This is a genomic window from Streptomyces sp. NPDC045701, assembly GCF_056432045.1.
This window is the reverse complement of sequence record NZ_JBWKJV010000030.1, coordinates 1-56,690: the sequence shown is the minus strand read 5'-3', so window position 1 is coordinate 56,690 and position 56,690 is coordinate 1. Positions and strand designations below refer to the sequence as shown.

Annotated in this window: 48 protein-coding genes and 1 pseudogene (1 of these 49 running past the window's edge); 27 read left to right on the top strand and 22 right to left on the bottom strand. The window is 75.4% G+C overall.

Translation table 11 applies throughout. The features are described 5' to 3' along the window. The 15 genes from AC07DW_RS25615 to rfaE2 form a co-directional block, all read left to right on the top strand. Nucleotides 1-1,012, top strand: the 3' portion of a protein-coding gene (locus tag AC07DW_RS25615; RefSeq protein ID WP_478860032.1) for an N-acetylglutaminylglutamine amidotransferase. 773 nt of this gene lie to the left of the window's left edge; only the last 1,012 of its 1,785 coding nucleotides appear in the window; the start codon falls outside the window, past its left edge; the stop codon is at nucleotides 1,010-1,012. After that, entirely contained in the window at nucleotides 985-3,159 is a 2,175-nt protein-coding gene (locus AC07DW_RS25610) for a S9 family peptidase (RefSeq protein WP_478860031.1), read from the top strand. The genes AC07DW_RS25615 and AC07DW_RS25610 overlap by 28 nt, the downstream gene beginning before the upstream one ends. A gap of 143 nt (nucleotides 3,160-3,302) precedes the next feature. Then, nucleotides 3,303-4,304, top strand: a complete 1,002-nt coding sequence (locus AC07DW_RS25605; protein ID WP_478860030.1) for a glycosyltransferase family 2 protein — start codon at nucleotides 3,303-3,305, stop codon at nucleotides 4,302-4,304. Next, nucleotides 4,301-4,906: a D-glycero-alpha-D-manno-heptose-1,7-bisphosphate 7-phosphatase gene (locus AC07DW_RS25600; RefSeq protein ID WP_478860029.1), complete on the top strand. Its 606-nt coding sequence runs from the start codon at nucleotides 4,301-4,303 to the stop codon at nucleotides 4,904-4,906. Before AC07DW_RS25605 ends, AC07DW_RS25600 begins: the two co-directional genes overlap by 4 nt. Beyond that, on the top strand, nucleotides 4,903-5,910 hold the full coding sequence (locus tag AC07DW_RS25595) for a glycosyltransferase family 9 protein (protein WP_478860028.1): 1,008 nt from the start codon (nucleotides 4,903-4,905) through the stop codon (nucleotides 5,908-5,910). Before AC07DW_RS25600 ends, AC07DW_RS25595 begins: the two co-directional genes overlap by 4 nt. Then, entirely contained in the window at nucleotides 5,907-6,914 is a 1,008-nt protein-coding gene (locus tag AC07DW_RS25590; protein WP_478860027.1) for a glycosyltransferase family 9 protein, read from the top strand. Before AC07DW_RS25595 ends, AC07DW_RS25590 begins: the two co-directional genes overlap by 4 nt. Continuing rightward, the gene (locus AC07DW_RS25585; protein WP_478860026.1) at nucleotides 6,911-7,807 is read left to right on the top strand and encodes a glycosyltransferase family 2 protein; all 897 of its coding nucleotides are present in this window, start codon (nucleotides 6,911-6,913) and stop codon (nucleotides 7,805-7,807) included. Before AC07DW_RS25590 ends, AC07DW_RS25585 begins: the two co-directional genes overlap by 4 nt. After that, nucleotides 7,804-8,700, top strand: coding sequence for a glycosyltransferase family 2 protein (locus AC07DW_RS25580; protein WP_478860025.1), 897 nt, complete (start codon nucleotides 7,804-7,806; stop codon nucleotides 8,698-8,700). Before AC07DW_RS25585 ends, AC07DW_RS25580 begins: the two co-directional genes overlap by 4 nt. 57 nt (nucleotides 8,701-8,757) lie before the next feature. Beyond that, nucleotides 8,758-9,852, top strand: coding sequence for a carboxylate-amine ligase (locus AC07DW_RS25575; RefSeq protein ID WP_478860024.1), 1,095 nt, complete (start codon nucleotides 8,758-8,760; stop codon nucleotides 9,850-9,852). Between the two features lie 523 nt (nucleotides 9,853-10,375). Beyond that, entirely contained in the window at nucleotides 10,376-11,344 is a 969-nt protein-coding gene (locus tag AC07DW_RS25570) for an NAD-dependent epimerase/dehydratase family protein (RefSeq protein WP_478860023.1), read from the top strand. A 65-nt stretch (nucleotides 11,345-11,409) separates the two neighbouring features. Continuing rightward, nucleotides 11,410-13,077: a carbamoyltransferase family protein gene (locus tag AC07DW_RS25565; RefSeq protein WP_478860022.1), complete on the top strand. Its 1,668-nt coding sequence runs from the start codon at nucleotides 11,410-11,412 to the stop codon at nucleotides 13,075-13,077. 15 nt (nucleotides 13,078-13,092) lie between these two features. Next, nucleotides 13,093-14,058 (top strand): glycosyltransferase, encoded by a 966-nt coding sequence (locus tag AC07DW_RS25560; protein WP_478860021.1) that lies wholly within the window; start codon nucleotides 13,093-13,095, stop codon nucleotides 14,056-14,058. A 188-nt stretch (nucleotides 14,059-14,246) separates the two neighbouring features. Beyond that, nucleotides 14,247-15,461, top strand: a complete 1,215-nt coding sequence (locus tag AC07DW_RS25555) for a glycosyltransferase (protein WP_478860042.1) — start codon at nucleotides 14,247-14,249, stop codon at nucleotides 15,459-15,461. A gap of 81 nt (nucleotides 15,462-15,542) precedes the next feature. Further along, the gene (locus AC07DW_RS25550; RefSeq protein WP_478860020.1) at nucleotides 15,543-16,220 is read left to right on the top strand and encodes a D-sedoheptulose-7-phosphate isomerase; all 678 of its coding nucleotides are present in this window, start codon (nucleotides 15,543-15,545) and stop codon (nucleotides 16,218-16,220) included. Continuing rightward, nucleotides 16,217-17,617 (top strand): D-glycero-beta-D-manno-heptose 1-phosphate adenylyltransferase, encoded by a 1,401-nt coding sequence (gene rfaE2, locus AC07DW_RS25545; RefSeq protein WP_478860019.1) that lies wholly within the window; start codon nucleotides 16,217-16,219, stop codon nucleotides 17,615-17,617. Before AC07DW_RS25550 ends, rfaE2 begins: the two co-directional genes overlap by 4 nt. A 168-nt stretch (nucleotides 17,618-17,785) precedes the next feature. Here the strand turns inward: rfaE2 and AC07DW_RS25540 are convergent, their stop codons facing one another. Beyond that, nucleotides 17,786-19,012, bottom strand: a complete 1,227-nt coding sequence (locus tag AC07DW_RS25540) for an MFS transporter (RefSeq protein WP_478860041.1) — start codon at nucleotides 19,010-19,012, stop codon at nucleotides 17,786-17,788. 414 nt (nucleotides 19,013-19,426) lie between these two features. Here AC07DW_RS25540 and AC07DW_RS25535 point away from each other — a divergent pair, with 414 nt between their 5' ends. Then, complete coding sequence (locus AC07DW_RS25535) at nucleotides 19,427-20,170, top strand: SDR family oxidoreductase (protein ID WP_478860018.1); 744 nt, start codon at nucleotides 19,427-19,429, stop codon at nucleotides 20,168-20,170. On the opposite strand, the gene AC07DW_RS25530 is transcribed toward AC07DW_RS25535, so the two are convergent. The 3 genes from AC07DW_RS25530 to AC07DW_RS25520 all read right to left on the bottom strand — a co-directional run bounded on the left by AC07DW_RS25530 (nucleotide 20,171) and on the right by AC07DW_RS25520 (nucleotide 26,490). After that, entirely contained in the window at nucleotides 20,171-21,205 is a 1,035-nt protein-coding gene (locus AC07DW_RS25530) for a DNA topoisomerase IB (RefSeq protein ID WP_478860017.1), read from the bottom strand. Nucleotides 21,206-21,357: 152 nt separating this feature from the next. Further along, nucleotides 21,358-23,742 carry a SpoIIE family protein phosphatase gene (locus AC07DW_RS25525; RefSeq protein WP_478860016.1) on the bottom strand — a complete coding sequence of 795 codons (2,385 nt, stop codon included), beginning with the start codon at nucleotides 23,740-23,742 and terminating at the stop codon, nucleotides 21,358-21,360. A 60-nt stretch (nucleotides 23,743-23,802) separates the two neighbouring features. After that, entirely contained in the window at nucleotides 23,803-26,490 is a 2,688-nt protein-coding gene (locus AC07DW_RS25520) for a SpoIIE family protein phosphatase (protein WP_478860015.1), read from the bottom strand. Nucleotides 26,491-26,686: 196 nt separating this feature from the next. Here AC07DW_RS25520 and AC07DW_RS25515 point away from each other — a divergent pair, with 196 nt between their 5' ends. Then, complete coding sequence (locus AC07DW_RS25515; protein ID WP_478860014.1) at nucleotides 26,687-27,619, top strand: MurR/RpiR family transcriptional regulator; 933 nt, start codon at nucleotides 26,687-26,689, stop codon at nucleotides 27,617-27,619. Between the two features lie 279 nt (nucleotides 27,620-27,898). Here AC07DW_RS25515 and AC07DW_RS25510 read toward each other — a convergent pair whose 3' ends face one another. Continuing rightward, the gene (locus tag AC07DW_RS25510) at nucleotides 27,899-28,192 is read right to left on the bottom strand and encodes a DUF5133 domain-containing protein (protein WP_478860013.1); all 294 of its coding nucleotides are present in this window, start codon (nucleotides 28,190-28,192) and stop codon (nucleotides 27,899-27,901) included. A 277-nt stretch (nucleotides 28,193-28,469) separates the two neighbouring features. Here AC07DW_RS25510 and AC07DW_RS25505 point away from each other — a divergent pair, with 277 nt between their 5' ends. From AC07DW_RS25505 to AC07DW_RS25495, 3 genes are all read left to right on the top strand, one after another. Further along, complete coding sequence (locus tag AC07DW_RS25505) at nucleotides 28,470-28,661, top strand: DUF2795 domain-containing protein (protein WP_478860012.1); 192 nt, start codon at nucleotides 28,470-28,472, stop codon at nucleotides 28,659-28,661. Nucleotides 28,662-28,933: 272 nt separating this feature from the next. Then, nucleotides 28,934-29,932 (top strand): glycosyltransferase family 2 protein, encoded by a 999-nt coding sequence (locus AC07DW_RS25500; RefSeq protein ID WP_478860011.1) that lies wholly within the window; start codon nucleotides 28,934-28,936, stop codon nucleotides 29,930-29,932. After that, on the top strand, nucleotides 29,929-30,396 hold the full coding sequence (locus AC07DW_RS25495) for a GtrA family protein (protein WP_478860010.1): 468 nt from the start codon (nucleotides 29,929-29,931) through the stop codon (nucleotides 30,394-30,396). Before AC07DW_RS25500 ends, AC07DW_RS25495 begins: the two co-directional genes overlap by 4 nt. Here AC07DW_RS25495 and AC07DW_RS25490 read toward each other — a convergent pair. The 3 genes from AC07DW_RS25490 to AC07DW_RS25480 form a co-directional block, all read right to left on the bottom strand. Beyond that, nucleotides 30,371-31,885, bottom strand: a complete 1,515-nt coding sequence (locus AC07DW_RS25490) for a DUF6056 family protein (RefSeq protein WP_478860009.1) — start codon at nucleotides 31,883-31,885, stop codon at nucleotides 30,371-30,373. The genes AC07DW_RS25495 and AC07DW_RS25490 overlap by 26 nt on opposite strands. A gap of 163 nt (nucleotides 31,886-32,048) precedes the next feature. After that, nucleotides 32,049-32,768 carry a class I SAM-dependent methyltransferase gene (locus tag AC07DW_RS25485; RefSeq protein WP_478860008.1) on the bottom strand — a complete coding sequence of 240 codons (720 nt, stop codon included), beginning with the start codon at nucleotides 32,766-32,768 and terminating at the stop codon, nucleotides 32,049-32,051. A gap of 27 nt (nucleotides 32,769-32,795) precedes the next feature. Beyond that, a complete protein-coding gene (locus AC07DW_RS25480; RefSeq protein WP_478860007.1) occupies nucleotides 32,796-35,432 on the bottom strand; it encodes a SpoIIE family protein phosphatase in 2,637 nt (878 codons plus the stop codon). A gap of 312 nt (nucleotides 35,433-35,744) precedes the next feature. Here AC07DW_RS25480 and AC07DW_RS25475 point away from each other — a divergent pair. After that, nucleotides 35,745-36,500: pseudogene (locus AC07DW_RS25475) on the top strand (carbonic anhydrase); the annotation flags it as partial. Nucleotides 36,501-36,606: 106 nt separating this feature from the next. Here AC07DW_RS25475 and AC07DW_RS25470 read toward each other — a convergent pair. From AC07DW_RS25470 to AC07DW_RS25455, 4 genes are read right to left on the bottom strand one after another with little or no spacing between them, the layout of a single operon-like run. Next, on the bottom strand, nucleotides 36,607-37,233 hold the full coding sequence (locus AC07DW_RS25470; protein WP_478860006.1) for an alpha-ketoglutarate-dependent dioxygenase AlkB family protein: 627 nt from the start codon (nucleotides 37,231-37,233) through the stop codon (nucleotides 36,607-36,609). Between the two features lie 33 nt (nucleotides 37,234-37,266). Further along, nucleotides 37,267-37,980, bottom strand: a complete 714-nt coding sequence (locus AC07DW_RS25465) for a polysaccharide deacetylase family protein (protein WP_478860005.1) — start codon at nucleotides 37,978-37,980, stop codon at nucleotides 37,267-37,269. Beyond that, on the bottom strand, nucleotides 37,977-38,855 hold the full coding sequence (locus AC07DW_RS25460; RefSeq protein WP_478860004.1) for a DMT family transporter: 879 nt from the start codon (nucleotides 38,853-38,855) through the stop codon (nucleotides 37,977-37,979). The genes AC07DW_RS25465 and AC07DW_RS25460 overlap by 4 nt, the downstream gene beginning before the upstream one ends. Before the next feature lie 5 nt (nucleotides 38,856-38,860). Continuing rightward, nucleotides 38,861-39,688 (bottom strand): SDR family NAD(P)-dependent oxidoreductase, encoded by an 828-nt coding sequence (locus tag AC07DW_RS25455; RefSeq protein WP_478860003.1) that lies wholly within the window; start codon nucleotides 39,686-39,688, stop codon nucleotides 38,861-38,863. A gap of 184 nt (nucleotides 39,689-39,872) precedes the next feature. On the opposite strand from AC07DW_RS25455, the gene AC07DW_RS25450 reads away from it, so the two are divergent. Next, complete coding sequence (locus tag AC07DW_RS25450; RefSeq protein WP_478860002.1) at nucleotides 39,873-40,940, top strand: MGDG synthase family glycosyltransferase; 1,068 nt, start codon at nucleotides 39,873-39,875, stop codon at nucleotides 40,938-40,940. Nucleotides 40,941-41,060: 120 nt separating this feature from the next. Here AC07DW_RS25450 and AC07DW_RS25445 read toward each other — a convergent pair whose 3' ends face one another. The 7 genes from AC07DW_RS25445 to AC07DW_RS25415 form a co-directional block, all read right to left on the bottom strand. Next, complete coding sequence (locus AC07DW_RS25445) at nucleotides 41,061-41,858, bottom strand: VOC family protein (protein WP_478860001.1); 798 nt, start codon at nucleotides 41,856-41,858, stop codon at nucleotides 41,061-41,063. Continuing rightward, entirely contained in the window at nucleotides 41,852-42,895 is a 1,044-nt protein-coding gene (locus AC07DW_RS25440) for a serine hydrolase domain-containing protein (protein WP_478860000.1), read from the bottom strand. Before AC07DW_RS25440 ends, AC07DW_RS25445 begins: the two co-directional genes overlap by 7 nt. Beyond that, nucleotides 42,892-43,821: a DUF6895 family protein gene (locus AC07DW_RS25435; RefSeq protein WP_478859999.1), complete on the bottom strand. Its 930-nt coding sequence runs from the start codon at nucleotides 43,819-43,821 to the stop codon at nucleotides 42,892-42,894. Before AC07DW_RS25435 ends, AC07DW_RS25440 begins: the two co-directional genes overlap by 4 nt. Further along, nucleotides 43,818-44,783: a DUF6895 family protein gene (locus AC07DW_RS25430; RefSeq protein ID WP_478859998.1), complete on the bottom strand. Its 966-nt coding sequence runs from the start codon at nucleotides 44,781-44,783 to the stop codon at nucleotides 43,818-43,820. Before AC07DW_RS25430 ends, AC07DW_RS25435 begins: the two co-directional genes overlap by 4 nt. Beyond that, on the bottom strand, nucleotides 44,780-45,484 hold the full coding sequence (locus tag AC07DW_RS25425; RefSeq protein ID WP_478859997.1) for a hypothetical protein: 705 nt from the start codon (nucleotides 45,482-45,484) through the stop codon (nucleotides 44,780-44,782). Before AC07DW_RS25425 ends, AC07DW_RS25430 begins: the two co-directional genes overlap by 4 nt. Nucleotides 45,485-45,495: 11 nt before the next feature. Continuing rightward, complete coding sequence (locus AC07DW_RS25420; protein ID WP_478859996.1) at nucleotides 45,496-45,684, bottom strand: hypothetical protein; 189 nt, start codon at nucleotides 45,682-45,684, stop codon at nucleotides 45,496-45,498. A gap of 372 nt (nucleotides 45,685-46,056) precedes the next feature. Continuing rightward, nucleotides 46,057-46,245: a hypothetical protein gene (locus AC07DW_RS25415; RefSeq protein WP_478859995.1), complete on the bottom strand. Its 189-nt coding sequence runs from the start codon at nucleotides 46,243-46,245 to the stop codon at nucleotides 46,057-46,059. Between the two features lie 290 nt (nucleotides 46,246-46,535). Here AC07DW_RS25415 and AC07DW_RS25410 point away from each other — a divergent pair, with 290 nt between their 5' ends. The 5 genes from AC07DW_RS25410 to AC07DW_RS25390 all read left to right on the top strand — a co-directional run bounded on the left by AC07DW_RS25410 (nucleotide 46,536) and on the right by AC07DW_RS25390 (nucleotide 52,685). After that, entirely contained in the window at nucleotides 46,536-48,200 is a 1,665-nt protein-coding gene (locus AC07DW_RS25410) for a hypothetical protein (protein WP_478859994.1), read from the top strand. Nucleotides 48,201-48,530: 330 nt separating this feature from the next. After that, entirely contained in the window at nucleotides 48,531-49,880 is a 1,350-nt protein-coding gene (locus tag AC07DW_RS25405) for an MFS transporter (RefSeq protein ID WP_478859993.1), read from the top strand. Nucleotides 49,881-49,893: 13 nt separating this feature from the next. Next, nucleotides 49,894-51,066, top strand: a complete 1,173-nt coding sequence (locus tag AC07DW_RS25400) for an anhydro-N-acetylmuramic acid kinase (RefSeq protein ID WP_478859992.1) — start codon at nucleotides 49,894-49,896, stop codon at nucleotides 51,064-51,066. Nucleotides 51,067-51,150: 84 nt separating this feature from the next. Then, the gene (locus AC07DW_RS25395; protein ID WP_478859991.1) at nucleotides 51,151-51,417 is read left to right on the top strand and encodes a WhiB family transcriptional regulator; all 267 of its coding nucleotides are present in this window, start codon (nucleotides 51,151-51,153) and stop codon (nucleotides 51,415-51,417) included. Between the two features lie 530 nt (nucleotides 51,418-51,947). Beyond that, on the top strand, nucleotides 51,948-52,685 hold the full coding sequence (locus AC07DW_RS25390; protein WP_478859990.1) for a class E sortase: 738 nt from the start codon (nucleotides 51,948-51,950) through the stop codon (nucleotides 52,683-52,685). Here the strand turns inward: AC07DW_RS25390 and AC07DW_RS25385 are convergent. The 3 genes from AC07DW_RS25385 to AC07DW_RS25375 all read right to left on the bottom strand — a co-directional run bounded on the left by AC07DW_RS25385 (nucleotide 52,662) and on the right by AC07DW_RS25375 (nucleotide 56,405). After that, nucleotides 52,662-53,912 (bottom strand): cytochrome P450, encoded by a 1,251-nt coding sequence (locus tag AC07DW_RS25385; protein ID WP_478859989.1) that lies wholly within the window; start codon nucleotides 53,910-53,912, stop codon nucleotides 52,662-52,664. The two genes, AC07DW_RS25390 and AC07DW_RS25385, sit on opposite strands and share 24 nt — an antisense overlap. Next, nucleotides 53,909-54,685 (bottom strand): alpha/beta fold hydrolase, encoded by a 777-nt coding sequence (locus AC07DW_RS25380; RefSeq protein ID WP_478859988.1) that lies wholly within the window; start codon nucleotides 54,683-54,685, stop codon nucleotides 53,909-53,911. The genes AC07DW_RS25385 and AC07DW_RS25380 overlap by 4 nt, the downstream gene beginning before the upstream one ends. Nucleotides 54,686-54,806: 121 nt before the next feature. Then, the gene (locus tag AC07DW_RS25375; RefSeq protein WP_478859987.1) at nucleotides 54,807-56,405 is read right to left on the bottom strand and encodes a long-chain-fatty-acid--CoA ligase; all 1,599 of its coding nucleotides are present in this window, start codon (nucleotides 56,403-56,405) and stop codon (nucleotides 54,807-54,809) included. Nucleotides 56,406-56,690 lie beyond the last annotated feature (285 nt).

The following is a 56,690-nucleotide window of genomic DNA, read 5'->3' as shown; positions in this document are numbered from 1 at the left end:
CGCCGACGTGCCGGTCGGCGTGCTGCTCTCCGGCGGGCTCGACTCGTCGCTGATCGTGGGCCTGCTGGCCGAGGAGGGCCAGAAGGACCTGGCGACGTTCAGCGTGGGGTTCGAGGCCGAGGGCGGCGAGGAGGGCGACGAGTTCACCTACTCCGACCTGATCGCCCGGCGGTACGAGACCGACCACCACCAGCTGATGGTGCCCTCCGACCGGGTGTCGACCGCCCTCGACGGAGCCGTCGCGGCGATGAGCGAGCCCATGATCAGCCATGACGTGGTCGCCTTCCACCTGCTGTCCGAGCTGGTGTCCAAGGAGGTCAGCGTCGTCCAGAGCGGTCAGGGCGCCGACGAGGTGTTCGCGGGCTACCGCTGGTATCCCGACATGGCCGCCGTCGAGCGGGAGCGCGAGCCCGAGCGGTACGCCGAGGTCTACTTCGACCGGCCGCACTCCGACATGGCCCGCATCCTCCAGCCCCACCTGCTCACCGACCACGACGTCTCCGGACGGTTCGTCCACGAGCACATGGCCGCTCCGGGCGCCGAGACCGCCCTGGACGCGGCGCTGCGGCTGGACACGCACGTGATGCTGGTGGACGACCCGGTCAAGCGGGTCGACAACATGACCATGGACTGGGGCCTGGAGGCCCGCACGCCCTTCCTCGACCACGAGCTGGTGGAGCTGGCCGCGGCCTGCCCGCCGGAGCTGAAGCTGGCGCAGGGCGGCAAGGGCGTGTTGAAGGACGCCGGGCGGGCGCTGCTGCCCCGCGAGGTCGTCGACCGTCCCAAGGGGTACTTCCCGGTTCCGGCCATCCGCCACATGGCGGGCCCCGTCCTCGAACGGGTTCGGCAGGCGCTGAACGCCCCTGAGGCGAAGGCGCGCGGCCTCTTCCGCGAGGAGTACCTCGCCGAGCTGCTCGCCGCCCCCGACGACCACCGGACGAACCGCGGGGCGAACGCCCTGTGGCACGTAGCGTTGCTGGAGATATGGCTGCAGACGCACAGGATCAGCTGACCGGGGCCTCGTCGGCGGCACCTCTCCTGGTGCCGCTCGCCGACGCGGCCGGCGCCCGGGACACCCCGCAGCCGCTCGTGTCGCACGGCTGCTGGTACCCGTCGGCCGACCCCACCGGCGAGCACGTGGCGTTCATCTGCGACCGCACGGGGGTGCCGCAGCTCTGGACGGGACCGGTGCACGGGTCGGTCCACGGGCCGGACCTCCACCTGCTCGACGCCGACCCGGACCCGGTCACCGAGGTGGCGTGGTCGCCCGACGGGCGCTGGATCGCCTACACGGTCGCGCCCGGCGGCGGCGAGCACACCCGGGTGCTGTGCGTACGCCCGGACGGCACCGGCCGCCGGATCGTGGCGGGCGCGGACGCCGGCAGCTCGGCGTACCTCGGCTGCTGGACGCGCGACGGCTCGGCCGTGGCGGTCACGGTCGCCGAACCGCCGCCGGAGCTCGGCCGGCTCGTCCGCGAGGACGCCGCCGCACCGGAACGGGAGGTGTTCGGGGAGCTGCCGCCCGACTGGGCCGACCGGCACGGGCACGCCACCCTGCTGGGCGGCGCGCGCCGGGGCGAGGCGGGCCCGCGGCCCGGCGGGGCGTCGCTCGACGGCGCCGTGCGGGACCGGCTCAGCGCCTACCTGGTCGACCCCGACGGGCTGGCCTCGCCCGTGCTGGTGGCCGCCGAGAGCGGCGCCGCGACGCTCCGGGTGTGCGACGTGAGCCAGGACGGGCGGCTGGCGCTGGTGCGCCGGGGGCCGCGCGGACGGCGGGAGGCCATGGTGGTGCGCACCGCCGACCTCGGCACGGGGTCCGTGCTGCGGGTGGCCGACGGCGACCCGTGGATCGGCCGTTTCTCGCCGGACGGCCGGACGGTGTGGCTGCGCAGCGACCACGAGCGGGAGTTCGCGGCGCTGCTGGCCGCCGGGCTGGACGACGAGGGCCGGCGAACCGGTCTGTCGGTGCTGGCCGAGCGGGACGGCAGCGACCTGGAGTTGCTGGCGTTCGCCGAGGAGGGGCACACCGCCGCGCTGGCCTGGAACGTGCGCGGCGCCAGCGCGTTCCAGACCCTCGGCCTCCCGGCGGCCGTAACCGCCGCGTCCGCACCCGGCGGCGACGCGACCGGGACGTCGCCGTGGGGCGACGCGACCGGGACCGCGCCCTGGGGCGGCGCCACCGGGACCGCACCGCCGCAGGACGTGGCCCTGCCGCACGAGGTGGTCACCCGGATCGGCCGGGCCGGGCCGGGCGGGCTGGTGCTGGCCCTGTCGGGCTCGCAGCGGCGCCCCGGCGTGTGGTGGCTGCCCCGCGGCGCGTCCCCCGCGCGCACGCCCTGGTCCTCGCGGGACGAGGACGCCGTGCCTCCGGGCCGGCCGCCGGTGCGTCCGGCGCCGCTGCGGCCCCGGGCACGGGACGGGCTGGTGCTGGGCGGCTGGTACTACCGGGCGCCGGGGCGCGCCGAGGGGCGTCCCGCACCGTGCGTGATCCACCTGCACGGGGGTCCGGAGGAACAGGAACGGCCGGTGTTCGAGCCGCTGTACCACGAGCTGACCGGGCGGGGCCTGGACGTGTTCGCCCCCGACGTGCGGGGCTCCTCCGGCTACGGGCGGTCCTTCGTGGACGCCGATCTCGGCACCGGGCGGTACGCCGCGATCGCGGACGTCGCGGACTGCGCGGCGCATGTGGTCCTGTCCGGGCGCGCCGACCCGACGCGGCTCGCGGTGATGGGGCGCTCGTACGGCGGCTACCTCACCCTGGCCTCGCTGGTCTGGCACCCGGACCTGTTCCGCACGGGCGTCGCGGTGTGCGGCATGTCCGACTTCGCGACGTTCTTCGCCGGCACGGAGCCGTGGATCGCCGAATCGGCGGCCCACAAGTACGGCCATCCGGAGCGGGACCGGGAACTGCTGCGCGCGCTGTCCCCGATGAGCCGCGTCGACGAGCTGCGCGTTCCGCTGCTGGCGGTGCACGGCGAGCACGACACCAACGTGCCGCCGGGCGAGTCGGAGCAGATCGTCCGGGCCGCCCGGGAGCGGGGGCACGCCGCGGAGCTGCTGATGCTGCGCGAGGAGGGGCACGAGTTCCGGCGGGCGGACAACCGGCGGCTGTTCCGGCGCGCCGCCGCGGACTGGCTGGAGCGCCATCTGACCGGCTGAGCGGAGGAGCGAGGGCGGGCCCGGGCGCCTCCGGGGCCCGGTCGGCGACCCCGTGCGGTGACCACCGTATCGGCTTAAAGTGACCGGACACGGGCATTCCGTACGGACTCCGGAACCCGACCGAGACTGCGGAGGCGCGGAGCATGATCCCCTCGATGGCCTCGTACGCCGTGGTCGTCCCCACCATCGGACGCCCCTGCCTCGCCGACTGCCTCGCCGCGCTCGCCTCCTGCGAGGGGCCCGAGCCGAGCCGGATCCTGGTGGTGGACGACCGCCCCGGCCCGCCCGGCGACCCGCTGCCACTGCACGCGCTGGGGCACCTCGCGGACCGGGCCGTGGTCCTGCGCAGCGGCGGGCGGGGCCCGGCGGCGGCCCGCAACACGGGGACGCGCGCGGTGGACGAGCCGTGGACGGTGCTCCTCGACGACGACGTACGGGTCGGGCCGCACTGGCGCGAGCAGCTGGTCCGCGACCTGGCGGAGGCCTCCCCCGACACCGGCGGCGTGCAGGGGGTCGTCCGGGTGCCGCTGCCCGCCGACCGGCGCCCCACCGACTGGGAACGCAACACGGCGGGCCTCCAGGGTGCGCTCTGGGTCACCGCCGACATGGCGTACCGCACCGAGGTGCTCGCGTCGGTCGGCGGCTTCGACGAGCGGTTCCCGCGGGCGTTCCGCGAGGACGCCGATCTGGCGCTGCGGGTCGTCGACGCGGGATGGCGGATCGTCCGGGGCGAGCGGCGCACCGACCACCCGGTGCGGCCCGCCGACCGGTGGGTGTCGGTCCGGCTCCAGCGGGGCAACGCCGACGACGCCCTGATGAAGCGGCTGCACGGCCCCGACTGGTGGGAGCGGGCCGCCGCGCCGCGCGGCCGGATCCGGCGGCACGCGGCGGTCGCCGCGGCGGGCGCCGGCGCGCTGCTCCTGGCCGCCGCGGGACGCCGCCGGGCGGCGCTGCTCGCGGCGGCGGGATGGGTGCTGGGAACCGCGGAGTTCACCCGTGCGCGGATCGCCCCCGGGCCACGGACACCGAACGAGATCGTCACGATGGCCGCGACGAGCGCGGTGATCCCGGCCGTCGCGGTCTGGCACCGGCTCTCCGGGGAGCTGCGCCACCGGTCGGCGGAGAGCTGGGACGGCGCCCTGTGACGCGCCCGTCGGCGGTGCTGTTCGACCGGGACGACACACTCGTCGAGGACGTCCCCTACAACGGCGACCCGGAGCGGGTGCGGCCCATGCCGGGCGCCTCCGAAGCGGTGCGCCTGCTGCGGGAGCACGGGATCCGGACCGCGGTGGTGTCCAACCAGTCGGGCATCGGCCGGGGCCTGCTGACCGATGCCCAGGTGCGGGCGGTCAACGCCCGGGTGGACGCGCTGCTGGGCCCGTTCGACGCGTGGGCGTACTGCCCGCACGCCCCCGAGGACGGCTGCGGCTGCCGCAAGCCGGCGCCCGGCCTGGTGACGGATGTGGCCCGGCTGCTGGGCGTACGGCCCGAGGACTGCGTCCTGATCGGCGACATCGGCGCCGACATGGGCGCGGCGCTGGCGGCCGGGGCGCGCGGCGTGCTGGTGCCCACCGCACGGACCCTGCCGGTGGAGGTGGCTGCCGCGCCGGTGGTGTGCGCCGACCTGCTCGGCGCGGTACGGCACGTGCTTCACGAGGAGCCGTGCGCGGGCGCGGCCGGCGAGCGGGCGGCGGGGCACGCGGTCACGGCCGGCGAGCGGGCGGCGGGGTCCGGGGGGCGGGGATGAGGGCCGTGGTCGTGCGCCTCGACAGCTTCGGGGACGTTCTGCTCGCCGGGCCCGCCGTGCGGGCGGTCGCCGGCCGGGCGGACCGGGTGACGCTGCTGTGCGGGCCGCGCGGGGCTCCGGCCGCGCGGCTGCTGCCGGGCGTGGACGAGGTCCTGGTGTGGGACGCCCCCTGGGTGGGGTTCAGCCCGCCACCGGTGGAGCGCGCCGACATCGACCGGGTGGTGGACCGGGTCGCCGCCGTCCGCGCGGACGCCGCGCTGGTCCTCACCTCGTTCCACCAGAGCCCGCTCCCCGCCGCGCTGCTGCTGCGCATGGCCGGTGTCGGGCACATCGCCGCCGACAGCGTCGACGCCCCCGGCTCACTGCTGGACGTCCGCCACCACAGGGCGCCGGGTGCCCATGAGGCGCGGGCCGCGCTGGACCTGGCCGAGGCCGCCGGGTTCCCCCGCCCGCCGGACGACGACGGGCGGCTGCGCGTGCGGCACGCGCCCGGCGCGCCCGGCCTGACCGGGCCGGGGCCGTACGTCGTGGTCCACCCGGGCGCGAGCGTGGCGGCCCGGCGGTGGAGCCCCGAGCGGTGCGCCCACGCGGTACGGCTGCTGGCCGGCGCCGGGCACCGGGTGGTCGTCACGGGCGGGCCCGACGAACGGGAACTGACCGCGCTGGTCGCGGGCCGGGACGGGCTGGACCTGGGCGGCCGGACGGAGCCGCCGCAGCTGGCCGCGGTGCTGGCGGCGGCCGGTGCGGTGGTGGTCGGCAACACCGGCCCGGCGCACCTGGCGGCGGCCGTCGGCACGCCGATCGTGTCGTTGTTCTCGCCGGTCGTCCCGGCCGGGCGCTGGGGCCCGTACGGCGTGCCCCACGTGCTGCTGGGCGACCAGCGGGCGCCGTGCGCGGAGACCAGGGCCCGGGAGTGCCCGGTGCCGGGGCACCCGTGCCTGGACGAGGTGACGGCCGAGGACGTGGTGACGGCCGTGGAGAAACTGCTGGAGGACGGCGCGTGAGGCGGCGAGTGCTCGTGCTGCGGGCGCTCGGCCTGGGCGACCTGCTGGCGGGGGTCCCGGCGCTGCGGGCGCTGCGGCGCGCCTTCCCGGCGTACGAGATCGTCCTCGCCGCGCCGGAGCAGCTGGCGGCGCCCGCGGCGGCGTCCGGGGCGGTCGACCGGCTGCTGCCGGCGTCGGCACCCGGCCGGGCCGTACCGGCGCGGCTGGACTGGAGGGGACCGCCGCCGGACGTGGCGGTCGACCTGCACGGCAACGGGCCGCCGAGCCACCGGCTGCTGCAACGGCTGCGGCCGGGCCGCCTGCTGGCGTTCGCGCACCCCGGCACGCCGGAGATCGCGGGCCCCGCGTGGACGGCCGACGAGCACGAGCGGGCCCGCTGGTGCCGGTTCCTGGAGTGGTACGGCATCCCGGCCGACCCCGGCGACGTGCGGCTGGCGGCGCCGGGTGTCGCCTCCCCCGCGCCGGGTGCGGTCGTCGTGCACCCGGGCGCCGACTCCGGGTCGCGGCGCTGGCCGGCGGAGCGGTACGCGGCGGTGGTGCGGGGGCTGCGGCGGCGCGGTCACCGGGTGGTGCTGACCGGCGGGCCGGGTGAGGACGCCCTGCTGGACCGGGTGCTGTCCTGGGCGGTCCGTGCGGACGGGGACGGCGCGGGGCCCTCCGGGGCGGCGGGCGCGGCGGGGGACGCAGAGGGGGTGCGCGCCTTCCGGGGCGGGCTGCCGTTCGACCGGCTGGGCGCCCTGTTCGCGGAGGCCGCCGCGGTGGTCAGCGGCGACACCGGGATCGCCCACCTGGCGGTGGCGTACGGTACGCCGTCCGTCACCCTTTTCGGACCGGTTTCACCCCGATTGTGGGGGCCTCCGCCGGGTACGCGGCACGTGGCGCTGTGGCACCTGGGCCCTCCCGGTGACCCGCACGGGCAGGAGCCGGACCCCCAGCTGCTGCGCATCGGGCCGGACGACGTCCTGAAGGCCCTGCTCGACCACCCGGAGGTGCCCCGGCCGTGACCAGCCCCGAGACCGGCGACAGCCGTACCAGCCTCGTCGTGATCACCCACAACCGGCGCGGTCAGTTGCTGGGCGCCCTGGACCGCCTCACCGGGCTGCCCGAGCGGCCGCCGGTGATCGTCGTCGACAACGCCTCGACCGACGGCACGGCCGAGGCCGTCACCGCCCGCCACCCCGGTGTGACGGTGCTGGCCGCGGGACGCAACCTCGGGGCCCCCGGCCGCACCCTCGGCGTCCGGCACGCCCGGACGCCCTACGTGGCGTTCAGCGACGACGACTCGTGGTGGGAGCCGGGAGCGCTGGCGCGCGCGGCGGACCTGCTGGACCACCACCCGCGGCTGGGGCTGCTCGCCGCGCGCGTCCGGGTCGCCCCGGACGGGGACCCCGACCCGCTCAACGACCTGCTCGCCGCCTCCCCGCTCGACCCCGCCCCCGACCTGCCGGGGCCGCCGGTGCTGGGCTTCCTCGCGTGCGCCGCCGTCGCCCGGCGGGAGGCCTACCTCGAAGCGGGCGGGTACCACCCGATCTTCTTCGTGGGCGGTGAGGAGACGCTGCTCGCGTACGACCTGACCGCCCGCGGCTGGGGGGTGTGCCACTCCCCCGGCGTCGTGGCCGTGCACAGCCCGCTGGGCGGGGTGCGGCCGGGCCGGTCCGCCGTCCAGCTGCGCAACGCCGCGCTCACCGCCTGGCTGCGCCGCCCCCTGGCCGTGGCGCTGCGGCACACCGGCGGGCTCGCCGCGCGGGCGCGCCGTGACCCGGCGGCCAGGGACGCGCTGCGCGCCCTGCTGGAGCGGCTGCCGGCCGCGCTGCGGGAGCGCCGGCCGCTCCCGGCCGCCGTGGAGGAGGCGGCTCGCCGGCTGGACGTTCAGGCCCTGGAAGGAGCCGTGCCGTGACGGATCCCCGCACGACGGTCGTCGTGATCACGCGCGGCCCGCGCGACGAGCTGCTGCGTACGTTCCGAGAACTCGCCGCGCTGCCGGAGCGCCCGCCCGTGATGGTCACCGCCATCGGCTCGACGGACGGCACCGCCGAGGCCGTCGCCCGCCGCCACCCGGCCGTCACCGTGCCGAGGCCGGGCCGGAACCCGGGCGCGGTGGGCCGCGATCTCGCGGTACCCCGGGCCCGTACGCCGTACGCCGCCTTCTGCGACGACGACTCCCGGTGGCGACCGGGGGCGCCGGCGTGCGGGGCTGACGTGCTGGACCGGCACGACGGGCTGGCGGCGGTAACCGCGCGGATCCCGGTCCGGCCGGGCGGCCGGGCGGGCCCGATCGTGGCCGGGTCGCGCGACTCGCCGCCCGACCCGGACTGGCTGCCCGGCCCCGCGCTCGGCTCGTTCCTCGCGGCGACCGTGCCGCGCAGGGACGCGGCCCTCGCGGCGGGTGGGTTCAGTCAGCGGCTCCGGCTGGGCGGCGAGGAGGAACCGCTCGCCACGGATCCGGCGGCCCGGGGCTGGCGGCTGGCGTGCGTGGACCGGACGGTCGTCCATCACGCGCCCTCGCCGGCCCGGGGCTCGCGGCGGGGGCACGGGCCGCGCGACGCGCTGTGGTTCTGCCGGCCGCGCAGACCGGTGCTCCCGGCGCTGGGCCGGACGCCGCACCTGGCGCGTACGGTGCCTCGCGACCGGGCCTCGCTGCGGGCGTTCGGCCAGGCGACCGCCGCGTTGCCCTGGGTGCTGCGGAAGCGGCGGGTCGTCCCGCCGGCGGTGGTGGCGCGGCTGACGGCGCTGGTGTGGGCCCGGCGCACGTCGACGGCGCGGCGCCATGTGGGCGATCGCACGAGCTGACCAGGCGGAGCGACGATGTCCGATTCATCCGATGGTTCAGAGGGTACCCGGGACGACATGATCACCATTGGGGTCGAGGAAGAGTACTTGCTGCTCGATCCGGACACATGCCTGCCGGTACCGCTCGCGGAACAGGTGCGCGCGGCGGCGGGTCTGGAACCGATCATCGAGGACGCGGAGGTCCAGTCGGAGCTCCTGCAGGCCCAGGTGGAGATCGCCACGCCGGTGTGCACCGACCTGGAGGAGGTCGGCGGCCACCTGCTGCGGCTGCGCCACGCGCTCGGCACGGCGGCGGAGAAGAACGGCTGCCGGATCGCCGCCTGCGCGACCGCCCCCTACCGGGAGCCGGCGCCGGTGCCGGTCACCCAGAAGGCCCGCTACCTGGCGATGCGCTCCCAGGCCCCGCAGCTCGTGGCCGAACAGCTGGTCAACGGGATGCATGTGCACGCGGCCGTGCCCGACCGCGAGATGGGCGTCGCCGTCCTGAGCCGCATACGGGTCTGGCTGCCCGTCCTGGTCGCCATGTCGGCCAACTCGCCCCTGTGGGACGGCAAGGACACCGGCTTCGCCAGCTGGCGCACGGTGATCTTCGGGCGCTGGCCGGTCAGCGGGCCGCCGCCCTGCTTCACCTCGCTGGAGGATCACGAGAGGCGCGTACAGACGCTGCTGGACACCGGGATCATCACGGACACCGGCCAGCTGTACTGGCAGGCACGGCTGTCCGACAAGTACCCGACGGTCGAGGTGCGCTGCGCGGACGTGCAGCTGCGCGCCGACACGGCGGTCATGTTCGCCGGGATCGTGCGTGGCCTGATCGCGACGGCCATTCGGGACGAGAAGGCGGGCCTGCCGCTGCCGCAGTGCCCGCCGGAACTGCTCCAGGCGTCGAACTGGCACGCCGCCCGCCACGGTCTGAGCGGACGCCTGCTGGACCCGGAGGGCAGGGCGCGCCGGGCCGGCGACGTGCTGGTCATGCTGCTCGACCACGTCACACCCGCGCTCGACGAGGCCGGCGACACCCGGGAGGTGACCTCGCTGGTCCATCGGCTGCTCCAGCAGGGCACCCCGGCGGACCAGCAGCGCCGTGCGCTCGCCGAGGGCGGCCTGCCCGCCCTGGTCGACCTGATCACCAGCGAGACCGTCGCCCCCTGATCCGGCGCCGCCGGGGGCGGCCGCCCCCGGCGGGCCCGTGCGGTCGGTCCGCCCGGGACCCCTGGCGTACGAACCGCCGCGGCGAACTCGCCGAACGCACCGCCGTGCCGCCCGACGTCCTGCCCGCGTCATGCGAGGGCGCCGGGAGCCACTTCCGGCTGCGCCCCGCTCCTGTGCGGGGGCGCGACCAGCACCCCGGGCGCCCGCTACGCGTATCGCCCGGCGGCTGCCGCGGTCCGGCACGCGCCGGGCGGGCATGGTGCCCGGCTCCGGGACCCCGCTCGCGCGGTCCCGTCACGTCGAGCCGCACGTCCCGGACCCGGCCCGCCCGCCGCGACGGGCGCACGCGGGACGCACGGCAGGCGCGCTGCTCAACGCCGTGCTCACCGTCGGTGACCACTCCAACGGCTCAGACCACCGCGCCCCCGGCCCCCGTTCGGCCCAGCCTGGTCGCAGGTGCAAGGGGCACTCGGCCGCCGTTCGCGTCCGCCCCGCGATCCGCACCCCGTCCGGAGGAGACCGCATGAACACCGCTTTCTCGCGCAGCTGGGAGCACGCCGTCGTCACCGGCGGTGCCGGCTTCGTCGGTTCGCACCTGTGCCACACCCTGCTGGACTCGGGCGCGGCCGTCACCTGCGTGGACGACTTCAGCACCGGGCGGCCGGAGAACATATCCGGGCTGCTCGACCACCCCGGTTTCACCCTCGTCGAGGCGAACGTGTCCGAGCCGTTCTCCGTGGACCGCCCACCGGACCTGGTGCTCCACTTCGCCTCGCCCGCCTCTCCCGCCGACTACCTGCGCCTGCCGCTGCACACGCTGGAGACCGGCAGCCTCGGCACCCGCCACGCGCTGGCCCTCGCCCACCGCTCCGAGGCGCGTTTCCTCCTCGCCTCCACCTCCGAGGTGTACGGCGACCCCCAGCAGCACCCGCAGAACGAGCGGTACTGGGGGAACGTCAACCCGGTGGGGCCGCGCAGCGTGTACGACGAGGCCAAGCGATTCGGCGAGGCGCTCACCACCGCGGAGGCCGAGGTGCACGGCACGGACGCCGGGATCGTCCGGCTGTTCAACACCTACGGGCCCCGGATGCGTGGCCACGACGGGCGGGCCGTCCCCACCTTCGTGCGCCAGGCGCTGGCCGGCGAGCCCCTCACCGTGACCGGTGACGGGCTCCAGACGCGGTCGCTGTGCTACATCGACGACACCGTGCGCGGCATCCTCGCCGCGGCGGCCCACGGGCTGCGCGGCCCGGTGAACATCGGCAACCCGACCGAGATCACCATGCTGGAACTGGCCCGGCTCGTCATCGGGCTCACCGGCTCCGACTCGGAGATCCGCTTCATCGAACGGCCGACGGACGACCCGGCCGTGCGCTGCCCCGACATCACGCTCGCCCGCGACAAGCTCGAATGGGAGCCGCGCGTCGACGCCCCGGAGGGCCTGCGGCGCACCATCGCCTGGTTCCGCGACCACGAGGACTCCCGGTCCTGACCCCCCGCCGCCGGCCGGCCCCCCGGCCCGCCGCCACCCCGACTCGCCGAAAGGCCTGGGACCCCATGCGCATTCTCGGAATCAACGCCCTCTTCCACGATCCCGCCGCCGCGCTGGTCGTCGACGGCCGCACCGTCGCCGCCACGGAGGAGGAGCGGTTCTCGCGCCGCAAGCACGGGAAGCGGCCGCTGCCGTTCTCCGCCTGGGAACTGCCCGAGAAGGCCGCCGCCTGGTGCCTGAAGCGGGCGGGCCTGCGCCCCCAGGACCTGGACGCGGTGGCGTACTCCTTCGACCCCGGCCTCGCCCGGCCCGCCGACGAGATGGGCCTGGACGACCCGTGGGACCACCTGCGGCTGACGTACGCGCGTGAGGCGCCCGGCTTCCTCAGGACGGCGCTGCCGGGCCTGGACCCGGACATCGTCCGCTTCGTACCGCACCACATGGCACACGCGGCGTCCGGCGCGTTCGCCGCCGAGGGCGCCGGCACCTCCTCGGTGCTGGTCCTCGACGGACGGGGCGAACGGGCCTCGCACCTCGCGGCGCGCCGGGTGCACGACCGGCTGGAGGCGCTGTACGCGCAGGACCTGCCGCACTCGCTGGGGCTGGTCTACGAGGAACTCACCGACCACCTCGGCTTCCTGCGCTCGTCCGACGAGTTCAAGGTGATGGCGCTCGCGTCGCACGGCAGACCCAGGATGCTGCCGGAGCTCCGCCGGTACGTGTACCCCACCGGTGACGGCGGATTCCACGCGACCGGGGTGCCGTGGGCGGAACTGTGCCCGCGCCGCCGTCCGGACGAGGCGTGGACGCAGGACCACGCCGACATCGCCGCCAGCGCGCAGGCCCTGCTGGAGGAGACGCTGCTGGACCTGGTGCGCTGGCTGCACGGCCGGACCCACGACCGGGTCCTCACGCTCGCCGGGGGCGTGGCCCTCAACTGCGTGGCCAACGCGCGGATCGCCCGCGAGGGGCCGTTCGACCGGGTGTGGGTGCAGCCCGCCGCCGGTGACGCCGGTACGGCGCTGGGCGGGGCGCTGCTGCTCGCGGCGGGCGGCGGCGACGACCCGGACCCGATGCCGGGTGCCGACCTGGGGCGGGACTGGTCCGACTCGGAGCTCGGCGCCTGGCTGAAGACGGCCGCGGTGCCGTTCGACCGGCCGGCGGACATCGCGGAGACGGTGGCCGAGGCGCTGGCGGACAACGCGATCGTGGCCTGGTTCCAGGGGCGTTCGGAGTTCGGCCCCAGAGCCCTCGGGCACCGCTCGCTGCTGGCGCACCCGGGGCACGCGGGCAACCTGGAGCGGCTCAACGACGTCAAGGGGCGTGAGCAGTTCCGGCCGGTGGCACCGATGGTGCTGACGGAGCGGGCGCCGGAGATCTTCGACGGGGTGATCCCGAGCCCGTACATGCTGTTCGTGCACGACGTGGCGCCCGAGTGGCGGGACCGCATCCCGGCCGTGGTGCACGTCGACGGCACGGCGCGGATCCAGACGGTGGACCGGCGCACCGAGCCGCTGGTGGCGCGGATGCTGACGGAGTTCGAGCGGCGCACCGGGCTGCCGGTGGTGGTCAACACCAGCCTCAACACGGCCGGCCGGCCCATGGTGGACGACCCGCGCGACGCCCTGGAGTGCTTCGGCTCGTCGCCCGTGGACCTGCTGGCCATCGGCCCGTACGCGGTCCGGCGCGGGGACTTCTTCCGCTCCGACGACACCGACGACGCCGCGCGGTGACGGGAGGAGACGGCGATGAACATCCTGCTGTGGCATGTGCACGGGTCGTGGACGACGGCGTTCGTCCAGGGGCCCCACACCTACCTGGTGCCCGTCACCCCCGACCGGGGGCCGGACGGGCTCGGCCGGGCGCGTACCTTCACGTGGCCCGGCTCGGTGCGGGAGGTGACGCCCGAGCGGCTGCGGGACACCCAGGTGGACCTGGTGGTCCTCCAGCGCCCGCACGAGTGGGACCTGGCCGAGCGCTGGCTGGGCGGTCGCCGTCCGGGCCGTGACGTGCCGGCGGTGTACCTGGAGCACAACGCCCCCGACGGCGACGTGCCCGACACCCGGCATCCGTGCGCCGACCGGGACGACGTGACGCTGGTCCACGTCACCCACTTCAACCGGCTCTTCTGGGACAACGGCTCCACCCGGACCGAGGTCGTCGAACACGGCATCGTCGACCCGGGGCACCTGTACACCGGGCGCCTGGCGCGGGCGGCGGTCGTGGTCAACGAGCCGGTGCGGCGCGGCCGGTACACCGGCACGGACCTGCTGCCCGCGCTGTCCGAGGCGGCACCGCTGGACGTGTTCGGCATGCGCACCGAGGGTCTAGCCGGGCATCTGGGCGTACCCGAGGAGCGGTGCCGCAGCACCGACCTGCCGCAGAGCGAGCTGCACGCGGCGATGGCGGAGCGCCGGCTGTACCTGCACCCGATCCGCTGGACGTCGCTGGGCCTGTCCCTGCTGGAGGCCATGCACCTGGGCATGCCGGTCGTGGCGCTGGCCACGACGGAGGCGATCGAGGCGGTCCCGGCGGGTGCCGGAACGCTGTCGACGCGGCCCGAGGTGCTGGCGCGGGCCGCCCGGCGCTATCTCGACGAGCCGGAGGCCGCCGCCGAGGACGGCGCGCGGGCCCGCCAGGCGGTGCTCGAACGGTACGGGCTCAAACGCTTCCTGGACGACTGGGAGCGCGTGATGACGGAGGTGCGCTCATGACATCCCTCGATCCCCTGGAGCCGGTGGACACCGGCCCGGACCGGCGCCCCGGCCCCAGCCCCGCCGACCTCGGCGCGCTCGACGCGCTCGGTGACCTCGACCCGCTCGGTGACATCGGCGCGGAGGCCGAGGCCGTCGAGGCGCTGGACGCCGCCGCGTTCGGCCCCGGCGGGCCCGCCGGCCGCGGGATGTCCGTCGCGCTGGTGTCCGAGCACGCGAGTCCGCTCGCCGTGCTGGGCGGCGTCGACGCGGGCGGCCAGAACGTCCACGTCGCCCGCCTCGCGAGCGCCCTCGCCGACCGCGGCCACCGCGTCACCGTGTACACCCGGCGCGACGCGCGGGACCTGCCCGACCGGGTGATGCTGCGTCCCGGCGTCGAGGTGCGTCATGTCCCGGCCGGGCCGCCGGAGCCCATCCCGAAGGACGAACTCCTGCCGTACATGGCGGACTTCGGCCTGTGGATGGCCCGGGAGTGGCGGGGCCGGGCACCCGACCTGGTGCACTCTCACTTCTGGATGTCCGGCGTGGCCTCCCTGCGGGCGACCCGGGAGGCGCGTCTGCCGTTCCTGCACACGTACCACGCGCTGGGCACCGTGAAGCGGCGGCACCAGAAGCAGGCCGACACCAGCCCGCCGCAACGTGTCGCCCTCGAACGCGAGGTGGGCCTCGGCTGCGACCGGGTGATCGCCACCTGCCACGACGAGGTCTACGAACTCGGCCGGATGCGCATACCCGCTGCCAAGGTGGGCGTCGTGCCGTGCGGCGTGGACACCGAGGTGTTCCACCCCGGGGGCCCGGCCGCCGCACGGGACGGCGGCCACCGCTACCGGCTGCTCCAGCTGGGGCGGCTGGTCCCCCGCAAGGGCGCGGCGGTGTCCATCACGGCGCTGACCCGGCTGCCGGACACCGAGCTGCTCGTCGTCGGCGGCCCTCCCGCCGACCGGCTCCACGACGACCCGGAGATACGCCGGCTGCGGGAGATCGCCCGGCTCGCCGGCGTCGCGGACCGCGTCCGGTTCACCGGCGGCGTGACGCCCGAGGACGTGGCGCCACTGCTGCGGAGCGCGGACGTGGTGCTGTGCCCGGCGGACTACGAACCGTTCGGGATCGTGCCGCTGGAGGCCATGGCGTGCGGGCGGCCGGTGGTCGCCAGCGCCGTCGGCGGGCAGCTCGACACCGTCGACGACCCGGAGACCGGGCGCCTGGTGCCGCCCCGGGACCCCGACGCGCTGGCCCGCGCGGTCGGAGAACTGCTCGCCGACCCGGCCCTGCGGGCGGCGTGCGGCGCGGCCGGCCGCCGCAGGGTGCTGAGCCGGTACGGCTGGGCGCGGGTCGCCGCGGCCACCGAGAAGGAGTACGCCGCGGTGCTCGCCGCCCGGCCCGCCGTGACGGGCGTGGCCTGACCCGGTCCACCGGTCCGACGAAGTCCGAAGGAGGTGTGGGCCCCGCCGCCGTTCCGCAGGAACGCGGTACGCCCGAACGCCATGAACGATCCCCTCGCTCCCCCCACCCTCGAAGCGGCGCACGAGCACTGCCGGGCGCTGCAGGACGCGCTCGACCGGCTCCGGCGCCACCATCTGGAACGGATCGCGGAATGGGGCGGCCACCTCGCGGCGGTCCTCCCCATGGGCGGCCGTCTGCTGGCCGCCGGCAACGGAGGCAGCGCCGCGCAGGCCCAGCACCTCACCGCCGAGCTGGTCGGCCGCTACCAGCGGGAACGGCCCGCCTTCTCGGCCATCTCGCTGCACGCCGAGACCTCCAGCGTCACGGCCATCGGCAACGACTACGGGTTCGACCAGGTGTACGCCCGGCAGGTGGCCGCGCACGGCCGTCCCGGTGACGTCCTGGTGCTGCTGTCCACGTCGGGCGGCAGCGCCAACCTGATCGCGGCGGCCGTCACCGCGCGGCAGGCCGGGCTCCGGGTGTGGGCGCTGACCGGTCCACGGCCCAACCCCCTGGCGGAGGCGGCCGACGAGGCGTTGTGCGTCGACGCCGGCTCGACCGCGACCGTCCAGGAGACCCACCTCGTGGCCGTGCACCTGCTGTGCGAGTCGTTCGACGCGGCGCTCGACGCCGGAACGGCGCGGACGGGCAGGGCGGGACGGCCCACTCGGGCGGCGGGCGCGGCGGCGCCGGTCGCGGTCCGGCGGAGGATGTCATGAGCGAGTACAAGCCCCTGGTCGTCGTGGGCGACGTCCTGCTGGACGAGGACATCGAGGGCGTGTCCACCCGGCTGGCGCCGGACGCCCCCGCCCCGGTGGTCGACGTCACCGGAGACCAGCGCCGCCCCGGCGGCGCCGGGCTGGCCGCCGCGCTCGCCACGCGCGGCGGGCGGGACGTGGTGCTGGTGACCGCGCTGGGCGACGACCCGGCCAGCGAGGCGGTACGGCGTTCGCTGCGCGGCCGGGTCCGGCTGGTGGAACTGCCCCTGAACGGCACCCTGCCGGTGAAGACCCGGGTGATGGCGTCCGGCCGGCCGCTGGTGCGGATCGACCGCGGCGGCGGCGACCCGGGCAAGCCCGACGCGGCGGTGCGCGACACGCTCCGGCAGGCCCACGCGGTGCTCGTCGCCGACTACGGGCGGCACACCGCGAGCGCGGTACGGGAACACCTGGCGGCCGTCGCGCCCAAGGTCCCCGTGGTGTGGGACCCGCACCTCAGGGGCGACACGCCGGTGCCCGGCTCGCGGGTCGTCACGCCGAACGCCGCCGAGGCGATGGCGCTGTGCCGCGGTGACGGGGACTCACTGCGCGCGTTCGCGGAACGGGGCGCCGACCTGGCGGAGCGCTGGCGGGTGGCGACCGTGGCCGTGACCCTCGGCGACCGGGGCGTGCTGCTGACGCGGCCGGGCGCCGCGACCCCGATGCTCGTCCCCGCGCCGTACCGGGCGGAGGGTGACGCGTGCGGTGCCGGTGACTGCTTCGCCGCCGCGACTGCCGCCGCGCTGGCGGACGGCGCCCTGCCGGAGGAGGCCGTGCAGCGGGCGGTGGCCGAGGCCGCCGCGTTCGTCGCGGCCGGCGGCGCGGGCAACCCGTCGTTGTGGCGTACGCCGCTGTCGGCCGCGATCCGGGAGGTGCCGGAGACCGACCCCTTCCTGTTGGCCGAGCAGGTGCGGGCTCGGGGCGGAACGGTGGTCGCGACGGGCGGCTGCTTCGACCTGCTGCACGCGGGCCACGTCGGTCTGCTGGAGAGTGCCCGCCGGATCGGCGACTGCCTCATCGTGTGCGTGAACTCCGACGAGTCCGTGGAGCGTCTGAAGGGCCCCGGCCGGCCCCTCAACCCGCTGCCCGACCGGGTGCGGGTGCTCGCGGGCCTCGGCAGCGTGGACGCGGTCGCCGTCTTCGACGGGGACACGCCCTCGGAGCTGCTGAGCCGGCTGCGGCCGGACGTCTGGGTGAAGGGCGGCGACTACTCGGCGGAGGACCTGCCGGAGGCGGAGGTCCTGCGTACGTGGGGCGGCCAGGCGGTGGTGCTGCCGTACCTCGACGGCCGCTCCACGACGCTGCTGGCCCGCCGCGCGGCCGAGTCGGCGGCCCCCATCCGCCCCCCGGGCCGCTGACCCCCGGCCGCGGCCACGGTCCCCCGGGGGCGGTGCCCCCGGCGACCCGGTCCGCTCCCGTTGTGGGCGGTCGTCCCGCTGGGGCGGGACGGGTGGGCGCGACGGGACCGGGGCGGCGCCCCGTGGCACGGTGCCCTGGCAGCGGGTGTGTCCGGATGGGTGGGGGCGTCAGGCCGCCGTCGAGAGCGCCGGGCGGGGCGCGAGGAGCGGCGTCACGACCGGCTCCGGGACGCGGCGGCGGCGCAGGAGGTGCCCCGCGCCGATCGCGGCGGCGGTGAGCAGGCCGCCGGTCACCAGGGCGCCGCGCGCTCCGGCCAGTTCCATCAGCAGGCCGAGCGCCGGCGGGCCCGCCAGACCCCAGACGGTTCTGACGCTGCCCCACACGCCGAGCACGCGGCCCCGCAGGTGGGCGGGCGGGTCGGTCTGGAGGACGGTCGTGCCGGCGGTGTCGGAGACCGACTCCGCGACGGCCATCGGCAGCACGAGGACCAGCAGGACGGCGATCGACGGCGAGAGCCCGGCGACGGCCTGGAGCAGTGCGCCCGCCGCGGCCAGGGCGCCCACGAGCCGTACGGAGGGCTTGCGGAGCCGGGCGCCGAGGACGGCACCGATGATGCCGCCGACGGCGAGGGCCACGGAGACCGTGCCGAAGTCGCCCGCCCCGCCGGCGAGCGGTCCGGTGACGAGTACCGCGAGGGTGAGCCCGTAGTTCCGGCCGAGGACCGCGCTGATACCGGTGATGCCGGCGAGGGCGACCAGCCGTGGGCGGCGGGCGAAGAAGGCCAGGCCCTCGCGGACGGTCATGGCGTCGTCCGGCGTCGCGGCCGGTGCGGACCGGGTGGCGGCGGTCGCCACCGGGCGCAGGAACGGGATGACGGCGGCGACGAGCAGGAACGACACGCCGTTCGCGGCGTACGCGGCGGCCGTGCCGAAGACTCCGACGGCGAGGCCCGCGAGGCCGGCGCCCGCGAGCCGGCCCGCGTTGCCGACCAGGGATCCGACGCCGATGGCGGACGGCGCGTCCTCGGGGCGGACCAGGTCGTTGCCGAGCAGGGCGCAGGCCGGCCCGTCGACGGTGGCGATGAGGCCGGTGACGGCCGCGAGCGCCATCAGGGCGCCCAGACCGAGCTGGTCGAACGCGATGAGCAGCGCGGTGGTGAAGGCGACGGCGCCGAGCAGCACCTGGCTGACGGCCGCCGTCAGCTTGCGGGGCCAGCGGTCGACGGCGGCGCCGCCCGCGACGCCCATGAGGAGGCCGGGCGCCGCCTGGACGGAGAGCGACAGGCCGGTGGCGGCGGCGGAGCCGGTGATCTGGAGGACCAGCAGGTTCTGCACGGTGAGCTGCATCCACGTACCGGCGTTGGACACCAGGTTCGCGACGGACCACCAGCGCATGCTGCGGTAGCTGAGGGAGCGCCACGGCGAGTGGTCGGCGCGCGGGCGGGCGGGGGCAGGGGGCATGGAGCGAGAAGGCACGGTGCGCTACGGGGGTGACGAGCCGGTGGACTCGGATGGCGGAATTCGGCGGAAGTGAGGCGCCTGCTGCACTGCACGGCCGGTCCACCGGATCTGTCTGCTGCTGCGTGCCTCGTAGGAGGCGGTCCCGCAGCGTCGACCATGGTGGCAGAGGGGCCGGTGCCCCGAAGGGGCCAACGGACCCGATGGGCGTCGCACCGAACGGCTTCTTCCGGGCTGACCTGGGCTTTCGATCCTTCTGGTGTGCTTGCTCACAGTGATCGTCCGGCGTGCCGTGCGTAGTGGCGCGGGCCACAGTGGGAGGCAAGGACTGCGGAAGGCGGAGGAGCGGACATGGGCGGAGTACGGGTCGAGCTGCGGGGCAAACAGGCGCTGGTGACCGGCGGGGCGCGCGGACTGGGTGCGTCGATCACCCGGGCGCTGGCCGGCGCCGGAGCGTCCGTCCTCGTGGCGGACGTGCGCAAGGAACTGGCACGGGAGCTGTGCGAGGAGCTGGCGCAGGACGGGAGGGACGCCCGGTTCGTGGAGCTGGACGTGACGGACGCGGGGGCCGTCGCCGAGGTGTTCCGGGAGCTGGAGGGGGACGGCCAGGCGGTGGACATCCTGGTCAACAACGCGGCCGTGGACGTCTCCAAGCCGATCGAGCACCTGACGGCCGAGGAGGTGACGCGGGTGGTCACCACGAACCTGCTGGGGCCGATGTACCTGTGCCTGGAGACGTACCGCCGGATGATCGCCCGGGGTGGCGGTCACATCGTGAACATCCTGTCCACCGCGTCGAACCGCACCTGGACCGAGGCCGGCCCCTACGCGGCGGGGAAGTCCGGTCTGCGGGCGTTCACGCACACGCTGTTCCAGGAGGCGCAGCGGGACTGCCCGGGCATCGGCGTGACGGGGATCATCGCGGGCGGCATGGAGACGCCGTTCATCCTGGAGCGGTTCCCCGACGCCGACGTGTCGATGCTGCAGAGCCCGGACATCGTCGCGGACACGGTGCTGTACGCGTTGTCGGTCCCGGCGGGCAGCGCGGTGCCGGAGCTGGTGGTGGTGCCGCGCACGGAGCCGTCCTGGCCGTGATCAGCCCTTGCCGGGCGGGCGTCCGGTGCGCAGCATCCGCAGGACGGCCCGCTCGGCGGGCCCCTGCGTGGCGGGGATGCCGTAGGTGCCCTCGTCCCCGAGGCGGGGCAGGGCCGGGGCGATGGTGATCCCTTCCTCGTACAGCTCGATCACGCGCGGGTTGATGTAGGAGGCGCGGCAGACGGCGGGGGTGTTGCCGAGGTATCCGGACACCTCGCGGGCCGCCCGGGCGATGGCGCGTTTGCGGGCGGTCTCGCTGCGGGCGACGGATTCGGAGACGGCGAGCGCGATGGCCGCCATGACGGTGGCGTGCCAGGTGCGGAAGTCCTTGGCGGAGATCTCCAGCCCGGCGATCTCCTTGAGGTACGCGTTGACGTCCTCGCCGTTCACGTCGCGCCAGGCGGGCCGGTCCCAGTAGGCGAGGAGCCGGTCCCCACCGCCCCGGCGGCGCAGCAGGGCGGTGAGGGTGCGGCAGGCGGCGGGGTCCGCCACGGTGCGGACGATCTCCTTGCCGTGCTTGCCGTTGTACGTGAAGAGGACGGTACCGGCCTGGCAGGCGGAGTGTTCGCGCAGCAGGGTGGTCAGGCCGTAGCTGTTGTTGAGTTCGGCGTAGCGGTCGCTGCCGATGCGGAAGAAGCCGAGGTCGAGCAGGCGTACGGCGGTGGCGAGGACGCGCCGCCGGGTGAGGCCGCGGTCGCCGAGGTGTGCCTCGACCTCCTCGCGGACGGCGGGGAGCCGTTGGGCGACGTCCAGGACGTGCTCGTGCTTGGCCTGCTCCTGTTCGGCCCGGAACCGGGGGTGGTAGAGGTACTGGCGGCGTCCGGCGGCGTCGGTGCCGACGGCCTGGAGGTGGCCGTTGGGTCTGGCGCAGATCCAGACGTCCTGCCAGGCCGGCGGGATGACCAGGGCCTTGATGCGGGCGATTTCCGCCGGGTCGCGCAGGGGGTTCCCGGAGGGGTCGGTGTAGCGGAAGCCCCGGCCGTGGCGCAGGCGGCGGTGGCCGGGGTCGGTGGGGCGGCTGTGGTGGAGTCGCAACGGTTCCTCTTCGTCATGCCGACGGACGCCGGGCCGGCGGGGAGTCCGCTGATGCGGTGGTGGTCGGGCAGGCGCACCTGCCACGGCACACCTCCTCGGGACCTCGGGCTCCTCACGGGTTTCCGGGCGGCCCACCGGCCAAACCCGTGGTGTCAGGGCGGGATCGGCTGTTCCGCCCAGATGGTCTTGCCGGTGGGGGTGTAGCGGGTGCCCCACTGCTGGGTCATCTGCGCGACGAGGAACAGTCCGCGGCCGCCCTCGTCGTCGCTGCCGGCCCGGCGGAGGTGGGGCGAGGTGTGGCCGGTGTCGGACACCTCGCAGATCAGGGTCCGGTCGCGGATGAGCCGGAGCTGGATGGGGCCGGAGGTGTAGCGGATGGCGTTGGTGACGAGTTCGCTGACGACCAGTTCGGTGGTGAAGGACAGTTCGCCGTCGAGGCCCCACGCGTCCACCTGCCCGGTGGCCAGGGCGCGGGCCCGGCCGACCGCCTCGGGGTCGTCGGCCAGGTCCCAGGCGGCGACCTCGTGGTTGTCGAGGGTGCGGGTGCGGACGAGCAGAAGCGCGGCGTCGTCGTCGACGGGTCCGGGCAGCAGGGTGGCCACGATCCGGTCGCACAGCTCGTCCAGGGGCCGCCGGTGCTCGGTGAGGACGGTGTGCAGCGCGTCGAGTTCGGCGTCGCGGTCGCGGCCGCGGCCCTGCACCAGCCCGTCGGTGAACAGCGCCATCAGGCTGCCCTCGGCCAGCGTGAACTCGGCGCTCTCGAAGGGCAGTCCGCCCAGGCCCAGCGGTGGGCCGGCGGGGAGGTCCGGGTGGCTGACCTCCCCGGTGGCGGGGTCGACGACGGAGGGCAGGGGGCTTCCGGCGCGGGCCATGCTGCACCGTCCGGTGACCGGGTCGTACACGGCGTACAGGCAGGTGACGCCGAGGGCCGGGTCGTCGGTCTCGGCCTGGGTGGTGGTCTGTTCGTGGGCGTCCTGGGTGATGAGCTCGTCGAGGCGGGTGAGGAGTTCGTCGGGCGGGAGGTCCAGCCGGGCGAGGGCGCGCACGCTGGTGCGCAGACGGCCCATGGTGGCCGCGGCCCGTACGCCGTGGCCGACCACGTCGCCGACGACGAGGCCGACGCGGGTGCCGGGCAGGGCGATCACGTCGTACCAGTCGCCGCCGACTCCGGCCCGGCTGTCGGCGGGCAGGTAGCGGTGGGCGACGTCCACCCCGGTCAGCCGGGGCAGGTGGCGGGGCAGCAGGCTGCGCTGGAGGGTGAGGGCGGCGGCGTGCTCCCGGGTGTAGCGGCGGGCGTTGTCGATGCAGACGGCGGCGCGGTCCACGAGCTCGTCGGCCAGGGGCAGGTCCTCGGACTCGAACGGGTCGGGGTGCCGGTCGCGGCAGAAGGTCACCACGCCCAGCGAGGCGCCCGCTTCGGTACGCAGGGGCACGGCGAGGCGGGAGTGCGGGCCGGTCGCGCCGGGCGCCGTCTCCAGGACGGGCCGTCCGCCGGCCAGGCAGCGGGCCTGGAGCGAGTCGGCCGGGTAGTCGAAGTCGGTGGGCCGGGGGTCGCGCGGGCTGTCGGACGGCCCTTCCCACACCCGTACGACGCGTCTGGCGGTCGCCGTTCCGGGGACCGGCTGGTCGCCCTCCAGGACGACGTCGAGGAGGTCGACCGTGATGCCGTCGGCGAACTGGGGGACGGCGACCGCGGAGAGCTCCTGGGCGGTGCGGGTCATGTCGAGGGAGGTGCCGACCCGGCCGCCGGCCCGTACGAGGAGGTCCAGGCGCTGCTGGGCGAGGTAGCGGGCGGTGATGTCCACCGTCTCCTCGCACACCCCCAGGGGGCGGCCGTCGGCGTCCTGGAGCCGGTAGTAGGAGCAGGACCAGACGTGGTCGTGCTCGGGGTCGGCGGGCGGGCGGCCGCTGTAGTGCAGCTCTATGACGGGCTCGCCGGTGTCGAGCACTTGGCGCATGGCCTCTTCCAGCGTGCCCGGGTAGCCGTCGGAGAGGATCTCGCCCCCGGTGACCATCTCGTCCGGGCCGAGCCCGGCGTACTGGAGGGTGCCCATCTCCTGGTAGAGGGCGTGGTTGGTCCACACGACGCGCAGATCGGTGTCGTAGATGGCGAGGCCGACGGGCGACTGGGTGGCCAGGCCCCGGAGCATCGACTGGAGGGCTTCCCACCGCTCGGTCTCGTTCGCGTCGGCCACCGCGAGCAGCCGGGCGGGCCCGGTGCCGGCGTGGGACAGCGGGAGCGTCGCGGTCGCCACGCGGAGGATGTGGCCGTCCCGGTGGCGCATGTGGAGCACCTGGCGCCGGGCCTGGGCGGCGCCGGGCAGGGGGGTGGCCATGTGGTACTCGCCCGGGCGGTCCACGACCAGGGCGCCGATGGGGCGGCCCACCGCCTCGTGCGCCGGGTAGCCCAGCAGGGCGTGGGCCGCCGGGCCCCAGCCGACGATGGTTCCGTCGGCGTCCAGGACGGCCGTGGCCGCTTTCGTGACGTCGAGGGGGCCGCGGAAGTCGGCACCCTCGGCCGCGTACACCGCGCTCATGGCGCCTGCCTTCTCATGTCTCCTCATGGTTGATCGGCGCCCCGTACGGCACAACCGCGCTCATGCCGTACGGCTCGGGGACCGGCCGGCGGCGGCGGACCGGGAGGCGAGGAGCAGGGCGATGTCGTCGGGCCGGTCGCCGGCGGGGGCCGACTCGCGGATGAGCCGTTCGGCGGTGTCGGCGAGCGGGCGGGTGCCGATGCCGGCGAGCGCGTGGCGCAGCCGTTCGATCCCGACGTCGATGTCGGTGCCCGGCCGCTCGACGAGCCCGTCGGTGTACAGGGCGAGGACGTCGCCGGCGGCCAGTCGCAGCCCGGTGACCGGGTAGGCGGCCCGGGGGTCGACGCCGAGGACCACGCCGCCGGGCAGATCGAGGACCTCCGTTGTGCCGTCCGGGTGACGCAGCAGGGGCGGGAGGTGGCCGGCGCGTACGGCGCGCGTGACGCCGGTGGTCAGGTCCAGGACGATGTAGCAGCAGGTGGCGAACTGGCCCGCGTCGAGGTCGATGAGCAGCCGGTTGGTCCCGCTCATCACTTCCTCGGGGTCGTGCCCGCTGAGGGCGAAGGCGCGCAGGGCGCTGCGCAGCTGGCCCATGGTCGCGGCGGCGGCGACTCCGTGTCCTTGGACGTCGCCGATGACGAGGGCGATGCCGCGGCCGGTGTCGATGAGGTCGTACCAGTCGCCGCCGATCTCCATGCCCTGGGTGCCGGGGAGGTAGCGGCCCGCGGTGTCGACGCCGGGGAGCCGGGGCAGCCGGTGCGGCAGGAGGGCGTCCTGGAGCCCGCGGGCGAGGGCCGCCTCGGAGTCGTAGCGCCGGGCGCGTTCGAGGGCCTGCGCGATGAGGCCGGCGAGGGCGGTGAGGACGGTGCGCTCCTCCGGGCTGAAGCCGCGCGGCTGGTCGAAACCGAGGATGCAGGACCCGACCGGGCGGCCGGAGGCGATGAGGGGCAGGAAGGCCCGGGCGCCGACGTGGGCGTCCATGGGGATGCCCGGGTAGGCGGCGGCCAGCCGCTGCATGGACTCGAAGAAGAGGGGGCGGCCGGTGGTGAGGGTCTCGACGCCCGGCAGCCGGGCGTCCAGCGCGACGCCGTCGAAGCGGTCGAGGAAGCCCTGCGGGAAGCCCGTCTCCCAGGCCAGGTACAGGTGGCGCTCGTCGAGGAGGTAGATCGCCAGCTGCCGGCCGCCGAAGGCGGGCAGGAGTTCCTCGGTGACGACGGCGGAGACCTGCCGGGCGGTGACGGCCTCGGTGAGCGCGATGGCGAGGGCGACCGGGCGGTACAGCATCGAGGCCCGGTCGGCCGGGGAGCCGAGCCCGGCGCCCGGCGCGGTGACGGAGCCGGGTGCGTACGGGGGACGGGCGGCGGCGGTGAGGGTCATGGTGACGCCCTCGTGCCCGGGGTGGAGGGCGACCGACAGCCACCCGTCGGGGTCGCGCTGGGCCAGGAAGTGGACGGGCTCGGCGGAGAGCAGCGCGGCCCGGAAGTGGTCCTCGTAGGCGGGCCGCCCGAACCACGGCAGGGCGTCCCACAGCACCTGACCGACGAGCTCGGGCCGGCCGCGGCCGAGGAGGGTCTCGGCACTGCGGCTGACGAACATGATCCGCCCGAGCCGGTCCAGTGCGCAGACCCCGTTCGGCAGCCGGTCGGCGCCGGCGGCGACGACCGGTCCCGCGCCCGGTTCGACCAGGGCCCCGTGCAGCCCCGCCTCTCCGCGGGTCACCTCGAGGAGGCACGGGCGGCCGTCGAGGGCCCGCAGCCACATGCGGCGGCTGGCGGGCCGGTCGGGGTCGGCCACCTGGCGCGCGAGGGTCCACAGGCCGTACGCGTCCTCCGGCGCGAGGAGCGCCGCGAGACCGTCGGCGCCGGCGAGCTCCGGCGGCGCCCCGGCGGCGGGCCCGGGTTCGGGCCCGGGTTCGGGGCCGGGTTCGGGGCCGGGGCGCTCGTCGCCGGGGCCGGGGCGCTCGTCGCCGGGGCCGGGGCGCTCGTCGCCGGGGCCGAAGCGGCCCCGGTCCTGGGTGGCGGCACCGGTGCCGGCGTCGGTGCCGCGGCCGGGCCGATCGTCGGCGGGGCCCGGGCCCGGCGCCGGGGCGGGGGGCCGGGTGGGGGCGCCCAGGATGGTGTGGAGGGGTTCGTCCATGGTGACCGCGCCGGTGGCCGGGTCCCAGTGGAGGTGGCCGGTGCGGATCGGCGGGGTGGCGCGGGCGGGGAGCTGGACGTTGACGGGCGGGTCGTCCCAGGCGACGGGGGTGCCCCGCGCGGCGAGGTCGGCGAGCCCGGCGCCGAGGCTCCGCGCGGTGCGCCGCATGCGCCGGCCGTCGGCGGGGTCGACCGGCCGGCCGGGGGTGGCGGCGCGCAGCACGACCAGCACACCGAACGCCTCACGGCCGTGTGTGACCGGCTCGTACAGCGACCCGAACGGGAACGGCAGGCCGGCCATGAGCTGGGGGAATCGGCGCATGGCGTCCTCGGCGTCGGCGAGGTGGATGCCGTTGCCGGACCGGTATGACTCGGCCACCGGGAAGGGGCGGTTGATGTGCATGCGCCACCAGGGGCGGAAGAGCCGGGTGGGCAGTCCGGCGAGCGTCGCCAGTCGCAGCAGGCCCGGGAGGCCGGGGCGCAGGTAGACGCCGCCCGCGAAGCCGCCGGTGGCCTCGACGGCGTCCACCGTGGCGGCGGCCAGTTCCAGGATCAGCGGATCCGGCGGGCGCCCGGCGTTCCCGGTGCCGTTGCTGTGCGGTCTGCCTGGCATGTTCCAGCCTCGTTCACCTGTCCCGGCCCCGTTCCGGCGGGAGGGTCCGGAGCGACGCCGCTGTGGTGCGGCGCCGTGCCGGGGCACACAGCCAGCATGCTCCCGAGCGGCGGCGTCGCGCACATCGGTGGTCCCGGAGGCGACCGCGCCGGTTGAGTTATGTTGAGCGGAATCGGGACAAGAAGGAGGCACACGGGTGCCATCAGGGCAGCAGGCACGCGCGCAGGCGGCTGCGATCACGCCGGGCGGGCCGTCCCCCGCGGAGGAGCAGGCCCCCGCCGTTCCCATGGACCGGGTCATGGCGCTGTTCGGCGGCCACCGGCTGTCGCCCGCCCAGCGCCGCATCGCCCAGTACATGATCGACCACCTGACGGAGGCGGCGTTCCTGTCGATCACGGATCTCGCGGAACGCGTGGGGGTCAGCCAGCCGTCGGTGACGCGGTTCGCGACGTCGCTGGGGTACAGCGGGTTCCCCGCGCTGCGGGAGGCGTTGCAGCCGATCGCGCTGAGCGCGGTGGCCGGGGCGCCGGAGACCCGGGAGGAGATCCGCCGCAACGAGCTGCAGGCGGCCATCGACGCCGAGATCGAGAACTTGGAGCACCTGCGTCGCCTGGTCGCCGATCCCGGTCAGATCCTGGACGTCGGCAGCCAGTTGGCCAGTTCCGTGCCCTTGACGGTCCTGGGGCTGCGGATCTCGGTGTCGCTGGCGGAGTACTTCGCGTACGCGGCCCGGCGCATCCACCCCGACGTACGCCTGGTGACCCGGGGCGGCAGCGTCGCCTACGACGCGCTGCTGCAGTCCCGGGAGGCGGGCGGGACGTGGGTGCTGGCCTTCGCCATGCCGAGGCACGCCCACGAGACGCTCTCCGCGATCCGGGCGGCCCGCCGGGCCGGGCTGCGCATCGCGCTGATCACCGATCTGACGCTGGGGCCGCTGGTGGAGGAGGCGGATGTGACGCTGACGGCCGGGACCGGGTCGCGGCTGGTCTTCGACTCGTACGCGGCACCGGGGGTCCTGGCGGCGTCCGTGCTCCAGGCGATGGCGGACGCCCACCCGGAGCGGACGCAGCTGCGGCTGGAGGGGTATGAGCAGGCCGCCGAGCAGCACAGGTTCTTCCTCGACGACTGAGTCACATTCCGAGGGTCGCCGACCGCCCCACAAGGATTTTTTCCGACATTTTCCCGCCCGAAGGACGCATGAAAAATTTCATACGCTTGCTTACTCGACGGTAAATATATTTACTGCTCGGACACCCCGGTGACGGTCCGGGGAAACGAGCAGAACACCTGTGACGGCGCTCCCTCCTCGCGCCGCCCCCGGTGTTCCGACCGGGCGCTCCGCACTCCCCGCGGACACCCGTGGCGGCCCCGGTCAACCCCTGGGCCGGGGCCGCCGAAAACCCACCCGTCAGGTGGCGGTGACCGCCGCGGTGGCGGCCGCCTTCGGCGAAGCACACGCCGTCGCCACCCCGGCCGCCGCCGAGGCCACCGCGGCCGTCGTCACCGTCGCGGCCAGCCTGGCGCGCGCGGCGGCCAGCGCCTGGTCCAACTGCCGCGTTCCGGTGGTCACGCAGAGCGTGTACGCGACATCGTCGAGCCGTCGTTTCAGGTCGGGCGCGAGGGCCAGCTCCTGGGAGGCGGTGCACAGGGATTCGTAACGGGCCACGAGCTCACGAAGCACTGCGGGATGCGCCAACAGCATGAACGTACCTGCCTTTCCCACGCCACGAAGCAAGGAGAGAGGGGACGCCGATGCCTCCTGCGGGCCGGCCTCCCCGGGACCGGGCGATGCGCCGGTCCCCGAACCGGGTCGCCCTCCCGCACATGGATGTGCCCGCACTCTCCGGTCCTCACACGACATTGTGATGCAACCGTGACGGATCCGCGCTGCGTGGGGAGAAAGGACACCTGTGCTCCATTGTCGTGACATGGACCATCGCACCGGTACCCCGCTCCCGCCGGCGGGTAGCCCTCGCAGCATGGCTGTGAACCCCATCGAAATGCAGAAGGCCCTCGGCGGCGTCAACTACCCGGCGTCCAAGAAGGAGATCGTCGACCAGGCGTCCAAGCACAAGGCCGGCCAGGATGTCATGAAGGCCCTGGACTCCCTCCCCGACAAGGAGTACGACTCGCCCGCGTCGGTCAACAAGGAGGTCGGCAAGGGCGACTGACTCAAGGTCCCCGCCCCGCCGTCCCCGCCCCCTCCGCCCCGTCCCCGCAGTCCGGGTCACGGGGCGGACGCATGCCCGCGCACCGGCACCCCCCTCACCCGAGTGGACGGCGTGGGGCGGTGGACCCGCCGCCGTCGCGCTCCACTGGCTGGACGGGACGAAGTCCGCCGCTCCGCGCAGGCAACCCCGGTGGCGCCGCGGCCATCCTCCCTGAGCGGCGGCCCGAACTCCCGGACGCCGCCCCGCACACCCGTGCACGGAGAGAGCAGCCCATGGTCCACATGTCGGTCGTCGTCCCCTGTTTCGACGAGAGCGAGGTGATCGACGCCTTCCACACGGCCCTGCTCGCCGCCCTCGAACCGACCGGCACGACCTTCGAGGTCTGCTACGTCGACGACGGCAGCGGCGACCGGACCGTGGACCGGCTGCGGTACCTCGCGGCGACGGACGGCCGGGTGCGCTACACCTCCTTCAGCCGGAACTTCGGCAAGGAGTCCGCGCTGCTGGCCGGCATGCGCATGGCCCGGGGCGAGGTGGTCGTCCTCATGGACGCCGACCTCCAGCACCCGCCCGCGCTCCTCCCCCGCATGCTGGAGCTGCACCGGCACGGCTACGACCAGGTGATCGCCCAGCGCGACCGCACCGGCGAGGGGGCCGCGCGAACCGCGCTCAGCCGCGCCTACTACCGCCTGGTGCGCCGGTTCATGGACGTCCAGATCGTCGACGGGGCCGGCGACTTCCGGCTGCTGTCGCGCCGCGCCGTCGACTCCCTCCTGTCACTGCCGGAGAGCAACCGCTTCTCCAAGGGCCTGTTCTCCTGGATCGGGTTCGACACCGTCAGCTTCGCGTACGAGAACGTCGAGCGGGCCGCCGGCCGGTCCAAGTGGGGCGGCAGGCGGCTGCTCAACTACGGCATCGACGGACTGCTGTCGTTCAACAGCCGACCGCTGCGCCTGGCCATCCACACGGGACTGTGGCTGTTCCTGTCCGCGCTCGTCTACGCGCTGTGGATCATCGCCAACGCGCTCCTCGACGGGGTGGACACCCCCGGCTACGCGACCCTCATCACCGCCATCGTCGGGCTCAGCGGCATCCAGCTCGCCACGCTCGGCGTCATCGGCGAGTACGTGGGCCGGATCTATCACGAGGCGAAGCGCCGCCCCCACTACGTGGTGCGGGAGACGGACCGGACCGCCGGCCTCCACCGCGATCCGGGCGACACGCGCGGCCCCGCGCTGGAGCCCGCTGGACGGACCAGGCCCAAGCCGTGAGACCCCTCGCCGCCCTGCGGACGCCGGCGGTCCGCCAGTTCGTCTCCTTCGCCCTCGTCGGCCTGGCCAACACCGCCGTCTACTACGCCGTGTACGCCTCGCTCAACATCTGGCTGCCCTATCTCGCCGCCCATGTCATCGGGTACGCGGTCAGCGTCGTCGGCTCGTTCCTGCTCAACTCGTACGTCACCGTCCGCACCCGGCCCACCTGGCGGGCGTTCGCCCGCTATCCGCTGTCGGGCGCGGCCAACGTGGTGGGCAGCGGGATCCTGCTCCACCTCGCTGTCAGCCGGCTGGGGATGGACGAGAACCTGGCGGCCGTCGCCGCCGGCCTCCTCGTCACCCCGCTGTCCTTCGTGCTGGCCCGCTGGGCCATCACCTCCGGGGCGGCCGCCACCCGCCGTTCCGCGTCGCGGCGGCCGCCCGGGGAGGACCGGGTCAGGGAAGGCGCGTCCCGCGAGTGACCTTGTCCAGGTGGTAGTAGTCGGCGACGCACCGCGCGGGCCAGGCCCGGGTGCCGTTCGCGCTGAACGGCTCCAGCATCCCGCTGACCGACACCGGCTTGTACGGCAGCACCTTCGCGCCCTCGGCCGCCCGCTCCCGCAGCCACCGGTCCTGGCGGTCCCACTTCTGCGCCCGCACCCGCATGTCGTGGCCCAGCTCGTACAGCGGGGCCGCCAGCCCGAGGACGGTCACCGCGCAGACGGCGGCGGCGAGCCCGGTGACCGCGCCCGTGCGCACCCCGCGCAGCCGCACCGCCCGCCCCAGGAACGCTCCGGCGGCCACCAGGAGGAGCACGTACAGCAGGAGGTAGTCGTTCCAGGTGCGCTCGGCCGTCACCACCCGCGGGCCGAACACGGGGTAGGTGATGACCGTGCAGAGGTAGCCGGACACCAGGAAGGCCGCAGCGCCGAGGCCGGTGAGCAGCAGCGGCCGGCACGGCAGCAGGACCCGCCGCCCGGGGGCCCCGGCGGGGCGCGAGGCGAGCAGGCCCAGCAGCACTCCGGCGGCGACGGCCCCGGCGTACTGCCAGGTCGTCAGGACGGTCTCCAGGATGCGGACGTACGCCCGCAGCGAGGCGGTCAGCGACTCGGGGGCGAGCATGGAGGTGGTCTCGGCGCCGAACCGCTCACGGCGGTTGCGCGAGCCGGGGGACGTCACCAGCAGGAGCGTGCCGACGGCGACACCGGCCATGCCGGCGAGGGACCAGCCGCGGGCGAGGGCCCTGGCCCGTTCGGTGAAGAGCGACCCGGCGAACAGGACGACACCCGACAGCACCACCAGGACCACCACGGACGCCTCTTCGGAGAGGGTGCCCATGAACACGCCGGCGAGCAGGACGACGGCGAGAGCGGCGATCCGGCCGCGCCGGCCACGGGCCCGCAGCAGCGGGATCGCGGCCGCGCAGGCGAGGACCGGGGCGAGGGTGTGCGAGACGGACGCGGCGGGCCAGTAGAACGTCTTGTACGTGTTCGGCGTGGCGAGCAGGAACACCGCCGTGATCATGGAGGCGACGAGCAGCGGCACTCCGCGCGGCACGCGCTGTCCGGCGCGGCGCAGCAGCGACGCGGTGAGCGCCCACAGCAGCCCGAGCATGAGGACGCCGCTGACCGGGCCGTACCACTGGTGTCCGGCGAGCGGGAACTTCGCGTACAGCCCGACGAGCAGTCCGTTGCCGACCCGTCCGTTGTCGGTGAAGTAGAACCTGCCGACCAGGCCGAGGACGCCCTCGTCGCGCACCAGGGGCAGGAAGCACCACTCGTCGGCGCTGGGCCGGACGTACCGGCCGAGGTACGAGGCGGCCGCGAGCAGGCCCAGCGGCAGCAGGGCGAGGGCGGCCGTCCACGCGGTCGTCCGGGACCCGCGCGGGTCGCCGCCCCCCTTCCCGAGCCCGGCCCGGGGTCCTTGGCCCGGGTCCGGGGGGACGGTGACACTCGATGCGCCGACGGCCATGTCTTCTTCACTGCCTTTCGGGAAACCACTGGTACGACACCGAAGAGGTGATTCGGGGCGGTGCCGTTGTCCGCGCGCCGGGCCGGATTCGGCGCAGCGCGGACCGGGTCTCCCACTCGACCGGTCGGCGGCGGTCCCCGCAACCGGCGGTCACCCAAACGGCTCACGTCCGCAGCGCGGTCACCAAGCGGCACCAGGGCGCCCCGTCGGGCCGGCGGCCGAACTCCTCCAGCGCGGTCAGCTCGACCCGGAAGCCGGCTCGGGTGAGTTCCGCGACGGCGTCGGTGAGGCGGAAGGTGCGGTAGTACATGGTGAAGCGCGGCCGCCACAGCAGGTTGCGCACCCGCATGGCGGCGTCGAACGCCCACAGCTCCCAGTAGGGCGGGGAGCCGACCGGGGGCGGGGCGGGGAGGGGGAAGACGAACCGGCCGCCGGGGCGCAGCGCGCGGTGCACGCCGGCGAACAGAGCGGGCCGCTCGGCCGGAAGGAAGTGCCCGAACGCCCCGAAGCTCACGGCCAGGTCGAAGGCGGGGCCGAACGGCAGGGCGCGGGCGTCGGCGCGCACCCAGTGGACGCCGGGGGCGTCCGCGTGGGTGGCGCGGGCCCGGTCGAGCATGCCGGTGGAGAAGTCGGTGCCGGTGACCTGCTCGTCGCACAGCTCGCGCAGTACGCCGACCCCGGCTCCGGTGCCGCAGCACACGTCGAGGCCGGCGCGGAACGGTCCGTGCGGGCGCAGCGCGTCGGTGACGGCGCCGAGGACCCGGTCGGAGGTGCGGTAGGGGGTGTGGTCGAACTTCGGGGCCAGCAGGTCGTAGCCGGCCTGGGTGGAGGAGAGCGCCTGGGTGGCGAGTTCGCGGAACGTCGGGCCGTGCGGGCTGAACATGGTCCCCTCTCGGGTCGGACCGGCGTGTCAGATCAGGCCGGCGTTGAAGACGTCGACCGGCAGGGTTCCGGTGCCGTCGCCGGGGGTGGCGCCGGGGAGCGGGATTTCGGCCCAGATGACCTTGCCCTGGGCGGTGTATCTGGTGCCCCAGCGTTCGGCCAGCTGGGCGACGAGGAAGAGCCCGCGCCCGCCCTCGTCGGTGGTGGCGGCGTACCGCAGGTGGGGCGAGGTGCTGTTGTGGTCGGCGACCTCGCAGGTCACGCCCCGGTCGTACAGCAGGCGGACGCGGACGGGGGGTGCTCCGTAGCGGATGGCGTTGGTGATGAGCTCGCTGAGGATCAGTTCGGCGGCGAAGGACAGGTCGTCCAGTCCCCATTCGGCGAGCCGTCGCACGGCGGCGGAGCGGATGCCTCCGACGGCGCCGGGGTGGAAGGGCACGTCCCAGTCGGCGACGCGGTCGCAGCCGAGGGCGCGGGTGCGGGCGACGAGCAGGGCGACGTCGTCCTTGGGGTGGGCGGGGAGCAGGGCGTCGAGCACCAGCCGGCAGCGTTCCTCGGGGGTGGCGGCGGGCCGGCCGAGGGCGTCGCGGAGCAGTTTGATGCCGACGTCGATGTCCCGGGTGCGGTCCTCGATCAGGCCGTCGGTGTAGAAGACGATCTGGCTGCCCTCGGCGAGTTCCAGTTCGCGGCTCTCGAAGGGTATGCCGCCCAGGCCGAGCGGCGGGCCGGCCGGGAGGTCGGGGAACTCGACGTTCCCGTCGGGGTGGACCAGGGCGGGCAGCGGGTGCCCGGCGCGGGCCATGGAGCAGCGCCGGGAGACGGGGTCGTACACCGCGTACAGGCAGGTCGCGCCGGTCATTCCGGCGCCGCCGCCGGCGTCGTCCTCGTCCTGGTCGATGCGGCCGACGAGGTCGTCGAGGCGGCCGAGGAGCTCGTCGGGCGGCAGGTCGAGGGTGGAGAAGTTGTGCACCGCGGTGCGCAGCCGGCCCATGGTGGCGGCGGCGTGCAGGCCGTGCCCGACGACGTCGCCGACGACGAGGGCGACCCGGCTGCCGGGCAGCGGGATGACGTCGAACCAGTCGCCGCCGACGCCGGACTGGGCGGGCAGGTAGCGGTGGGCCACTTCCAGGGCGCTCTGTTCGGGCAGGGCGCGGGGCAGCAGGCTGCGCTGGAGGGTGACGGCCATGGCGTGCTCGCGGGTGTAGCGGCGGGCGTTGTCGATGCTCACGGCGGCACGGGCGACGAGCTCCTCCGCGAGTTCGAGGTCCTCGTCCTCGAAGGATTCGGGCTTCTCCGAGCGCCAGAAGTTGGCGACGCCGAGGACGACTCCCCTGGCCTTGAGGGGGACGGCGATGAGCGAGTGGATGCCGTACTCGACGATCCGGCGGGCCCGCTCGGGGTCCTGGGCCTGCCAGCCGGCGGCCCGGGACAGGTCGGGCACGAGTTCCGCCCGGCCGCTGCCGAAGCCGCGTGCCTGGGGCGTGGAGGGCACGAAGGCGATCATCTTGCCGCGCGGGTAGAGCGGGTGGTCGTCACGGATGCCGGCGACGGCGGTACGGCGCATGTCGGCGGCCGTTCCGGACGGTTCCTCGCCGCGCAGGACGGGGTCGGCGAGGTCGACGGTGACGAAGTCGGCGAAGCGCTGGACGGTCACCTCGGCGAGTTCCTCGGCGGTGCGGACGACGTCGAGGGTGGTGCCGATGCCGACGCCGGCGTCGTACAGCAGGTTGAGCCGTCTGCGGGCGCCCTCGGCGCGGCCGGTGAGGGAGCGCAGCTCGGTGGTGTCGCGGATGGTGGCGACGGTCCCGGCGGGGCCGCCGTGCCGGTCGGTGTGGCGCTGGTTGACGGCGAGCAGCCGGTCGGCGGCGGGGACGACCTCGTCGGTGGCCACGCGGCCGGAGCAGAGCAACTCGGCCATGCCGGGGTCGAGGCCGGGCAGGTCCTTGACGCCGCGGCCCTCCGCGTCGGGGGGCAGGCTCAGCAGCCGTGCGGCCTCGTCGTTGGCGAGCAGGAGCGTGCCGTCGCCGCCGACGATGACGACGCCCTCGCGGACCGCGTGCAGGACGGCGTCGTGGTGTTCGTACACCCGGGTCATCTCGGTGGGGCCGAGGCCGTGCGTCTGGCGGCGCAGCCGGCGGGCGACCAGGGCGGTGCCGGCGGTGGCGACGGCCAGGCCGGCTGCGCTGGTGGCGAGGATGACGGGCAGCTGGCGGTTGACGACGCCGGTCACGTTGCGGACTTCCAGTCCGGCGGAGACCAGGCCGATGACCTTCCCGTCCGACCCCCGGACGGGGACGACGGCCTGGACCTCCTCGCCGAGGGGGCCGTCGACGCTCTCGATGTGGACGCGGCCGGCGACGGACGGCTCGATGGTGCCGACGAAACGTTTGCCGATCAGCTCCGGCTGCGGGTGGGTGTAGCGGGTCCCGTCGGTGTCCATCACGACGATGAAGTCGACCCCGGCCGCCTTGCGGGCGGCTTCGGTCAGGGGCTGGAGGACGCCGGACGGGTTCGGGTCGGTCAGCACGCTCTCCAGGCCCGGCGCGTGCGCGAAGGACTCGGCGACGGCGACGGAGCGGTTGCGGGCCTCTCTGTCGCTGTCGCCGCGCGACTGGAGGAGCAGTGCCAGGACCGCTCCCAGCACCAGCAGCAGGACGAGCGCCACCTGCAGGACGAAGACCTGTCCTGCGACGCTCCGTGGGAGCCTCTCGGCCAGTGACCGAACCGAGGCGCCACGGAATCGGTCGAAGAAGTGGACCACGTTCCCCTTTCTAACACCGTACGGCCCACGGCGACCATGAGTGACCGCCGGTCGCCGGGCGATCACGCACCGCGTGCGGCCCTGCGGGCCCGCCGGGGCCGATGGGCGGGGGAATCCATCGTTCACCCAAGGGCGGTCCATGGGTGCGCCATCGGTGGGCCAACAGGTGATCAAACTCGAACGGCCGCGGAACGTAGGGCCGTAGGTTGTCGGGGTGTGACGACGCAACCCGGTGACGGTCCGGCAGCCCTCTCCGCCCCCACTCCCCCGTCCTCCCCGCGTGGCCGCCGCGCGCTGCTGCGTGCGGCGCTCGGCGGCACCGCCGTCCTCGGTGCCGGGCTGGGCCTCGCCCCGCCGCCGGCCGTGGCGGCGCCCCGGCCCGGCAGGCCCCGCCCGGCCACTCCGGCGGCGGCGCTGCGCGAACTGGCGCACGGCAACGGGCGCTGGCGGGCCGAGCACCAGGCGCATCCGCACGAGAGCACCACGGCCCGGGTGGCGGCCGTGTCGGGTCAGCACCCGTTCGCGCTGATCCTGGGCTGCATCGACTCCCGCGTCCCGCCGGAGCTGATATTCGACCAGGGCCTCGGTGACCTGATGACGGTCCGCTCGGCGGGCGAGGTGCTGGACGAGGCGGTCCTCGGCAGCATCGCGTACGGCGTCCTCGAACTGGGGATCCCGCTCGTCATGGTGCTGGGCCACCAGTCGTGCGGGGCCGTCGCGGCGGCGGTGCGCGCGGAGGAGAGCGGCGACCGGCCGCCGGCCCACATCGACTACATCGCCGAGCGGATACGGCCGGCGATCGACCACGGCTCGACGGGGGCGGCGCGGATCGACGCGACGATCACGGCGAACGTCCGTCATGTGCGGGGCATGCTGGCCGCCGAACCGGACTTGGCCGCCCGGGTGGCGGCGGGCCGGCTGGCCATCGTGGGTGCGCGGTACGAGCTGGGGAGCCAGCGGGTGCACCGGGTCACCCAGAGAGGGTCCGGAGGGCAGCGGCGTCCGCCCGGAGGGCGGGACGTCGCGGGCGGGCGAGACCTCACGGACACGACCTGGGGCGCGTGTGGGGCCGCGCCGGTCAGCGCACGCCCCGCGGGCGGAACTGGACGCTGATGCGGGGGCCGACGCCCTTGGCGGTCTTGGGGACGGCGTGCTCCCACGTCCGCTGGCACGAGCCGCCCATCACGACGAGGTCGCCGTGCCCGAGCGGCACCCGGGTCGCGGGGCCGCCGCGGCGCGGGCGCAGGGCGAGATCGCGCGGTTCACCGACGGACAGGATGGCGACCATGGTGTCCTCGCGCGATCCGCGCCCGATCCGGTCGCCGTGCCAGGCGACGCTGTCCCGCCCGTCCCGGTAGTAGCAGAGGCCGGCCGTGGTGAACGGCTCGCCCAGTTCGGCGGCGTAGTGCGCGGACAGGGCGTCGCGGGCCTCGTCGAGCACGGGGTGCGGGAGGGGGTCCCGCTCGCCGTAGTGGGCGAGCAGGCGCGGTACGTCGACCTCGTGGTCGTACATCGTGCGCCGCTCGGCCCGCCACGGGACCTTCCCGGCGAGCTCCTCGAACAGGGCGCCCGCGCCGTGCAGCCAGCCGGGCAGCAGGTCGATCCACGCGCCGTCGCCGAGCACGGTCCGCCGGACGCCGGTCAGCGGTCCGAGGCGGATCTCGTCGGCCTGGTCGAAGAGCGAGCCCTGCAGATGCGCGGTCATGCCCTTAGCGTACGAGCGAATCGAACCTTTGAGCTATTCGATCAATCCGTGCTCGGCCAGCGGGCCGACCTCCAGCCCCCTCGACCGGCACGCGGCGACCAGCTCGGGCACCGCGCCCAGCGCCGCCCGCCACGCCCCCGGCGCGCTCACCACGTCGGAGTCGTGCAGCAGCACCGTCGCGCCGCCGCCCAGCGTCCGGGTGACCTCGGCGCACACGCTCCGCTCGGTCGCCCCGGCCGTCCAGTCGCGCCCCCACGCCGACCAGAGCACCGTGCGCAGCCCGGCGGCGCGGGCGGCGGACCACCGGCCGCCGGTGAGGATGCCGTACGGCGGGCGGTACCACAGCGGGCGCCGTCCGGCGGCCTCGGCGACCAGGTCCGCCGTACGCGCCAGATCGCGGGCGTCGCGCAGCGGACGCGGCCACCAGGGCCGGTCGTGCCGCCAGCCGTGGACGGCCAGCTCGTGGCCCTCCGCCGCGATTCTCCGGCCCAGGCCGGGGTGGCGCTCCAGCCGGCCGCCCAACACGAAGAACGTGGCCCGCACGGACAGGGCGTCCAGGGTGCGCAGGAACCGCGGCGTGGTCTCCGGGTCGGGGCCGTCGTCGAAGGTGAGCGCCACGTGTGCCGGGTCGCCCCGCCCGTCCAGCCCCGGCCACAGCGCGGCCCGGGCGCCGGGCAGCCAGGTCGCGGCGGGGCCGATGTGCCAGGCGGCCACCGCGCCCAGCACCCCCACCGGAAGCGCGTTCACCACCGGTCCTCCGGGTGCTCGGGGTCGTCCGTGACGAGGGGCGACCTGGCGAGTTGCACGCACCCGGCGACCAGCAGCGCCAGCGCCAGGACCTCGAACACCACCCGCCACCCGAGGTGCACCCGCTCCGCGAACAGCGCGACGCCCAGCACCACGCTCAGCAGGGCGTCCCCCAGGGTCAGCGCGGGCTGTGAGGCGACCAGGCTGCCCGCCCGCAGCGTCACCTGGAGCAACAGGAAGCTCGCCAGCCCCACCACGACGGCGGCGTACGGCTGCCACGTCGTCAGCACGGCGCCGACGCCGTCCGGCAGCCGCCCCAGCGCGTCCTTGAGCAGCGCGGCCGTGCAGGCGAAGCCGGTCGCGGTCGCGGTGCCCAGCACCGCGGCGCGCGGCGCCGGCGACAGCCGCGGCGACACCAGGCACATCAGCGCCACGAACAGGCCCGTGCCCAGCGCGGTCCACCCCCAGTCGGCCGGCGGCACGGTGGTGCGGCCGCCCGTGGGATCGGCCATCGCGAGGAACACCGCGAGGCCGAGGGCCATGGCGGCGAACGCCCAGCGGGTCCTGGCGTCGGGCCGGCGGCGGAACACCACCCCGCCGACGACCAGGGTGAACATCAGCTCCGTGCTCATCACCGGCTGCACCACCGACAGCGGGCCCGTGGCCAGCGCGAGCGCCTGGAGGACGCCGGAGACGGCCAGCAGCGCCGCGCCCCACACCCACACACGCCGGTGCACCAGTCCGGCCATCCACGAGCCCCGCCGCGCCGAACCGGGGTCCGGGCGGGCGGCGGCCGCACCCTGCCGCTGGAGCACGGACGCCCCGGCGTTGCCGAGGGCGGCCAGCAGCGCCAGGCAGATGGAGAGGGCCAGCACCGCGGTCAGCCGAACCGCTTGGCCATGGCGCGGAAGAAGCCCGGCACCGCTCCGTGCAGCCGGGCCGGCATGCCCAGCCAGGACGGTACGAAGACGTCGTCGCGGCCCCGTACGACCGCGCCCCACACCACGTCGGCCACCCGTTCGGGTGACACCGGCCGTGGATACCGGCGGTGGTACGGGGCGCCCCGCCGGGTGAAGAACGGGGTGTCCACCGCGCCCGGCAGGACCACGGTCACCCCCACGCGCGTCCCGGCCAGCTCGTAGCGGAGGCTGTCGGCGAAGGCCAGCAGGGCGCCCTTGGTGGCGGCGTACACCGCCTCGTTGCCCACGCCCACGCGCCCGGCCATGGACCCGATGATCACCACCCGCCCGGCGCCCCGCTCCGCCATCCCGGGCAGCAGCAGCCGCACGAGGTGCACGACGGACGTGAGGTTCAGGGCGATGAGCCGGTCGACGGTGTCGGCCGGCATCCGGGTGAAGGGCCCCGCCCAGCCGATTCCCGCCGCCGCCACCAGCATGTCCACCCGCCCCTCCCGCTCCAGGGCGTCGGCCGCCAGCCGCTCCACCCCGGCCCGCTCCCCCAGGTCGGCCCGCAGCGCGTCGCCGCCCGTGCGGTCCGCCACGGCCGCGAGCCGCTCCTCGTCCCGGCCGCCGAGGAGCAGCCGCCACCGGCCGTCGGCGGCGAACCGGTCGGCGACCGCCTCCCCGATCCCGGACGACGCCCCGGTGACGAGCACCACCGGGCGGGCGACCGGGCGACCGGCGGGCCGTGCCCTTCCCGGCCGGGCCTCGGGACGGGGCGTGGCCTCGGGACGCGGCGTAGGGGGCATGGTGGATCCTCCGGACTGTCGTCGACCGTGCCCTTCCAGCCTCCTGGTTTCCCGCCGGTTCGCCTCCCGGCATCCGCCACCGTGCCCGACGATCCACCCGAACAGTCCGATTCGGCCGCGCGCCGGGCCGCGCCGGCGGGCGGGGCGGCACACGATGGAACGGGCACGGAACGGAGGGCGCCACATGGGGCGGCGATGCCTGGTCCTGAGCGCGAGCATGGGCGCGGGCCACGACGCGGTGGCCGGCGAGCTGGCACGCCGGCTGCGCGCCGGCGGCCACGACGTCCTGGTGCGCGACGTGCTGACGCTGCTCCCGCCCGGCGTGGGACCGGCGGTGCGCGGTTTCTACCGGTTCGTGGTACGGCGGCTGCCCCCGGTGTACGCGGCGATCCACGCGCTGTTCCTGGCTCCCCGGCCGCGTCCCGGCCGGGCGCCGGACGTGGCGCCGATGGCCGGGCTCGCCGAGCGGCGGCTGGGCGCGCTGGTGGCGGCGTGGCGGCCCGACGTGATCGTCTCCACCTTCCACCTCGCGGGCCAGGTCACCGGGCGGATGCGCGGCCGGGGCGCGCTGCGGGTGCCGTGCGCGGTGTTCGTCACCGACTTCGCGGTGCACCGCGCCTGGCTGGACCCGGGCAACGACCTGTACCTGTGCGTCAGCGGGCCGGCCGCCCGGGCGGCCCGCGAGGGCACCGGTCGGGTGGCGGTCGCCGCCGGCCCGGTCGTACCCCCGGAGTTCCACCGGGCCGGGGGGCGGGCCCCGGACGCGGACGGGCCGCCGGTGGTGCTTCTGACGGGTGGGGCGTGGGGGGTCGGGCCGGGACTGCTGCGGACGGCCGGGGCGCTCGCCCGGCACGGCTTCCTGCCGGTGCTGCTGTGCGGGCGTGACGAGCGGCTGCGCCGGCGCGCCGGGCGGCTCCCGGGGGTCCGGGCGCTCGGCTGGACGGACGACATGCCGGGGCTGATGGCGTCGGCGCGGGTCCTGGTCGACAACGCGGCGGGCCAGACGGCGGTGCAGGCCCTCGCGGCGGGAGTCCCGGTCGTCGGCTACCGGCCCATCGCGGGGCACGGGGCCGCCGGGGTGCGGCAGATGGCCGCCGAGGGGCTGACCACGTATGCCGTCGGCCTCCCGGAACTGCTCGCCGCCGTCGGCGAACTCGCCCGGCCGGGTGCCGCGCGGGACGGGCGAACGGCGGCCGGCTCGGCGGTGTTCCGGACGGACGCCGCGCGGCTGGTCGCGGACCTCGGGCGGTGACCCGGCCGGGGCGCCTCCGGGGACGGGCCCGCGGCAAGGCGCTCAGCCCCCCTCGGAGCCGGGCCGGCGGAGGCGGGGCGGGGTCAGGTGGTGGTGGGGGTCAGGTGGGGGTGGTGGGGGTCAGGTGGTGGTGGGGTCGCCCTTGATGAGGGCGAAGGTGGCGCCCGCGGGGTCCTTCAGCAGCGCGAGGCGGCCGACCCCCGGCACGTCGGCCGGCGGGGCCAGGGGCGTGGCGCCGTGTCCGGTGGCGGTGGTGAAGGTGGCGTCGCAGTCGGTCACGCCGAAGTACGGGTACCAGGTGGAGCCGGGCCCGGCCACGGGGTCCCCCTCGGGTCGCGGCATGATGCCGCCGTGGCCGGGGTCGTCGGCCGGGCCACCGGGCGAGGAGACGACGGAGTAGACCGTGTCGCCGCCCATGTCCATGTCCCGGTACTCCCACGAGAAGACCGAGGCGTAGAAGTCCTTCGCGGCCCGCACGTCGGCGGTCCGGAGTTCGGTCCAGCACAGGGTGGCGGGCTCCATGACCGTGTCGACGCCCTTCGTGTCGCCCGGCTGCCACACCGCGAAGTCGGCACCCGTCGGGTCGGTGAAGGCCGCCATCCGCCCGGCGGTGAAGATGTCCATGGGCGGTACGCGGACCGAACCGCCCGCCTGTTCCACCGCCCTGCTCGTGGCGTCGGCGTCGCGGGTGTGGAAGTAGGGCGTCCAGGCGGGGCTCGCGCCCTCCCCGGCCAGCGGGCCGAGAGCGGCCACGGTGCCGCCGTCGCGCTGGAAGAAGCCGTAGCCGCCGGCCTCCGGGCCGGCCGACTGGAACGTCCAGCCGAACACGGCGGAGTAGAACGCCACGGCGGCGTCGGTGTCGGGGGCGCCCAGGTCGATCCAGTTGGGGGTTCCGGGTACGAAGTCGGTCGTCAGCACGGGCGGGCCTCCAGTGAGCTGAGCAGCGCGTAGGCGGTCGGGACGAGGGTGTTCCCGCGGCTGTAGCGGCGGGTGGAGAGGGCGACGAGCGCGGTGCCGCTGTCCGGCCGGAACCCGAGGAAGGCGGTCTGTCCGCTGGTGGCCCCGATGTGGAAGTACATGCTGCCGCCCTCGGCCGGGTGGTGGAACCAGGTCAGGGTGTGCGTGTGCACGTGTCCGAGGCCGCGCCGCAGCAGGGGGCGGCGTACGTCGCGCAGGGCGGCGGCGAGCGGGGAGGCGTCCGGGCGCAGGTGGGCCTCGAGGAAGGTGAGCAGGTCGTGCGGGCCGGCGCGCACCGCGCCCGCCGCCTGGAAGCCGCCGATGAGCAGGGGCGGGGTGGGGGTGCCGTCCTCGTGGTGGCCGGTGGCGTCGGTGTCGGGTCCGGAGGGGCGCAGCGCGGTGTCGCGGAGTCCGAGGGGGCGCAGTACGCGGTCGGTCAGGAGCCGTTCCCAGGGGGTGCCGGTGGCGGCGGCGAGGGTGTGCCCGAGGGCGGCGACGGCGAAGTTGGAGTAGCGCCAGCGGGTGCCTGGGCGGTACCGGAGGCGGGCGCGGAAGAAGGCGCGGACGACCCGTTCGGGCGGGTAGTGGGCGTACGGGTTGGTGGACCAGCGGGGCAGGGCCTGCGGGTAGAAGTCGGCGGGCAGCGGGGGCAGTCCGGAGGTGTGGGTGATCAGGTGCGTGAGGGTGACGGGGTGCCGGCCCGGTGGTCTCCCGGGGTCGAGGAGGGAGGCGGCCGGGTCGTTGCCGGACAGTGCGCCGGAGGTGGTGAGGTCGGCCAGCAGCAGGCCGGTGAAGGTCTTGGACGCCGACCCGATCTCGTAGCGCAGCCGCTCGCGCGGTACGGGGCCGGGGGGTGCGGTGCCGCCGCTGCGGACGGTCCGGCGGCCGTGCCGGGAGAGGGCGAGGACGACGTCGGGTGCGTCCACGGCCCGCACGGCCTCGTCGAGAAGTTCCGTGTCGTCGCCGTCGTGCCCGTCGTGGGAACCGGGGCGGCTCATGCGGGGGCCTCGGCGGTGAGCCGCTGCAGGGCGCGTGACGTGGCCAGCGCCGAGGCGAACGCGGCGACCAGGGTGGGGTGGTACACGATGTCGAAGACGTCCTCGGGGTCGCCCTCCGGCATCGTGTCGAGGGCGGGCATGGCGCCGTCGGGTTGCTGAGCGGCGGCGAACCCTTCCCAGGCGGCGGCGTCGAACGTGGGCTCCGGCAGGCAGGCGTCGATGACGAGCAACTCGCCGAGCAGGTCCCAGCGTTCGAGGTCAAGCCAGTCGTCGAGCCAGGCCGGCAGCCACAGTTCGAGGTGCTCGGCGACGGCGGGCGGCAGGCCGCCGGGGTTCTCGCCCCAGTCGGTGAGGTGGAAGACGGTGTGGGTGATGTCGTACGCGGTGTGCGGACCGACGGTCCACGGTTCCGGGGTGCGGCCGAGCCAGGTGCGGGCGAGCGCCTCGTCCTCCGGCAGGCTCGGGGCCAGCCCGAAGCGGCGCTCGAAGGCGCTGAGGCCCAGGCGTCGTACGGGCTGCACCTCGAGGGCCGCCCAGCCGGTGAGCCGGTGGTTGATCCGGATGGCGCGTTCCAGCTCCGGCTGGGTGTAGCCGAGTTCCCGGAACGGGACGTACACCTCGAAGGGGATGGGGGAGGTCGGCTCGATGCGCTGACCACGCACCAGCGCACGGCCGCCGTCCAGGACTTCGCGCCAGGCGTGGTCGAGGAGTTTGCGGGCGAGGTCGGCCTGGCGGGAGCCGGCCACTCCCTCGCGGAAGAGGACCTTGCAGATCACGGCCAGTTCACCGACGGGCTTGAACCGCTCCAGGAAGCCGATCGCCGGGTCGACGTCGGGTTCCAGCCGGAAGCCGTCGCGGTGGGCGTGGAGCCACTCGATGGCGCCCACGCCGACGGTGTGGACGAGGCGGGTACTGGCGGCCGTCATGCCGGCACTCCTCCATGGGGCTCGTCGGTGTCCCGGCCGACGGGGCGGCGGGCTTCGGTCAGGGTGGCGGCGAAGGCCGCGACCAGCGTGGAGTGGTAACAGTTGGGGAAGACCCGCAGGACGTCCTCACCACGCGGTCCGCGCCCCCTCTCCGTCAGGGCTCCCGTGCTGTCCTGGGCCCGGGCCACCGCCGCCCAGGCGTCCTCGGTCAGCTCGGGCGCGGGGGGCTCCGGCAGGCCGGCGGCGACGGCGAGCAGTTCGCAGCACAGGTCCCAGTGCTGGGTCTCCACGCAGCTGTCCAGCCAGGCCGGGAGCCAGGTGACCAGGTAGTCCGCGACCTCGTCCGGTACGCCACGCGTGTCGTGGCCCCAGTCGGTGAGGTGGAACACGACGTGGGTGAGCGTGTATCCGGCGAACCGTTCGAAGGTCCACGGTTCGGGGAGGCCGCCCAGCCAGGTGCGGCGCAGGACCGCGGGCGGCGCTTCGTGGGGGGTGAGGCCCGAGCGCCGCTCGGAGTTGAGGATGCTGAGCAGCCGGTTCGGCAGCAGCTCCGTCGTCCGCCAGCTGCGGGTGCGGACGAGGTGGGCGGCGAAGTCCTCGTACGCGGGGTGCCGCAGGCCGCCCGAGGCGAACGCGGCGTACACCTCGAGGGGGTACGTCGCGCAGGGTTCGAGCCGCTGCAGGTCGAGGAGGAGAGCGCCTTGGCGGGTCTCGCGCCAGGCGTACTCCAGCAGGTCGGTGGCGGTGTCGTGCGGGTGCGTACCGGGCCTGGTGCGGCGGCGGATGGAGACGCACGTCTGGGCGAGCTCGCCCAGCGGCTTCCAGGAAGCGTCGACGTCGGCGTCCGCCTCCAGGGCGTCCTCACCGAGTCGGAAGCCGGCGCGGTTGTCGGACAGCCAGCCGAGCGCGGACTCGGCCACGCGCCGGAGGTCGACCGGGGTCGTGCCCGTCGCAGCCGTCACAACGGTGCCCCGGCGCGCAGGTGGCGTGCGGCGTGCAGGTGGAGCGCCACCTGCGGGTCATCGCCGCCCATGTGCGCCACGAACTCCAGTCCGGCGTCCAGGCCCAGTGTCTCGGGTACGCCGTCGAGCACGGCCAGCCAGCGTCCGGCTCCGGCCGCCTGGAGCCAGCCACGGCGCCGTACCGCGCGGACGAAGCCGCGCGCGACGTCGACGGTGCGGCGTGCCGCGACGCGGGCGACCGCGTTGTCGGTCCCGGGCACCGCGAGCGCGGCAAGCAGGGCGAGCCGGTGCGTCAGGGCCTGCCAGGGCAGGTCGTCCAGCCAGGCGGCGTCGTCCGGCTCGGCGTCCGCGTCGGATGTCTCGGCGGGCGGGGCGCCCAGGTCCCGCAGGGTGCGGGTCATGGCCCAGTGGCTCCAGCGCGACGTGGTGGAGGCCCCGGGGCCGGGCGGGTAGGCGAGCACCGCCTTTTCGCACACCGCCAGGTCGACCGGGGCGGGTGTGCCGCGGTACAGAACGCTCGGCAGCAGGACGTCGGCCCCCATGACGCGCACCGCGGCGAGGCCGAGGTCGTCGTCCCCGATGGTGACCGCCGGGCCGGCGGCAACCCGGGTGTGGTCCCCGCTCGTGAGAGCGGAGACCACTTGGGTGGCGAGGTCCCGCACCGCGCCTGTCAAGGGCGTCGAAGTACTGGACTGCTCCATTTCGTTGCCCGTCAGCCCTTCTTCGGGCGCGGCGCCGGAGGGGCCAACAGCAGCTTGCCCGCGCCGGCTTCCAGGGCCAGCGCCGTGCATTCGCGGGTGTCGCGGTAGAAGCCCTGGGCCTCACCGGGGTTGAGGACCGCTTCGATGTCGATGTCCGCGACCTTGGTCCGGTCCCGGAGTTCACGTTCGGTCGAGGTCATACCACCATCCCCTTACGGAAAGGAGTGCCTTCTTCCACTTCCCAGTGGACCCCAGACCGCCATGGGGTGCAAACGGCGGAGATATCACCTTTGTCCACACCGCGAACTCCGGACCGCCGCACGGTACGTGACGTGGACACCGACTCTGCCCGGCCACTCGGGGCGGCACGGACGGGCCGAGGGGCACGGACGGGCCGAGCCCGGGCGCCGGCCTCCACCCGGCACACGCACGGCGTGGGCGCGGCATGGAAGTCCGGCCGGAACAGGAAGTGGCCTCCGCCCATGGGGTGGAGGCCGGGCAACTCGTGGGGGGACTGGCACCACGCCCCTCTCGGGGATCAAGCGCCGCACCTCCACGATTCAGTTGCTTCTTCAACCCTTCTTCGGGCGCGGCGCGGGGGGCGACAGCAGCAGCTCGCCTCCACCGGCCTCGAGGGCCAGGATCCCGCATTCACGGGTGTCGCGATAAAAACCCTCGGCTTCGCCCGGGTTGAGGACGGCTTCGATCTCGCTGTCCGCGACCTTCGTGCGGTCCCGGAGTTCAGGCTCGATGGACGTCATGCCATCATCCCTTCATCATCCCTTCATGCGGAGCGGAATGCTTTCTTCCACTTCCCAGTGGACCGCAGTCCCCCGGAAGGCGAAATGGCGGAAGCCGCGCTTTGTGGTACAAACACCCACCCCCCGTCACCGTTTGCGGCCACGCGGGTCATGGGTCGCCCGTCTGCCCATCCCGGATGGCGCAATTGCCTCCATTGCCCATTAGATGGTGCAAACCGCGCGCTCCCCGTGGGCGCACGACGACCGACACGGTGTGTGCCTCACCGGAGTCCGGCGAACGGAGCCACGCCATGACAACCGATGACCCCACAACCCGCCCCGCGGCGGCGGCCCCTGACCGGGCGCAGCCCACCCACCCGCCCGACCGGTCCGGCACCGCCGGCGTGCCCGTCGACGCGGCGCACACCGAGGCGCCGCCGTTCGGCACGGTGCCCGTCGACGTGGCGCACGCGGAGGCGGTACGCCTGGCAGCCGCACCACCCGCGCCGCCCCTTCCCCCGGCGGGGACGACGCACGCGAACGGCACCTACACACACGCCGCACCGCCCGCGGCGGCACCCGCGAACGGGGCGCCCGGCAACGGGAGTCACCCGACCGGGGTCCCCGCGAACGGCACGCACGCGACGTCCGCCCCGCCGCCCGGGCCCACCGCGGCGCGCACCGACGGCACCGCCGCGTACACCACGCCCGGCACGGCCGGCACCCCCGGCAACGCGCCGGACGACGCGGCGTACCGCGAGCCGGTCTACTCCGAACCCGGGTACCGCGAGCCCCCGCGTCCCGAACACGCGCCGCGCGAGGCCGGGTACCGCGAGGCGCGGGCCGTGGAGCGCCCAGCCGGAACGGCCGGCGACGGCATGACCACCGTCACCGGCACCGCCCCGGCCCACGGGGCGTCCGACGACGCCACGCCCGCCGACCCGGCCCCCGCCGAGGAGACGCCCTCCGACAACAGCGCCGCCCACGACACCGCGGCCACCGGCACCGCGCCCGCCGACGGGGAGCCCGCCGCGGCGGTCGACGCCGCGCTGGTGGACGCCGTACTCGGTGAGACGGCGGGCACCGGCGCCGACGACGAGGACGGCGACGAACGCATACGGACACTGATCTGGACGGCGGCCACCTACCGCCCCCTGGAGGAGGTCGCCGCGCTGGTGACCCAGCTCAAGGAAACCAACGCCGTCGACAGCCCGGCCGACGAGGCGCTGCGCGCCGCCGCGGTCGCCCGGCCCCTGGAAGAGGTCCGGCAGTTGGTCGCGATGCTCAACGCGGCCGGCCACACGCTCGACGACAGCGACACCACCCTGCGGGCCGCGGCCGTCGGCAGGCCCATCGAGGACGTCGTCCAGCTGGTCAGCATCCTCGGCACCGCCGATGGCGCACTCCCGCCGGAGGTCCCGGGCACGACCACCGGCACGACGCCCGGCGCGACACCGTCCGGCCCCCTCCCGTCGGTGCCCGAGAACCCGCACGTCCGCCCGCCCCGGTCCCTCGCGGGCGTCACGGCGCCGGTACCCGAGACCAAGGTCCTCGACCGCGAACCGGCCGGTGACGCCCCCGCGTCCTCACGGTCCGGGACGCGCTGGCCCGCCGCGGCGGCCCTGTTCGCCTGCGGCATCATCCACCTGCCCACGGACCTCGCCGGTCTGCGGTCCGGCGGGTACGCGGACACCCTGGCCCTCGTCGTCACCGTGCTCTGCGTGGTGCTCGGCGAATGGCTGATCGTCCGCGACTCGCCCCGCGTGTGGGGCTTCGCGGCGGCGGCGTCCGTCGGAGTGGTGGCGCTCCACGGGATGGCGGGGAGCACCGGGTTCGCGCTGCTGGACGGCAGCCTGGGACGGTCGTGGGCATGGTCGGGCGCCGCGGCGGTGACGTGCGCGATGGTCACGGCACTGCTGGCGGGTTCGGCGCTGCTGCGCAGGCAGAGAGAGCCCGACGCGACCAACGGCGCATGACGGGCGCCGCCCTCAGCGGGCCGCCGTCGCACGGGAGCCGCTCCAAGAGCGGCTCCCGTCGTCGTGTCCGCCCCCACGGGCCGTGACATCGTCATGGCCGGCGGCGCCGACGTCACGGCCGCTGCCGCCCCGGTCGCCGGTGCGTGTGCCGTGGAGGGTCGAACGCCGCGCCCGCCGGGCCCGCCTGACCGAACGTCGCGGGAGGCCACCGAGTGCGCGGCGGACACCGAGGAGCTGCCCGCGGCCGGTCCCGACGCCGCGCCGGACCGTTTCCCCGGCGGGCCCGGAAGGGAAGCATGACCTGGCCGACCACCCCCGGAAGGGCACCGTATGACGACCTCCGTGCACGGCCCCGCAGAGGAGGCCGCCGGGTCCACCCGGCCCGCCGGGCCGCCGGGCTCGCGCAGGGCGCTGGTCGCGGGTTCGGTGGGCAACTTCATCGAGTGGTACGAGTTCGGCGTCTACGGCTGCTTCGCCACCGTCATGGCCGCCACGTTCTTCACCCCGGAGGGCGGCGGCGAGGCGGAGGCGCTGGTCAGGACGTACGCGTCGTTCGCTCTGGCGTTCTTCTTCCGGCCGGTCGGCGCGGCGCTCTTCGGCCGGCTCGGCGACCGCGCCGGGCGGCGTCCCACGCTGATCCTGGTGGTGCTGCTGATGACGGCCGCCACCACGCTGATCGGTCTGCTGCCGTCGTACGCCACGATCGGTGCCGCGGCGCCCTGGCTGCTGACTGCGCTGCGGATCGTTCAGGGCCTGGCCGCCGGCGGGGAGTTCGGCGGCGCGGTGTCCCTCATGACGGAGTTCGCCCCGCCGGGCAGGCGCGGGCTGTACGGGGCGTGGCAGTCCTTCACCGTGGCCCTGGGCCTGCTCGGCGGGGCCGGGACGGCGGCGGGGCTCGCCACCGTACTGAGCGAGGCACAGCTCGGCGCGTGGGGCTGGCGGGTGCCGTTCCTGCTGACGCTGCCCATGGGTCTGGGCGCGCTGTGGCTGCGGCTCCGGCTGGAGGAGTCGCCGTCGTTCCGGCGCCCTCCCGGTGCGGCGGCGGGCGGTCCGGCGCGGGCGCGGGCGGTGCCCGCGACCGTGCGGGAGACGGCGCGGGCGATCGCGCTCGGCGTCGGCCGGCTGATGGGCTGGTCGGCGGCCGGTTACACCTTCCTGGTCGTGCTGCCGTCGTATCTGCAGAGCGTCCTGGACGCCTCGTTCCGGCAGGCGCTGACCGCCACCGCCCTCGCCAACGCGGGTTTCGCGGCCGCGATCCTCCCGGCGGGCGCGCTGAGCGACCGGGTGGGGCGGCGCGCGGTGATGGTCTCCGGCGCGGTGGTGGCCGCGCTCGCCGCGTTCCCGCTGCTGGACCTGTTGCGGGATCCGGGGGCGCCGACGGCCGCCAAGGGCCTCGCCGTGTGCGCCGCCGGGGCGGTCGTGGGGCTGATGGCGGGGCCGGGGCCGGCGATGCTCGCGGAGATGTTCCCCACGCGCGTCCGGTACACCGGTCTCGGTCTGGCGTACGCGCTGTCCAACGCGGTGTTCTCCGGCTGCGCGGGCCTCGTCATCACGGCGGCCGTCCAACGGACCGGCGACGTGGACGTCCCCGCGTACTACGTGGCCGCCACCTGCGCGGTCAGCGCCCTCGCCCTGGCCGGCCTGCGGGGCGACGACCACCGCCGCGCGCTGCGCGACTGAGGCGGGGAGGATCGTGCGGGTCATCGGACTGATGTCGGGGACGTCGTACGACGCCGTCGACGCCGCCGCGGCCGACCTGTCGCTGGAGGGGGACACGCTCGTCCTGGCGCCCCTCGGCATGGTGAGCGCGCCCTACCCCGGTGAGCTGCGTACCGCCCTGGCCGCGGCCCTGCCACCGGCGGCCACCACCGTGGAGGAGGTGTGCCGGCTCGACACCCGCGTCGGCCGGGCCTTCGCGTCCCTCGCCGTACGGGCCGACGAGGAGCTGTGCGGCGGGCGCGCCGACCTGGTCGCCTCGCACGGGCAGACCGTCTACCACTGGGTGGAAGGGGGCACCGTCCACGGCACCCTCCAGCTCGGCGAGCCGGCCTGGATCGCCGAGGCGACCGGGCGCCCCGTGGTGTCGGGGTTCCGCACCCGTGACGTCGCCGCCGGCGGCCAGGGCGCACCGCTCGTCAGCATCGTGGACGTCCTGTGGCTGCGCGGGCGCGCGGGCGTGCCGGTGGCGCTGAACCTCGGCGGCATCGCCAACCTCACGGTGGCCGCCGGGGCGGGGTCCCCGGCCGCGTTCGACACCGGGCCGGCGAACGCCCTGATCGACGCGGCCGTGCGGCACCTCACCGGCGGCGGGCTCGGATACGACGAGGACGGTGCCCTGGCCGGCCGCGGCCGGACCGACGAGGCGCTGCTGCGGCGGCTGCTGGACGATCCGTACTACGCCCAGCCGCCCCCGAAGACCACCGGCAAGGAACGGTTCCACCTGCCGTACCTGCGGGCCGCCCTGGCCGGTCACGAGGCGCTGCCCGCCGAGGACGTCGTGGCCACCCTCACCCGGCTGACGGCACGTACCGTGGCGGACGCCGCCCGGTCGGTGGGGGCGACCGAGGTGTTCGCGTCGGGCGGCGGCACCCGCAACCCGGTACTGATGGGCATGGTCCGTACGGAACTTGGCGGCGTCCCGCTGCGCCGCTCCGACGAGCTGGGCCTGCCGTCGGCGGCCAAGGAGGCGTACGCCTTCGCGGTGCTCGGGTTCCTGACCGTCCACGGCCTCGCCGGCACGGTCCCGGCGTGCACCGGGGCCCGGCACCCGAGCGTCCTCGGCTCGGTCACCCCGGGCCGGCGTGGGCTGCGCCTGCCGGAGCCGGTCACCACGGCGCCCGCGCGGCTCCGACTCGCCACCAATTGACGTCAATTCATGGCGATTAGTTTCGACCCCTCCCGTTGCGGCGACCCGGAGAGGACCAACCGTACGACGAACCGGGAGAGTTCCATGAGTGACTGGCGCCAGCAGGCGGTGTGCCGCGACGAGGACCCCGACCTCTTCTTCCCGATCGGGAACACGGGTCCGGCGGTCCTCCAGGCCGAGGAGGCGAAGAGCGTGTGCCGCCGCTGCCCCGTGCGGGAGCCGTGCCTGGAGTGGGCGCTGGAGTCCAACCAGGAGGCGGGCGTCTGGGGCGCCACCACCGAGGACGAGCGGCGCGCCCTGAAGCGCCGCCGCGCCGCCCGCCGGGCCGCGGCCATGCGGGGCACCGGCTGAACCGGCCCGCCGCGGCCCGGCCGCGCCGCCGGTCCCGGTCGACCGGACGGCGCCCCACCGGCCGTTCACCCGGCCGCCGCCCGCGCCCCCCGGAGGCCGGGCGGCGGCCGGGTGGTCGGGCCGGCGGCCACGGGCATCGCCGGCGCGACGCCGGCCTGGGGAACGTCCCGGGGCATGCGGGGTGGCATCCCGCCGGACATGAAGAACCGGTGCGCCGTGCGCTTCCCGGCGTCCTCGTCCGCCCCGACCGCCGGGTCGCCCGCCGGGGCGGACGGATCACCGACGTGGCGCGGGGGCCCGGGCCCCGCTGACCCGTGACCGCGAACAGGTCGTCGGCGCGTGCCTGATCACTCCGGTCGGCCCTTCGCGGTACCGGCCGGTCGGGCCCGCGACCGTGGGCGAGGGGGCCGTCACGCGGTGTCGCCGGGTCTACCCAGGGAACACCTGACCGGTTTATGGTGGTGTGGCGGAAAGTGGCCGCCCTGTCCAGAACGGCGGCCAGCACCTCCCGGCTACCGATCCGGAACCCCATGCTCAAGACCCGAACCGCGTCCGCCGCGCTCACCGGCGCGCTCGTCGTGGCCCTCGTCGGCTGTGCCGCGGCGGGCAGCGGCGCCGCCGAACGCCCCGCGGCGCCCCTGACCGTCCCGAACGCGTCCACCGCCCCGGTGGCGGCCGGACCCGCGCCCGCGGCTCCCCTCGCGCCCTCCCCGCCCACGCCCCCACCCGCGCCCGGTGAGACGGCCCGCACCCGGACCGCCGTGCTGGCCATCCCGGCGATCGGCGTCGAGGACCTGCGGGTCGTGCCGTACGAGGGGACGACGGACGACCGGGCGGGCACGCGTATCCAGGACCGTGGCGTGGCGGCCAGCCCGTACGGCCCGAAGGGCGGTGTCGGACCCGGTGAGATCGGCAACTACCTGGTCACGGCCCACCGCCTGTCAGCCGGTGGCCCGCTGCGCGACCTCCCGGCCCTCGACGTGGGCGACTCGGTCCTCGTGACCTCGGGCGGCACGGTGCACGAGTACCGGATCACCGGGACCCGCACGACGTCGTTCCGCTCCGCGAACTCGCTCGCCGAACAGCGGGCCGCGGTGCCGGGCAGGCCCGGCGAGCGGCCTGCCAAGGCGATGATCACGGTCTCGACCTGCGCGACGCCCGAGGACGACGCGGCCGGGAACTTCTGGCGGGACGCCAACGGCAACCCCGAGCACCGCATCGACAAGGTCGGCGTCCTGGTGTCGTCAAAGAAGACGCAGGGGCAGTGACTTCAGGCCGTTGATGAAGTGGGACACCAGCCGCCGGGGCGGGGCGGCGGGCTCGTAGGGCGGCAGGACGCGCAGTGCCTCCTCGTGCAGCGCCCGCAGCTGGAGCCGGGCGAAGTGGGCGCCCAGGCAGACGTGCGGGCCGTCGCCGAAGGACACGTGCGGGTTGGGCGAGCGGCCCAGGTCCAGGCGGTGGGGGTCGGGGAAGACCCGCTCGTCGTGGTTGGCCGAGGCGTGCAGGACGACCACCTTGTCGCCCCGGCGCACCCGCTGTCCGCGCAGTACGCGGTCCTCGGCGGCCGTGCGGCGGAAGTGCAGCACCGGGGGGTGGACCCGCAGCAGCTCCTCCACGGCGGCGGCGGGGCCGTACCGCCCGGCGCGCAGCGCCCGCTGCTCCTCGGGGTGGGTGGCGAGCACGTGGAGCCCGCCGGGTGCGGCGCTGCGGACGGTGTCGTTCCCGGCGACCGTCAGCAGGAAGAAGAACATCTCCAGCTCTCCGTCGGCCAGGTCGGCGTGTGCGAGGGAGGTGATGACGTCGTCGCCGGGATGCTCGCGTTTGTACGCGGCGAGCTGCTGGGCGTAGCCGAACATCTCCTCCAGCATGGCGGGTGAGCGCGGGTTGACGGGCGTGCCGTCGGGACCCAGCACCGGCGGCTCGTCCGGGTCCTGGTACGCGATGACGCGCTCGGTCCAGGTGAGCAGCAGCCCCCGGTCGCTCCTCGGCACACCGAGCAGGTCGGTGAGGTTGAGCAGGGCGTACTCGTCGGTGACCGCGCGGACGGCGTCGACGGTGCCGTCCCCGTCGCGGGCGGCGGCGTACGCGGTGGTGAGCAGGTCCCGTGCCCGGCGGGCGGCGGCGCCCGCGAAGCGGTCGGTGCGCGCCGGTGTGAACGCGCGGCTGACCAGGCGCCGGAGCCTGCCGTGTGCGGGCGGGTCCTGGTTGAGCATCATGCGCCGGATGAACGGCAGGTCGGCCGGGTCGGGGTCGCGGATCTGGGTGGCGCCCAGGTACGAGGAGAACCCGCGGGCGTCCTTGAGGACCCGTACGACGTCGCTGTGCCGGGTCACCGCCCAGAACCCGGGCCCGGCGGGCCAGCCCAGGACCTCGTACTCGTCCTGCCAGGCCACCGGGTGGCGGTCGCGCAACTCGCGGTAGGCGTCGTGCGGGATGCCGCGCGCGTACAGCCGGGGGTCGAAGACGTCCGGCACCGGCGGCCGCGGCTCGGTCACTCCGGGCCGTCCGCGCGCAGGAAGTCCTCGACGACCCGGACGAGCTCCAGGGGCGTCTCGTCCATCGCGTAGTGGCCGGCGCGCGGCAGCTCGGTGACCCGGCCCTTGGGGTAGCAGCGCAGCCAGGTGCGCCGCATCAGCTCGGCGCCGAGCGCCGGGTCGAGCGCCCCGACGACCGCGAGGGCGGGTACGTCGCGCCCGGCGACGTGGGCGTGGAAGTCCTCGCGCGCCCAGGAGTCGAGCCAGGCGCGGAACGCCGTGGCGTCGCTGCAGTCCAGGGAGCGGCGCACCATCCGGTCGAGCCAGGCGTCCGGCCGGCTCCCGCCGGTGGTGACGTCGAGGATGGCGCGGCGGTTGCCGGGGTTCTCGGCGGCCCCGGCGAACAGCTCCCACTGCTCGGGCGGCATGAGCAGCCCGCCCGCCGGGACCGGGGAGATGCCGACGAGCCTGCGGATCCGGTCCGGCGCGGCGGCCAGGACGCGCTGGGCGACGCTGCCGCCCATCGAGTGCCCGACGACGGAGAACCGCTCCCAGCCGAGCCGGTCGGCGAGGGCGAGCAGGTCCTCGGCCGCCCGGCTGGTGGTGTACGGGCCGGGGGCGCCCTTCGCCTCGCCGTAGCCGCGCAGGTCCACGACGGCGTAGCCGAGGGCGTCGCCGTCGAGGTCGGCGAGCACGGGCGCGTAGGCGGTGCGGTCGGCGAACCAGCCGTGGACGGCGAAGACGTGGTGGGGACCGTCGCCGATCCGCTGGTGGGGCAGGAGGAAGGGTGCCACGGGCGCTCCGTTCGGGAGGGACGGCCGGTCGCGTTCACCTTGGCCCGCCGTCGGCCGGGCCACAAGACCACACGCCCCGTGAACGCCGTACCGGCGCACCCGTGGGCGCGTGTTCCGGCGGTCACGCCCCGGCGTGCCCCGGGGCGGGCGCGGGGGCGGGCCGGGGACGGTCCGCGTACCTGGCCACCAGTTCGCGCTTGAGGACCTTGCCGCTCGGGCCGAGCGGGAGGGAGTCCGTGAACTCCACCCGGCGCGGGTATTTGTAGGCGGCGATCCGCGCCCTGCTCCAGGCGATGATCCCGTCCGCCAGGGCCTTGTCCGCGACGGCGCCGGGCCGGGGCCGGACCACGGCGCACACCTCCTCGCCGTGACGGTCGTCCGGCAGGCCGATGACCGCGACGGCGGCGACGGCGGGGTGACGGACGAGGAGTTCCTCCACCTCGCGCGGGTAGACGTTGTACCCGGCGCGGACGACCATGTCCTTCTTGCGGTCGACGACGGTCAGCCGGCCCTCCTCGTCCTGGACCCCGAGGTCGCCCGTCCGGAACCAGCCGTCGACCAGGACCTCCGCGGTGGCCTCCGGCAGGCCGAGGTAGCCGGCCATGACGTTGTGCCCGCGGACGACGATCTCACCGATCTCCCCCGGCGGCAGCGGCTCCACGCGGCCCTCCACGCCGGCCCGGGCGATCGCGACCCGGACGCCCCGGATCGGAGTGCCCACCGTGCCGGGGCGGCAGGGCCGGCCGGGCTGGTTGTAGGCGACGACGGGGGACGTCTCGGTCAGGCCGTACCCCTCGTACACCTCGCAGCCGAAGGTGTCGCGGAACTCCTCCAGCACCGCCACCGGCAGCGCCGCCCCGCCGCTGTACGCCCGGTCGAGGGGCGGGCGGCGGCCGGGGTCGAGCCGGGCGGCTTCCAGCAGCCCCACGTACATCGTCGGTACGCCCATGAAGACGGTGCACCGCTCGGCCGTCATCAGCCGCAGCGCCTCGGTCGCGTCGAAGCGGGGCATCAGCACCATCGTGGCCCCGGCCCGGAAGCAGTTCGCCATGGAGCAGACCTGGCCGAAGGTGTGGAACAGCGGCAGGCAGCCGAGCAGGACGTCGTCGTCGCGCAGGGCGAAGGGGGACACCACGGTGGTGGTGACGTTCATGACGAGGTTGTGGTGCGTGATCATCGCGCCCTTGGGGCGGCCGGTGGTGCCCGAGGTGTAGAGCACCAGGGCCAGGTCGTCCGGGGCCCGTGGTACGTACGTGTCGACCGGCGCGGCCCGCGTGGCGAGGGCGTCGAGGGCCGGGGCGCCGCCGGGCCCGTCCCCCTGGACGGTGAGGACGATGGGGACGCCCGCGTCCCGGGCGGCGGCGGTACCGACGGCGAGGAGCGGGGCGGCGCAGATCAGGGCCCGGGCCCCGGAGTCACCGAGTACGTGGGCGGCTTCGCCGGCCTTCAGCAGGGCGTTGACCGGCACCACGGTCGCCCCGAGCGCCAGCACGCCGAAGTAGGCGGCCGGGAAGTGCGGAGTGTTGGTGAGCAGCAGCGCGACGCGGTCGCCGGGTGCCACGCCGTGCGCGCGCAGGACGGCGGCGTACCGGCGGGCCCGTTCCCACAGGTCGCCGTAGGTGACGCGGCCGGCCCCGGTGACGAGGGCCGGGTGGCGGGGGCGGCGTGCCGCGGTCTCGGCGAGGAGTAAGGCCGCGCCGGGTGTCGCGTCGCCGCTCATGCGGCGGGGGTGTCCGGCGACTCGCGTACGGAAGGAGCTGATCCGGGCATCGGGACTCCGGTTTCACGGTTCCACGGGAGCGGGTGGCATGCGGCGACGGTGTGCGCCGGGGCGGCGAGGGCTTCCCAGCATGGCATACGAACCGCCTTTCGGCAGGGGGGAATTGCGTACTGTTCCGGACGCGTGGCCGCTCCTAGTACTGCAATCGCACTTGTTTGTGGTTGAGTTGGGGTATGGCTGAGCTTGGGGTGGGGTTGGTTGAGGAGTGGGACGGGGTGCTGGCGG

Excerpts from the sequence above, each read along its gene's own strand:
- AC07DW_RS25610 (WP_478860031.1), top strand. The coding sequence starts at position 985 with ATGGCTGCAGACGCACAGGATCAGCTGACCGGGGCCTCGTCGGCGGCA.
- AC07DW_RS25605 (WP_478860030.1), top strand. The coding sequence starts at position 3,303 with ATGATCCCCTCGATGGCCTCGTACGCCGTGGTCGTCCCCACCATCGGA.
- AC07DW_RS25595 (WP_478860028.1), top strand. The coding sequence starts at position 4,903 with ATGAGGGCCGTGGTCGTGCGCCTCGACAGCTTCGGGGACGTTCTGCTC.
- AC07DW_RS25575 (WP_478860024.1), top strand. The coding sequence starts at position 8,758 with ATGATCACCATTGGGGTCGAGGAAGAGTACTTGCTGCTCGATCCGGAC.
- AC07DW_RS25570 (WP_478860023.1), top strand. The coding sequence starts at position 10,376 with ATGAACACCGCTTTCTCGCGCAGCTGGGAGCACGCCGTCGTCACCGGC.
- AC07DW_RS25565 (WP_478860022.1), top strand. The coding sequence starts at position 11,410 with ATGCGCATTCTCGGAATCAACGCCCTCTTCCACGATCCCGCCGCCGCG.
- AC07DW_RS25560 (WP_478860021.1), top strand. The coding sequence starts at position 13,093 with ATGAACATCCTGCTGTGGCATGTGCACGGGTCGTGGACGACGGCGTTC.
- AC07DW_RS25555 (WP_478860042.1), top strand. The coding sequence starts at position 14,247 with ATGTCCGTCGCGCTGGTGTCCGAGCACGCGAGTCCGCTCGCCGTGCTG.
- AC07DW_RS25550 (WP_478860020.1), top strand. The coding sequence starts at position 15,543 with ATGAACGATCCCCTCGCTCCCCCCACCCTCGAAGCGGCGCACGAGCAC.
- rfaE2 (WP_478860019.1), top strand. The coding sequence starts at position 16,217 with ATGAGCGAGTACAAGCCCCTGGTCGTCGTGGGCGACGTCCTGCTGGAC.
- AC07DW_RS25540 (WP_478860041.1), bottom strand. The coding sequence starts at position 19,012 with ATGCGCTGGTGGTCCGTCGCGAACCTGGTGTCCAACGCCGGTACGTGG.
- AC07DW_RS25535 (WP_478860018.1), top strand. The coding sequence starts at position 19,427 with ATGGGCGGAGTACGGGTCGAGCTGCGGGGCAAACAGGCGCTGGTGACC.
- AC07DW_RS25525 (WP_478860016.1), bottom strand. The coding sequence starts at position 23,742 with ATGAGCGCGGTGTACGCGGCCGAGGGTGCCGACTTCCGCGGCCCCCTC.
- AC07DW_RS25520 (WP_478860015.1), bottom strand. The coding sequence starts at position 26,490 with ATGCCAGGCAGACCGCACAGCAACGGCACCGGGAACGCCGGGCGCCCG.
- AC07DW_RS25510 (WP_478860013.1), bottom strand. The coding sequence starts at position 28,192 with ATGCTGTTGGCGCATCCCGCAGTGCTTCGTGAGCTCGTGGCCCGTTAC.
- AC07DW_RS25505 (WP_478860012.1), top strand. The coding sequence starts at position 28,470 with ATGGCTGTGAACCCCATCGAAATGCAGAAGGCCCTCGGCGGCGTCAAC.
- AC07DW_RS25500 (WP_478860011.1), top strand. The coding sequence starts at position 28,934 with ATGGTCCACATGTCGGTCGTCGTCCCCTGTTTCGACGAGAGCGAGGTG.
- AC07DW_RS25490 (WP_478860009.1), bottom strand. The coding sequence starts at position 31,885 with ATGGCCGTCGGCGCATCGAGTGTCACCGTCCCCCCGGACCCGGGCCAA.
- AC07DW_RS25485 (WP_478860008.1), bottom strand. The coding sequence starts at position 32,768 with ATGTTCAGCCCGCACGGCCCGACGTTCCGCGAACTCGCCACCCAGGCG.
- AC07DW_RS25470 (WP_478860006.1), bottom strand. The coding sequence starts at position 37,233 with ATGACCGCGCATCTGCAGGGCTCGCTCTTCGACCAGGCCGACGAGATC.
- AC07DW_RS25455 (WP_478860003.1), bottom strand. The coding sequence starts at position 39,688 with ATGCCCCCTACGCCGCGTCCCGAGGCCACGCCCCGTCCCGAGGCCCGG.
- AC07DW_RS25450 (WP_478860002.1), top strand. The coding sequence starts at position 39,873 with ATGGGGCGGCGATGCCTGGTCCTGAGCGCGAGCATGGGCGCGGGCCAC.
- AC07DW_RS25440 (WP_478860000.1), bottom strand. The coding sequence starts at position 42,895 with ATGAGCCGCCCCGGTTCCCACGACGGGCACGACGGCGACGACACGGAA.
- AC07DW_RS25435 (WP_478859999.1), bottom strand. The coding sequence starts at position 43,821 with ATGACGGCCGCCAGTACCCGCCTCGTCCACACCGTCGGCGTGGGCGCC.
- AC07DW_RS25425 (WP_478859997.1), bottom strand. The coding sequence starts at position 45,484 with ATGGAGCAGTCCAGTACTTCGACGCCCTTGACAGGCGCGGTGCGGGAC.
- AC07DW_RS25420 (WP_478859996.1), bottom strand. The coding sequence starts at position 45,684 with ATGACCTCGACCGAACGTGAACTCCGGGACCGGACCAAGGTCGCGGAC.
- AC07DW_RS25415 (WP_478859995.1), bottom strand. The coding sequence starts at position 46,245 with ATGACGTCCATCGAGCCTGAACTCCGGGACCGCACGAAGGTCGCGGAC.
- AC07DW_RS25410 (WP_478859994.1), top strand. The coding sequence starts at position 46,536 with ATGACAACCGATGACCCCACAACCCGCCCCGCGGCGGCGGCCCCTGAC.
- AC07DW_RS25405 (WP_478859993.1), top strand. The coding sequence starts at position 48,531 with ATGACGACCTCCGTGCACGGCCCCGCAGAGGAGGCCGCCGGGTCCACC.
- AC07DW_RS25395 (WP_478859991.1), top strand. The coding sequence starts at position 51,151 with ATGAGTGACTGGCGCCAGCAGGCGGTGTGCCGCGACGAGGACCCCGAC.
- AC07DW_RS25390 (WP_478859990.1), top strand. The coding sequence starts at position 51,948 with ATGCTCAAGACCCGAACCGCGTCCGCCGCGCTCACCGGCGCGCTCGTC.
- AC07DW_RS25375 (WP_478859987.1), bottom strand. The coding sequence starts at position 56,405 with ATGAGCGGCGACGCGACACCCGGCGCGGCCTTACTCCTCGCCGAGACC.